Genomic DNA, 53,768 nt, shown 5'->3' with positions numbered 1-53,768 from the left:
CTTCATCCGGGCGTCGTCAAAGGCGTTGAACCCGCATTCATAGGCCGAAACCTTTTCCGGATCCGGGTTGCGCACGCCAAGGATCATGGCGGCAAGGATCAGGATAATGCCAAGCCCGATGGCAATGGCCAGAAAAACGAGGATGGGAAGGTATTCCCGCAGCATCTCTTCCACGAGGCGGCTCCTTCAGGTTGGCGCGCGGCGCGCACGCGGCTGTTCAGGCCTGACTTATCCCTACCCGCCTGCGGGGTCAACAAGGCTGCGGCAGTTTCAATGGCCTGATAATAAATGCATATTCGCGAATATTTGCGCGTTTTTCCCTTTGCATACAAACGGATACTGTCCAGCGGCGATCTGCGTGCCGGAAAACCCGCGCCCAAGGGTCGCGGCGCGCAGGGTTATGCGCCCCGGGAAACCACCATGACATAGCCTGCCAGCGCCGCCATCACGATGGTGATCGGCCCCCAAAGCGCGCGTTCGCGCCGCGATGGCGTGATCTGGTTCAGCAGCATGGTGACCAGCGCCATGGCCAGCGCCGCCCAGCCCGTACACCTGGGCCAGCCCAGCCCCGGAAAGCCCGCCGCCGACAGGATCGCCAGCGCCTGCGCCAGCAGGACCGGAATCGACAGCGCCGCGATGACGCGGTTGCGCGGTGGCAGACGGCCCTTGTGTTGGCCGCCCTGGGTATAGGCCCCCAGGGGCGCCCCGCCGATCAGCGCGACCTGAAAGAACACGACCGTCAGGCAGGCCGTTGCATACAGATGGGCGATCTGGATCAGCATGGCGACCTCATGTGCACTGCATGAAGCTGCGCCTTGTCTTGCGCCAGGCCGCCTTGGCGCGAAAATCCGGTTTCAGCGGCTTGGCCTGCGGCTGGGTGAACTGCCACAGCCCGTGGCGGATCATGTAGCCCGGATCGTGCAGCGGTGCCTTGACCCCGTTCAGCAGCGCGCAAAGCCGCGCTTCGAACAGCCCGCCCTGCTGGGCGCGCTCAAAGGCCTGTCCAAGGATTGTCCGCTGCTTTTTCGACAATGCCACGTAAAACGCATGGTTCAACGCGCCATTCACCGCCCCCGCACTGGGATCAAGCACCCTTTGGGCGTCGAAATGCATCTGCGCCCCGCCGATGGTCATATAGCCGATGGCATCGTCAAAGCGGCCCTTGCGCACACAGCCCAGGGCGATGGAATACATCGCCACCGGATCCACCCGCCAATCCACGGCCTCGAGGGTCTGGCAGGCCCTGCGCTGCAACCGGATGTCCTGCGCCATGGCGCCCTGGGCCAGGGCGATCAGCAAAAGGCAGGCGGCCAATAGCGGGACCTTCATGGCCGGCTCCTTTCAAGGGGCGCGCAGACGCCATCCGGTCTGCTGGCGGTCACTGTGCCCAAGGGGCGGGCCGTTTGTCCAGAAAGGCGCCGATCCCCTCGCGCGCCTCGTCGGTTTCCCAGCGCGCGGCCAATGCGTCGATGGCCAGGTCGACCTGCGCCTGCGTCACGCCGCCCGCCAGATCGCGGATCAGCCGCTTGGCATCGCGCACGGCGCCGGGGGCGCAACTCAGATAGGGCGCGATTTCCGCCTCGACCGCCGCGTCCAGATCCTCAAACGGCACGGCGCGGCTTAGAAGACCCAGGCGCACCGCCTCATCTGCGCCAAAAACCTTGGCATTCATAAAGACTTCTCGCGCGTTCTTCGCCCCCATCCGGGCCAAAACGTAAGGGCCGATGTTGGCCGGGATCAGCCCCAGCTTGACCTCGGTCAGCGCCATTTTCAGGCTCTCCACCCCGATCGTCACATCACAGACCGACGCAAACCCGACACCGCCGCCAAAGGCATTGCCCTGCAGCCGCCCGATCAAAGGCTGCGGCAGATCGTACAGCGCCCCAAGCGCCGTGGCGATGCGCGCCGATTCGGTGCGGCGCGTGGCGGCATCCATATCGAACTGCGCGCGCATCCAGGCCAGATCGCCGCCCGCGCAGAACGTCTTGCCCTTTGCGGCCAACACGACCACCCGCACGCCGTCTTCCTGCGCCAGCGCTTTCGCCTCGGCTTCCAGCTCCTGCATCATCTGCGCGGACAGCGCGTTGTGCTTGTCCTCGCGCGCCAGCCAGATGGTCGCCACTCCGCGCCCGTCGCGCGTCACCTCGATCAGATCAGCCATCCCGGCCCTCCTGTTGTCCACGCATCGCCCGCGCCATGCCCGCGGCCTTGTCCAGAACCGCGCGGTCCAGCCCCGTGTCATAGCCAAGGGCAACCAGCCGGTCATGCACCGCTTCGGTCGCCACGTTTCCGGCCGCCCCCGGCGCATAAGGACAGCCGCCAAGGCCACCAACGGCAGCATCGAACACCCGAAGGCCCCGCGCCAGCGACACCTCGATATTCTCCAAGGCCCGCCCGCCGGTGTCATGGAAATGCCCCGCCAGCTGCGCGGCGGGCAGCTCCTGCAAGACCGCCGCCAGCATGGCATCGACCGCCTCGGGGCGCCCCCGCCCGATGGTGTCGCCAAGCGAGACTTCGTAGCATCCCATGTCGCGCAGGGCCGCCACCACCCGGGCCACATCCCCCGGCGCCACAACCCCGTCATAGGGGCATTCCACCACGCAAGACACATAGCCGCGCACCGGCAATCCCACAGCCTTCGCAGCGTCTGCCACCGGGCGAAAGCGCTCAAGGCTTTCGGCAATACTCGCGTTGATATTGGCCTTGGAAAACCCCTCCGAGGCTGACCCAAAGATCGCCACCTCGTCGGCCTTGGCGGCAATCGCCCGTTCAAGCCCCGTCATGTTCGGCGTCAGCGCCGCATAGGACACCCCCGGCGCGCGGTTGATCCCCTCCAGAACCGCGCCGCTATCGGCCATCTGCGGCACCCACTTGGGGCTGACGAAACTGGCGCATTCGATCCGCGCAAACCCCGCAAGGCTCAAACAATCGACCAGCGCGATCTTGTCCGCCGTCGGGATCTGCCGCGCTTCGTTCTGAAGCCCGTCCCGCGGTCCCACCTCGAAAATCTCGACCCGCTGCGCCATCACGCCCCCTGCTTCTTCTTGGTCCAAATACTCATTTCAACCCTGATCCCGGGCGTCCGGCACCGGATAGAACTCCTGCGCATAAAACCGCTGCGGCCCCTCGCGCTCGACTGCACGCTGATAGGCCGGGCGCGCCTCGATCCGGTCTTTATAGGCCCGAAGACGCGGAAAATCGTCCATCTTCACATAGTAAGGCGCGGCGAACAGGTTGAATCCCATCATGATATCTGCCGAGGAAAAGCCCGACGGCAACAACCACTCGCCCTGCAACCGCGCCTCCATCCCCGCCAGGGTCCCCTTCAGCCGCGCCGCCATCAGCTTGCACAGCACCGGGTCCGGCTTTGCGGGCGGGCGCAGGAACAGATGCATCAGGTTCAGCGTCTCGATCAGGCTGGCCTGGGTTTCGGAAAAGTGGATCCATTGCAGATAGGCGGGCCGCTCCGCATCCCCCGGCGCGCGGCCCAGCTCCGGCGCATGGCTTTCGGTCAGGTATTCCACGATCGCGCCGCTTTCGGCCATCTCCAGCCCGTCCATCTCGATCGCCGGGATGCGCACGGCGGGCGACAATCGCGGCAGATCCCCCTCTCGCATTTCCTTGCTGCCAATGCGGTGCTCGACAATCTCGAGCCCGCCAAACCGGTCGACCCCGATTTCCTCCAGCAGCCAAAGCACCCGGAACGACCGCCCGTATTGCACGTGATGCAGTCTGATCATGCCTCTTCCTCCTCAAGCCGGATCAGCGGCGCGCCCGCCTCGACCTGATCACCGTCTTTCACCAGAACCTCGGCCACGGTGCCATCCAGCCCAGCCACCAGCGTATGCTCCATCTTCATTGCCTCAAGCACCGCCAGACGATCCCCCGCCTGCACCACCTGCCCCGCATGGACATGAACCGACACCACCCGCCCCGGCATCGGCGCAAGGGTCAGCCCGTCACCGCCCGCCGCCTCGGCGGCGCGCTCCAAGGGGTCAACAACATCAAAACCGATGCCATAGCTGGCAAAGACCGTCACCCGCCCCCCGGCACAATGCGCCTGCGCCGCCGGCTGGTCATCGAACCACCAGCGCCCGCCGCGATGGACAGCCTGAACAACGGCCCCCGGCACGGCAATCTCGGCCCGTCCGGGACCCATGATACGCAGCACACACGGCATATCCTCGCCCCGGTGCAACACAACCGTCCGCTCCAAAGGCTGCCACAGGGTGAACCCGCGATCCCATGCGCCCGGGGTCTCAAGCCCCGCAGCCCACAAGGCCGCCTGCGCCAAGACCGCAGACGTCACCACAGGCGCCTCTGTCAACCCCGCAAGATCACGCCCGATCAACCCGGTATCGACCTCACCTGCGGCAAACCCCTTGTGCCCCGCCAAGGCCCCCAGAAAGGCAAGGTTGGTCACGGTTCCGGCCACCTGCGTGCCCGCCAGCCCGCGCGCCAGTTTCTGCAAGGCAACCGCCCGCGTCGGGCCATGCACGATCAGCTTGGCGATCATCGGATCGTAAAACGGGCTGATGCTGTCGCCCGAACGGACACCGCTGTCGGCCCGCACGTCCGCAGGAAAGCCCAGATGCGCCAGCCGCCCGGTGGCGGGCAGAAAGCCCGCCGGGACATCCTCGGCATATAGCCGCGCCTCAAAGGCATGGCCGGTGATGCTCAGATCCTCTTGCGCGCAGGGCAAGGATTCGCCCGCCGCCACCCGGATCTGCCATTCCACCAGATCGACACCGGTGATCGCCTCGGTCACCGGGTGTTCCACCTGCAGGCGGGTGTTCATCTCCATGAACCAGAACCCATCGGCGCGCAGCCCGTTTGATCCGTCGACAATGAATTCGACCGTCCCCGCGCCCTTGTAGCCGATCGCCTCGGCAGCGCGCACGGCGGCGGCGCCCATGGCGGCGCGCATGTCTTCGGTCATGCCCGGCGCGGGGGCCTCTTCGATGACCTTCTGGTGACGGCGCTGCAGCGAACAATCGCGTTCGAACAGATGCACCGCGCGGGTTCCATCACCAAAAACCTGCACCTCGATATGACGCGGCTGGGTGACGTATTTCTCGATCAACACGGCGTCATTGCCAAAGGATGTGCGCGCCTCGGCCTTGGCGCGCTCCAACCCATCGACGAAACCCTCGGGGCGTTCGACCAAGCGCATGCCCTTGCCGCCGCCACCCGCCACGGCCTTGATCAGCACGGGATAACCGATCTTTGAGGCCTCAAGCTCAAGATGCCCGGGGTCCTGATCGGCGCCGTGATAGCCCGGCACCACCGGCACGCCGGCCTGCTCCATCAGCGCCTTGGCGGCATCCTTGAGGCCCATCTTGCGGATCGCATCCGCCGAAGGGCCAATGAACACCAGCCCCGCCGCCGTCACCTGATCGACGAAACCAGGGTTTTCCGACAAAAAGCCATAGCCCGGATGGATCGCCTGCGCACCGGTGGCCAGGGCCGCCGCAATGATGCGATCGCCGCGCAGATAGCTGTCCGCCGGGGCCGGATCGCCGATGCAGACGGCCTCATCCGCCATCTGAACGTGTTTCGACGCGGCATCGGCGGTGGAATGGACCGCAACGCAGCGCAGCCCCATGGCGCGGGCGGTTTCGATAACCCGGCAGGCGATTTCGCCGCGATTGGCGATCAGGATCGTGTCAAACATGGGTCAGACTCCTTGTCTGCTGGCCCGCCGGGGGCTGCCTGCCCCCGGACCCCCGGGGATATTTGGTGCAAATGGAAACGAAAGGCGCGGCGCCCCTGCTTCTTCTTGGCAAAAATACTCAATTCCGACGCCCGCCATGCACGCCTCACATCCGGAACACGCCAAAGCGCGTTTCCTCGATCGGGGCGTTCAGCGCGGCGCGCAGCGACAGGGCCAGCGTGGCGCGGGTCTTGCGCGGGTCGATGATGCCATCGTCCCAAAGCCGGGCGCTGGCATAAAGCGGGTGCGACTGGCGTTCGAACATCTCGATGGTGGGGCGTTTGAATTCGGCCTCTTCCTCGGCGGACCATGTGCCGCCCTGGCGTTCGATCGCGTCGCGTTTGACGGTGGCCAGAACACCGGCTGCCTGCGGGCCGCCCATCACCGAAATGCGGCTGTTGGGCCAGGTCCACAGGAAGCGCGGCTGATAGGCCCGGCCCGCCATGCCATAGTTGCCCGCGCCAAACGAGCCGCCGACCAACAGGGTGATCTTGGGGACATTGGTGCTGGCCACGGCGGTGACCATCTTGGCGCCGTGGCGGGCGATGCCTTCGTTTTCGTATTTGCGGCCGACCATGAAGCCGGTGATGTTTTGCAGGAACACCAGCGGGATGCGGCGCTGGCTGCAAAGTTCAACGAAATGCGCGCCCTTCTGGGCGGCCTCGGAAAACAGCACGCCGTTGTTGGCGACGATGCCGCAGGGCATGCCCTCAACATGGGCAAAGCCGGTCACCAGCGTTTCACCAAAGCGCGCCTTGAATTCGTCAAAGCACGAGCCGTCGGTGATGCGGGCGATGACCTCGCGGATATCATAGGGGGTGCGCAGATCGCCGGGGACCACGCCAAGGATTTCCTCGGGGTCATAGGCCGGGTCTTCGGCGGCGATGATCGGCAGGTCGGGGCGGTGCGGCGCGCCAAGGCCGCGAACCGCCTGCCGCGCCAGGGCCAGCGCATGGGCGTCGTCTTCGGCCAGGTAGTCGGCCACGCCCGACAGGCGGGTGTGGACATCGCCGCCGCCCAGATCCTCGGCGGTGACGACCTCGCCTGTGGCGGCCTTGACCAGCGGCGGCCCGGCCAGAAAGATCGTACCCTGTTCGCGCACGATGATCGACACATCGGACATGGCGGGCACATAGGCGCCGCCTGCGGTACACGACCCCATGACCACGGCGATCTGGGCAATGCCCTTGGCGCTCATCCTGGCCTGGTTGTAGAAGATGCGGCCAAAGTGATCGCGGTCGGGGAACACCTCATCCTGGTTGGGCAGGTTGGCGCCGCCCGAATCCACCAGGTAGATGCAGGGCAGATGGTTTTCCTCGGCGATCTCCTGCGCGCGCAGGTGTTTCTTGACCGACAGCGGGTAATAGGTGCCGCCCTTCACGGTGGCGTCGTTGCACACGACCATGACCTGACGGCCCATCACCATGCCGATGCCGGCGATCATGCCCGCCGCCGGCGCCGCGCCGTCATACAGGCCATGCGCCGCCGTCGCGCCGATTTCAAGGAAGGGCGCGCCGGGATCGAGCAGGTTGGCCACCCGTTCGCGCGGCAGCATCTTGCCCCGCGCCACGTGGCGTTCGCGCGACTTTGCCCCGCCGCCTTCGGCGGCCAGTGCCGCCGCCTCGGCGATTTCGCGCAGCGCCTCAAGATGCGCCTCGCGGTTGCTGCGGGCCGTTTCCGACCCGGCGAGATATGACGATGTCAGCCGCATGTGCTGGCTCCTTTTGCGAGATCGGGGGTCATCCCTTGTCCTTTTCTGTCCGCGCCTTGGGGCGCGTGGGGGGCGGCACGCGCGCCCAGCCCGCGGTGATGGCATCGGGCGCTGCGTCCAGATAGCGGGCCAGCTGCCAGGCCGAGACCGCGCTTTTCAACCGGTGGTTGGCTTCGCGGGCCTGGCACCAGGCCGCCATCACAGGCGTATCGCCCTCGCAATCGGGCCCGGCGGAGCGGTCCTGCGCCATGGCGTGCAGCGCGGCATAAAGCGGGGCTTCGCCCTGCCCGGCCACGGTTTGCGGTTCAGGCAACGTGGCGCGCACCTGATCCGACAAGGCGTCCTGCTTTCCCGCCAGCGCGTGCTGGCAGGGCAAGGGCGCGTCCGAGCGATCGCACAGGACAATCCCCACGGTGCCGCAGTATTCGACGCCGCGCACATCACCGATCTCGAAGCTGTCCGCTTCGGGGCCTTCTCGGTGGCGTTGCAGGGCGCGTTCGAACCGGGCGATTTCCATGTCCATGCAGGTGGCGAAATCGGGCAAGTCTTCCTGCGCGGCGACAGGCGCGGCCAGCGCAAGGATAACGGCTGTGATCCGGCCCCTCATGTCGTGCCCTCGGCCGCGGCGCGCGCCTTCAGCGCCTTGCGGATCACCTTGCCCGTCACCGTCATCGGCAAGGCCTCGACAAAGGCGATTTCCCTTGGATAGGAATAGCTTGCAAGACGATCCTTGACCCATGCCTGAAGGTCCTGCGCGCTGGCTTGCGCGCCCGGTTTCAGCACCACATAGGCCTTGACCACCTCGGTGCGCAGCGCGTCCGGTTTGCCGACCACGCCCGCCGTGGCGACGCAAGGATGGGTCAGCAGGCAGTCCTCGATCTCGGCGGGGCCGATGCGGTAGCCGGCGCTGGTGATCACGTCATCCTCGCGCCCGACAAAGCGCAGATAGCCGCCGTCCCAGATGCCGCGATCCCCGGTCAGCATCCAGTCGCCGCAGAACTTTTCGGCGGTCTGTTCGGGGCGGTTCCAATAGCCCAGCATCATCGAGGCCGCGCCGCGCCGCACCGCGATGTCGCCTTCGCCATGGGTCGGCTGGCCGTGATCGTCCAGCACCGCCAGATCAAAGCCCGGAACCGCTTTGCCGATGCAGCCCGGGCGCGGCGGGAACAGCGCGCCGCAGGACGAGGCGACCATGTTGCATTCGGTCTGGCCGTAGAATTCGTTGATCGTGACGCCAAGCGCCTCGCGCGCCCAGGCCAGCATTTCGGCGCCCAAAGGCTCGCCGCCGCTGGCGACGCTGCGCAGGCCGTCGATCCGCGCGTCTTCGGCCCGCAGCATCCGCAGCGCGGTGGGCGGGAAAAACACGTTGCGCACGCCGCCGTCGCGGATGATGCGCAGGCATTCGGGGACGGTGAATTTCGGCAGGCGGGCGGCGACAACCGGCACGCCAAGGCAAAGCCCCGGCATCAGCACATCGAACAGCCCGCCAATCCAGGCCCAGTCCGCCGGAGTCCAAAGCACGTCGCCCTTTTGCCCCAGAAAATCATGGCTGACCTCGACGCCAGGCAAATGCCCGGTCAACACCCGATGCGCGTGCAGCGCGCCCTTGGCGCTGCCGGTGGTGCCGCTGGTATAGATCAGAACGGCGGGGTCCTCGGGGGTGCAATCGACAGGCTCGACAGCCGTGTCCGACAGTGTCAGCGCCTCGGGCAGCAGCGCCTGAACCCCGTCCAGCCCCGCAACCATGGCCGCGCCTTCGTCATCGGTGACGATCACCCGCGCCCCTGCATCCCCGACCCGCGCGGCCAGCGCGTCATGGCGGAACAGCTTGAACAACGGGATGGAAATCGCGCCCAGCTTCCAGATCGCGATATGGGCCGCCGCGCACCAGCCCCCTTGCGAGCGCAGAACGCCAACCCGGTCGCCGCGCGTGATCCCGCGCTGCTGCAAATCCCGGGCAAGCGTGTCGGCCATGCGCCGCAGATCGCCATAGGTCACCTCTGCCCGCCCCTCGGACAGGTCGATGATCGCGGTGCGACCGGGCTGCGCGCTGGCCCAGTCGTCACAGACCTGCGCGGCCATGTTCAAACGCTCGGGACGTGGCCAGCGAAAGCCCGCGCAGAGTGCATCATATGACCCGCCGCGCGTCAGCATCGAGGGCCGTCCGTCGCCGGACGGGCCGGGCGGTGCCGGGGGCATGGTGCTGCGATCATGTTCTTGGCCTCCCCCCATTCTGGCCCTGCGACGGGCCGATGATCCCGACCAGCCCGCCAAAGCGGTTCACCTGGTATTCCCAATAGCGCGCGGCCGTGCCGCAGCGGATGACCAGCCAGACCGCCTCTCCCGGGCGGCCAAGGCAATCCCAGTTCTCGACCCCGGCGCCCTCTTGCGCCGCGAAACGGGCGGCATAGGCGGCAATCGCCTCGGACTCAGTCAGGTTGGCCGCGATCCAGCCCAACCGAAACGCCATGAGCGCGCCCAGAAGGACGACCAGCGCAACCGGCAGGAACCACAGCCAGCGCGGCATTGCCTAGCGCATCGCCGCCATCAGTTCGCGCCCGACCAGCATCCGGCGGATTTCGCTGGTGCCTGCACCGATCTCCATCAGCTTGGCATCGCGGAAGATCCGCGCCACCGGCGCATCGGCCAGAAAGCCCGCCCCGCCCATGGCCTGCACCGCCTGGTGGGCAACGACCATCGCCTCCTCCGAGGCATAAAGACAGCAGGCGGCGGCGTCCTGACGCGTCACCTGCCCGCGATCACAGGCCCGGGCGACCTCGTAGACATAGGCGCGGGCGCTGTTCATCTTGGTGTACATGTCGGCGATCTTGCCCTGCATCAGCTGGAAATCCCCGATCGACTGCCCGAACTGCTTGCGTTCGACCATGTAGGGCATGATTTCATCCAGACAGGCCGCCATGATCCCGGTACCGATGCCCGCCAGCACGACGCGTTCATAATCAAGCCCCGACATCAGCACGCGCACGCCGCGCCCCTCTTCGCCCAGCACGTTTTCAAAGGGCACTTCGACATCGTCAAAGATCAGCTCGGCGGTGTTGCTGCCGCGCATCCCCAGCTTGTCGAAATGCTTCGAGGTGCTGAACCCCTTCATCGACTTTTCGACGATGAAGGCAGTGATGCCCTTGGACCCGGCCTCTGGGTCGGTCTTGGCATAAACCACCAGAGTGTCGGCGTCAGGTCCGTTGGTGATCCAGTATTTGTTGCCGTTCAGCGTGTAATAGCCGTTCTTCTTCTCGGCCCGCAGCTTCATGCTGACCACGTCCGAACCGGCCCCCGGCTCGCTCATCGCCAGGGCGCCGACATGGGTGCCCGCGATCAGCCCCGGCAGGTACTTGTGCTTTTGCGCTTCGGTGCCGTTCAGCTTGATCTGGTTGACGCACAGGTTGGAATGCGCGCCATAGGACAGCGACACCGATGCGCTGGCCCGGGCGATTTCCTCGACCGCGATGACATGCGCCAGATAGGACATGCCCGCGCCGCCGTATTCTTCGGGGGTGGTGATGCCCAAAAGGCCCAGATCGCCCATCTCGCGCCACAGCTCATTGGGGAATTCATTGGTCTGGTCCACTTGGGCGGCGATCGGTTTGACCCGCTCCTGCGCCCATTTGTGCACCATTTCCTGCAGGGCGCTCACATCCTCGCCCAGATCGAATTTCATGCTGGCCAGAAACATGCCTGAGCGCCTCCCCGCGCTTATTGAACACGCGTTCATTTAAGCGGGTTCCGCGAGTCGGGTCAAGTCAGAGCCGCGAAATCGCGCGATCAATGCGCCCGGCCCGCGCCGCCACGTGGCCTGACGGGTCACGCGGCCTGGAAAACCGCGCCCAGCTCGTCCCGCAGAATGCTGGCGATCAACGCGCAATCCTCCAGCGAAAAGGTCAAAGGCAGGCGCATGTCGATCAACCCGCGCAGGATTCGGTCGCTTTGCGGCATCGGCTGGCTGGGGGCATAGCGCCAGCTGTCATAGCGGCTGGTAAAGCCCACCGGCTCGGCGCCGCCGAACCACTTCAGCTCGACCCCGCGGGCGGCGCAGCGGCGCAGCGCCTCTTGCACCTTGTCAGCCGGCCAATCGAGCAGCAGGAACTGGATCGACGATCCGACAAATCGCGCACGCGCATCGCGGTCGATCACCGTCACGCCGGGCGTGCCGCGAACCCCCTGTTCGACCACCCCATAGCGGTCGTTCCACCGCACCACCTGCTGCGGCAACGCCGCCAGTTGCGGCCGCAAGATCGCCGCGCGCAGGTTGTCCATGCGGCCCGACACGTTGGGCGTGTCATATTTGACCGCCTCAAAGACGTCAGCCCCCGGCGCGGCCAGATGCCGTTCGTACAGCATGTAAGACCCCGACAACATCACCGCGCGGGCGGCGATCTCATCGTCATCGGTCACCAGGAACCCGCCCTCGCCCGAATTGATGTGCTTGTAGGTCTGGGTGGAATAACAGCCCACCGCGCCAAACCGCCCCGAAGCCTTGCCGTTCCACGTCGCCCCCATGGTATGGGCGCAATCCTCGATCACCGTGATCCCGGCGGCGTCGCAGATCGCCATCAGCCGGTCCATGTCGCACAAATGACCGCGCATGTGGCTCAGCATCAGCACCCGCGCCTGATCCGCCTTGGCTTCCAGATCATCCAGGTCGATCACCAGCCCCTCGGTCACGCCGACAAAGACCGGCACAGCCCCCACCGCGGCAATCGCCCCCGGCACCGGTGCCAGGGTAAAGGCATTGGTCAGCACCCGGTCGCCCGGCTTTACCCCAACCGCCCGCAAGGCGCATCCCAGCGCATAGCCCCCCGAGGCCACCGCCAGCGCGTATTTCGCCCCGGTAAAATCCGCGAACTCCTGTTCCAGCAGCGCGGTCTGCGCCACCTCGCCGGGGGCGGTGTTGTAGCGGTGCAGGCGGCCGTGGCGCAGCACCGCCATGGCGGCCTCGATCCCCTCCTCGGGGATCGGCTCCTGCTGGGTGAAATTCCCTGTAAAACGCGTGCTCATGGCCATTTCATGCGGGTTTCACGCGCGCGGGTCAATCCACATCCGCGACAGCCCCGCGTCGCCTTCGCACCGCCAACCCGGCCCCGGCCCGATGGCCAGGCGCCGCCCCGCCGCTTCCAATTGCTGCAAATATCCCCGCCGGAGGCTCCTGCCCGCGCGCCCGCGCACCGTCAGCCGATCAGGCGCGCAACCTCGCCGCCCAACTCGTCGAAATGCTCGATCACCCCTTCGGGGCGCAGATCGCGCACGGCCTGCCCGCCCGGCGCAAAGGTCACCAGAATCGCGGGCACCCCGGCCGCCGCGGCGGTATTGCGGTCGGTGTCGCTGTCCCCGACGATCAAGGACGCCTCGCGCCGCCCGCCGCAGCGATCCACCGCCGCCCAATAGGGCGCCACGTCCGGCTTGCGCGTCGGCAGCGTATCCGCCCCGATCATCGACCCGAACAGCCCGCGCACCCCAAGACTTTGCAACAAGGCCTCGGCCAGCCGCTCGGGTTTGTTGGTGCAAACCCCGACCGCATAGCCGCCCGCGCGCAGCGCCTCGACAGCCTCGATTGCGCCGGGGTACAGCCGTGTGTGCACATCCAAAGCCGCGCCATAGGCGTCCAGCAACTCGGGATACCATCGGTCCAGCAGATCGTCGCTCAGCTGTCCGGCCCGCGTCAGTCCGGCGGTCAGCATTGCCCGCCCGCCGCGCAGCGCGATGCCGGCATCGCGCGCCGGATCCAGCCGCACGTCCTGTCCCATCGCCTCAAAGCAATGGTTGGCGGCGGCAATCAGATCGCCGCTGGTATCTGCAAGCGTTCCGTCCAGATCGAAAATCACGCAGCGCATCGGCCGCCCTCCTGCTAAATATGGGGGCGCACCCCTGTCACATGCCGAAATCAAGCGTGAGCAATGCCCGCTTGCCCCCCGGCCATAACCGGATAAAACGGGGCCGACAGAAAAACAAACGGGAAAGAGGCCATGAGCACAGCCCTCATCATTCTGGCGGCGGGCAAAGGCACGCGTATGGAATCGGACCTGCCCAAGGTTCTGCACAAGATTGCCCATGCGCCGATGCTCTGGCACGCCATGCGCGCCGGGCGTTCGCTGGAACCCGACGCCTGCGTCGTCGTCGCCGGTCACCAGGCCGATATGGTTCAGGCCTCGGCGCTGGATTATGACCCCGCCGCGCAGGTGGTGATCCAGTCCGAACAGCTGGGCACCGCCCATGCCGTGGCCCAGGCGCAGCCCGCGCTGCAGGGCTTTGGCGGCGATGCCATCGTGCTTTACGGCGACACGCCTTTTATCAGCGAGGATACCCTTGCCGCGATGCTTGAGGCCCGCAAGCAACACGATGTCGTCGTGCTGGGCTTCGATGCCGCCGATCCGGGCCGCTACGGCCGCCTGATCACCAATGGCGATGCGCTGGAACGGATCGTCGAATTCAAGGATGCGACAGATCAGGAACGCGCCGTAACCCTTTGCAATTCCGGCGTTGTCGCCGCCAAGGCCGAGATCCTGTTCGACCTGATCGCCGCCGTCGGCAATGACAATGCCAGCGGCGAATATTACCTGACCGACATCATCGAGATTGCCCGCGCGCGCGGGCTGTCCGCCAGCGTCGTGCGCTGCGACGAGGCCGAAACCCTGGGCGTCAATTCGCGCGCCGAACTGGCCGCCGCCGAGGCGCTGTTCCAGACCCGCCGCCGCGCCGAGATGCTGGCCGAGGGCGTCGCCCTGCAGGCCCCCGACACCGTCTACCTGGCCTGGGACACCTACATCGGCCGCGACGCCGAGATCGAACCCAACGTCATCTTCGGCCCCGGCGTCACCGTCGAAAGCGGCGCGCGCATCCGGGCGTTTTCGCATCTTGAGGGCGCGCATGTGTCGCGCGGCGCCATCGTCGGGCCCTTTGCCCGCCTGCGCCCGGGCGCCGAGCTGTCCGAGGACGTGCACGTCGGCAACTTTGTCGAGGTCAAGAACACCGTGATGCACCAGGGGGCCAAGGCGAACCACCTGACCTATCTGGGTGATGCTGAAATCGGCGCGCGCAGCAACATCGGCGCGGGCACGATCACCTGCAATTACGATGGAGTCTTCAAGCACAAGACCACCATCGGACAGGATGCCTTTATCGGGTCGGACAGCATGCTGGTGGCGCCCGTCACCATCGGCGACGGCGCGATGACGGCCAGCGGATCGACCATTACGTCGGACGTGCCCGCAGGGGCGCTGGCCGTGGCCCGCGCACGGCAAGAGGTCAAACCCGGCCTTGCAACGAAATTGTTCAATATGTTGAAGGCCAAGAAGGCCAAACAGATTAAGGAAGCCGAATAATGTGCGGTATTGTAGGGATACTTGGAATTCACGAAGTGGCGCCCAGCCTTGTCGAGGCGCTGCGCAGACTGGAATATCGCGGCTATGACAGCGCCGGAATCGCGACCATCAACAACGGTCATCTTGACAGACGCCGCGCGGTTGGCAAGCTGGTAAACCTGTCCGATCTGCTGGTGCACAACGCCCTGCCCGGCAAGTCTGGCATCGGCCATACCCGCTGGGCGACGCATGGCGCCCCGTCCGAGGCAAACGCCCACCCGCATCAGGCCGGCCCGGTCGCCGTGGTGCACAACGGCATAATCGAGAATTACAAGGAATTGCGCGCCGAACTGGCCGAGGCCGGGTATCAGCCGCAGACCGAAACCGACACCGAAACCGTGGCGCTGCTGGCCCAGCACCTGATGTCCCAGGGCAAATCCCCGACCGAGGCCGCGATGCAGACCGTCGACCGGCTGGAAGGCGCCTTTGCCCTGGCCTTCCTGTTCGACGGCGAAGAGGATCTGATGATCGCCGCGCGCAAGGGCTCGCCGCTGGCCATCGGCCATGGGGATGGGGAAATGTTCGTCGGCTCGGACGCCATCGCGCTGGCGCCGCTGACCGACCAGATCACCTATCTCGAAGAAGGCGACCGTGCGGTTCTGACCCGCGCCGGGGTGGAGATCACCGACGAGGCCGGCCGCCTGGTCAACCGCGAGGTCAAGACCATCCAGATGGACGCCGCCCGCGTCGACAAGGCCGGCTACAAACACTTCATGGCCAAGGAAATCGCCGAACAGCCCAGCGTGCTGTCGGGCGCTCTGTCCGCCTATCTGACCGAAACCGGCATCGCCCTGCCCGAACCGGGGCTGGACTTTGACAAGATCGAGCGGCTGGTCATGGTCGCCTGCGGCACCGCCTTTTATGCCTGCCTGACCGCGAAATACTGGTTCGAACGGCTGGCGGGCATCCCGGTTGAGGTCGATATCGCATCGGAATTCCGCTATCGCGAACCGCCGATTACCCCGGGCACCGTGGCGCTGTTCGTCAGCCAATCGGGCGAAACCGCCGACACCCTGGCGGCGCTGCGCTATTGCCAGGGCAAGGCCGACAAGATCGTGTCGGTGATCAACGTCGAAACCTCCTCGATCGCGCGGGAAAGCGACCTGGCCCTGCCGATCCATGCTGGCGCCGAGATTGGCGTCGCCTCAACCAAGGCCTTTACCTGCCAGTTGAACGCTCTGCTGCTGCTGGCGCTGAAAGCAGCGCAGTCGCGCGGCCGCATAGACGATGACGGCCTGCACGAATTCATGGAGGCGCTGCGCGCCTTGCCCGGCGTCTTCAACATCGCGCTGGACCGCGACGAGGTGATCGCCAAGGCCGCCCGCCAGATCGCCGAAGCGCGTGACGTGCTGTTCCTGGGCCGCGGGCTGATGTACCCCCTGGCGCTGGAAGGCGCATTGAAACTGAAGGAAATCAGTTACATCCACGCAGAAGCTTATGCATCGGGCGAACTGAAGCACGGGCCGATCGCGCTGATCGACAAGAACGTGCCGGTGGTGGTTCTGGCACCGCGGGATTCGCTGTTCGACAAGACCGTGTCGAACATGCAGGAGGTCATGGCGCGTGGCGGCAAGGTCTGCCTGATCACCGACGCCGCCGGGGCCAAGGCCGCCGGAGAGGACGTCTGGCAGACGATCGTCATGCCCGAAGTACGCGAAGAACTGACGCCGCTGCTCTATGCCCTGCCCGCGCAGTTGCTGGCCTATCACGCGGCCATCGCCAAGGGCACGGACGTGGACCAGCCGCGCAACCTGGCCAAATCGGTGACGGTGGAGTGAGCTTTGACGGTTGCGATGGGGGCGCTGCCCCCGTCGCTGGCGCGACTCCCCCGGGATATTTTTGGCACAAAGAAACGGGGACCTGATGGATCTTGATGACGCGCTGAGCGCCCTACGGGCTAAGGCCGATCCCGAGCGCGCCGAAGGCAACGCGGCCTATCACAAGGCGCCGCGCGTCTATCTGGGCGCCCCCAATCCGGCGATCAACGATCTGACGCAGCAATGGCGGCAGGCGCTGAGCCTGGAGGCGCGCGTGGCCCTGGCCGACGCGCTGTGGCGCAGCGACATCCACGAGGCACGCATCGCGGCGGCCAAGCTGCTGACCCAGGCGCGGATCAAGGACGATGGCGCGGTCTGGGCTTTGATCGCGTCCTGGGTGCCGCAGTTCGATGCCTGGGCGATTGCCGATCACGTCTGTTCCGCCGGGGCGCGGAGGCTGGTGGCCGATCCGGCGCGGCTGGACGAGGTCGAGGCATGGACCCGGGCGGACCATATGTGGACCAGGCGCGCGGCGTTGGTGATCACCCTGCCCTGGACCAAGCAGAACTTCCCGTCCGAGCAGGACCTGGCCATTCGCGACCGGGTGCTGGGCTGGGCGGCGGGCTATGTCAGCGACCCCGAGTGGTTCATCCAGAAGGCCGTGGCCTGGTGGATACGCGATCTGTCGAAACACGACGAAGGGCGCGCCCGCGCCTTTCTGGAGGCGCATTGCGCGCAGATGAAGAGCTTTGCCCGGCGCGAGGCTGGTAAATTCCTTCAGCCGCCGGCGTAGACTTCGATGGTGGGCAGATCGGTCAGAGGCGCCTCGATCAGGCGCATCGCGGCCAGGGAAATCCGGCTGCCGGCGGTGGCAGGGCCGTCGATCGGGATCAGATCGACCTGTGCCGATTTGCCCGATCCAGGGTAAAGGATTCGCCCTTTTGTGGCCGCGCTGACCAGCGGCGTTTCCAGCCAGAAGCCCGGCTTGGACACGTCCCCCAGCGAAGCGACGGTTTCGCCCAGCTTGCGTTCGCCCACCGGTTCGGGGGCGGCGGCGGCCTGTTGCCGTTCTTCGGCGGTGGTGGTGTCGAAATCCTCGACTGTGCGGGCATTGGCGGGCGGTTTTGGCGCGGCGCTCAGGGTTTCGGGGCGCGATTGCGGGCGCGGCTGGTCGTCCGACACCGCGACGGGCGGGGTTTGCGACACGGGCTTGGCGGCAAAGATGCCGTTGCCGCAGGCCGACAGGCCAAAGGCCATGAACGTGATGAGTGCTGCTTTCATACCGTGAACCCTACGACCTTGGTCGCCCCTGTACAAATTGATCGCCACACTTGCTCATATATCCGCCGAGGACTAGGTTCAATTCCATGACAGCACCTTTGATAGATCCCTTCCAGCGCCCGATCTCGTATCTGCGCGTCTCGGTCACCGACCGCTGCGATTTTCGCTGCGTCTATTGCATGTCCGAGAACATGACCTTTTTGCCCAAGAAAGAACTGCTGACGCTGGAGGAGTTGGACCGCATGTGTTCGACCTTTGTCGGCCTCGGGGTGGAAAAACTGCGGATCACGGGCGGTGAGCCGCTGGTGCGGCGCGATATCCTGACCTTCTTCCGCGCCATGACGCGGCACCTGGACTCGGGCGCGTTACAAGAGTTGACGCTGACGACCAACGGATCGCAGCTGGAACGCTTTGCCGGGGACCTGTTCGATGCGGGCGTGCGCCGGGTGAACGTATCGATGGACACGCTGGACGAGGCGAAATTCGCCGACATCACGCGCTGGGGGCGGTTGCCGCAGGTTCTCAAAGGGATCGACGCGGCGCAGAATGCCGGTCTGCGGATCAAGATCAATGCGGTGGCGCTGAAAGGCTTCAACGAGGACGAGCTTCTGAGCATGACCGAATGGTGCGCCGACCGGGACATGGACCTGACCTGGATCGAGGTCATGCCGATGGGCGACATCGGCAACGAGGCGCGCCTGGACCAGTACTGGAAGCTGTCCGACCTGCGCGCGCGGCTGGCCGAGCACTATACGCTGACCGATCTGCCTGACCGCACGGGCGGGCCTGCGCGCTATGTGCGGCTGGAGGAAACCGGGCAGAAGATCGGCTTTATCACGCCGCTGACCCATAATTTCTGCGAAAGCTGCAACCGCGTGCGCCTGACCTGCACCGGGGAATTGTTCATGTGCCTTGGCCAGGAGGACATGGCCGACCTGCGCGGAGCGCTGCGCAACCATCCGGGCGACAACGCGGTGCTGGAAGAGGCCATTCGTGCCGCCATCGCATTGAAACCCAAGGGCCACGATTTCGACTATTCGCGTCAGAGCGTGGATGGCCGGGTGTCCCGCCACATGAGCCATACCGGCGGCTGACAGGGTTGGCCAAGGGGCGCTTACGCCCCGAGCGTCGATTTTCCACGGCCAAGGCTGGGGGCTGTCTGCCCCCAGACCCCCGAGGATATTTGTGGCAATTGGAAACGCGATATTAACGTTAATGCCCTTTAGTGGACGTGCGGTACAGGCGGGGACGCCGATGACCGTGCAAGTGGAAGCCAAGTGCTTCGGACAGCCTGCCTGGAACTTTGTGTCCGCAGGCTGTCCTTTCCCGCCCCCCTTGTTTCCAATTGCCAAAAATATCCCCGCCGGAGGCACAACGGGCCGCAGGACCGTTCCTTGGGGCGCGGATCACTCTGGTCGACTGATCTGCCCGCCGCCGACCGGAGCCGCGACTCCGGTGGTGCCGGGGGCCGAGGTCGGAAGGCCCCGCGCCACGCGCACCGCCAGAAAGGCAAAGGCCTGCGCTTCGAGCATGTCGCCATCAAGGCCGACGGTTTCGATGGCTTCGACCGGGCAATCCAGGCTAGCGGCCAGCATACGCATCATCACGGGGTTGTGCCGCCCGCCGCCGGTGACCAGCACACGGGATGGCGGCGATGGGCAATGCTCCATCCCCTGCATCACCGCCGTGGCCGCCATGGCTGTCATCGTGGCGGCGGCATCGGCATCGCCCAGTTCTCGCACCAGATCCAGCATCAGGGAAAAATCGTCCCGATCCAGCGACTTGGGCGGCATCTTGCGAAAGAACGCCTCTTCGAGGAACAGCTCGAGCGCGCCTTCCTCGACGCGGCCCTTGCGGGCAAGGGCGCCGTCGCGATCGCAATCCAGCCCCAGCCGCTGCGCCACCAGATCGTTCAGCGGAGCATTGGCCGGGCCGGTGTCAAAGGCCAGCAGCGCCCCATCGTCCTGCGGGCGCGCCTTGGTCGGGTCGACCCAGGTCAGGTTGCCCACGCCGCCAAGGTTCAGAAAGGCCAGCGGTGCATCGGCGCCGATCCATTTGGCGCAGGCAAAGTGGTAGAAGGGCGCCAGAGGTGCGCCCTGCCCGCCAAGCGCCACGTCGGCGCTGCGAAAATCCCAGACCACCGGCAGGCCAAGCGCCTCGGCCAGGGCCGCGCCGTCGCCCATCTGATGGGTGCCGCGTCCGGCCGGGTCATGCGCCAGCGTCTGCCCGTGAAACCCGACAATCTGCGCGCCCTCAAAGCCCGACAGAACATCAAGGTGCGCGCGCTGGCAGACCTCGGGCGCATCGCCCAGATCGTCGCCCTGCCAGCACCCCAGCGCCGCGCGCAGGGCCGCGCGTTCGGCCTCGGAATAGGGGCGGTAGTCGGACGGGCCGAATTCGAAAATCTCTTCGCCGTTGGTGCGGATCATCGCCGCATCGACCCCGTCCAGCGAGGTTCCCGACATTGCCCCAAGCGCCCAGATCGGCTCTGCTCCCAACTTGCTCTTCACCTTCGCCCTCGTGCCTTCTATAGGTGCCTTCACTTGCGTATACAGAGGTGAGCCTATGACCTACCATCCCAAATCGGACTTCATGCGCGTCATGATGGAACGCGGCTTTCTGGCCGATTGCACCGATTATCAGGCGTTGGACGACGCCCTGGTGCAGGGTGTGGTCCCGGCTTATATCGGCTTTGACGCGACGGCCAAGTCCCTGCACGTGGGCAGCCTGATCCAGATCATGATGCTGCGCTGGCTGCAAAAGACCGGTCACCAGCCGATCACGCTGATGGGCGGCGGCACCACCAAGGTGGGCGATCCCAGCTTTCGCGCCGAGGAGCGCCCGCTGCTGACGCCCGATCAAATCGACGACAACATCGCCGGGATCAAGCAGGTCTTTGCCAAGTACCTTGATTACGACCGGGCCGACACGCCCGCCCTGATGCTGAACAATGCCGAATGGCTGGACGGGCTGAACTACCTTGATTTCCTGCGCGACATCGGGCGGCATTTTTCCGTCAACCGGATGCTGTCGTTTGAATCGGTGAAATCCCGGCTGGACCGCGAACAATCGCTGAGCTTTCTCGAATTCAACTACATGATCCTGCAAGCCTATGATTTCCTTGAGCTGAACCGCCGTTATGGCTGTCTTCTGCAGATGGGCGGCAGCGATCAGTGGGGCAATATCGTCAACGGGATCGACCTGACCCGCCGGGTGCTGGATCACGAGATCTATGGGTTGACCTCGCCCTTGCTGACCACCTCGGACGGCAAGAAGATGGGCAAGTCGCTGAACGGCGCGGTCTGGCTGAACGCCGACATGTGCGCGCCCTACGAGTTCTGGCAATTCTGGCGCAACACCACCGATGCCGATGTGGGCCGCTTTCTCAAGCTTTATACCGAGCTGCCGTTGGAAGACTGCGAGCGCCTTGGCGCGCTGCAAGGGTCCGACATCAACGAGGCCAAGATCGTTCTGGCCAACGAGGTCACGACCCTGTGCCACGGCGCCGAGGCGGCGGCCGCGGCCGAGGCGACCGCGCGCGAGGTCTTTGAAAAGGGCGGCGTCGGGGACGATCTGCCGACCCTGTCGCTGAGCGCCGAGGAAATCGGCGATGGCATCTCCATCGTGCAGCTTCTGGTGCGCTCGGGTCTGGCCAAATCCGGCAAGGACGCCAAGCGGCTGATCGCCGAACAAGGCGCGCGACTGGATGACGAACTGCTGGGCGACGCCGGGCTGGTGCTGGACGCGGCCGCGCTTGCCGAACCGATCAAGCTGAGCGCCGGCAAAAAGCGTCACGCCCTGGTCAAGCTGGGCTGAACCAACAAGGCGCGCGGCCCCCGGGTTGCGCGCCTGCGGCTAGACCACAAGATCCAGCAGCGCGAGGACCGCAAAGGGCAGTGACAGGACCAGCGCCAGCAACAGCGCGGCGCCCGTGGTGGGTTTGGGTCTGGGGGCAATCGTCTTTTCCATGGCGCCATTAACCACGGGGAAACTTTCCATCGCGTTAATGCGCTTATGTGCGATCTGATGCTTCCCCTGCCCCAATCCCCCGAATTTGCCCGCACCTGCGATGCGCTTGGCTTGCCGATCCGCAGGATGCAGCGCGAATCGGGGGGCGAACTTTCCCTTGTCTGGCAGGTCCAGTCCCGCAATTTCGGCCCGCTGGGGCGGGTCGACATGATCTCGCGCGGGCCGGTGGCGCGCGATCCGGCCTGCCTGCCCGACTGGCTGGACCGCTTTCAACGATGGCAGGACGGGCGGCCCCTGCTGCTCAATTCCGACGGTTTGCCCCCCGAAGCGCTGCGCCAAGCGGGCTTTTGGCCGCTGATGACCCCCGCAAGCCTGGCCCTGCTGCCGCTTGGCCCCGGCGCAGCGCTGCGCGCGGGCTTGCAGCAGAAATGGCGCAACCGGTTGAACCGGGCGATGGGCGCCGGTCTGCGGGTGACGCGCCACGCCCTGTCCTCGGGCCACTGGCTGCTGACGGCCGAGGCCGCTCAGGCCCGCAAAAAGGGCTATCGCAGCCTGCCCCCCGGCTTTGCCCTGGCCTTTGCCCGCGCCAATCCCGGCAAGGCCCAGCTGTGGGAGGTCAACCAGAAGGGCCAGCCGCTGGCCGCCGTTCTGATGCTGCGCCATGGGCGCATGGCGACCTGGCAGATGGGCCATGTCACCCCCGAAGGCCGCAAACACTCGGCGATGAACCTGGCGCTGTTCACCGCCATGACCGCGCTGGCCGATCAGGGCCACAGCCTGCTCGACCTTGGCACGATCAACACGCAGGACGCCCCCGGCCTGGCCCGGTTCAAGCTGGGCACAGGCGCGCAGACGCATCGCCTTGGCGGCAGCTGGCTGCACTATGGCGCGCTGGCGCCGATCGCCCGCAGGCTGCCGATGCGGCTGGCCGCCTAGCGCCCCAGCATCCACTGCCCCTCGGGCCAGAAGGCGTGAAAGGCAAAGGCAAACATCACGTCATGCGGCAGATCACGCCCCTGCCCGTCCCGCACCCGGACCGAGCCGACATCCCGCCCATCGGCAATCACCGCCGCATCCAGCGCCGAGGCCTGCCCGGCCTGCCAGCTGATCCGCACACCCGCCTCACGGATCTCACCCTCTGCCGCCAACCTGTCCATCGGCCAGGCCCGCGAACCCACCCGGATCACCCGCATCAGCGGCGCAATGCCATGCGGCGGCATCTCTCCCGAGTAAAGAAACGGCCGATGGGACGTGTCATAACCGCGATAGGGGTTCTGGCCGTAGGGCCGCCGCGCGGCGGGTTCAGCCATGACCAGCCCATCGGGATTGCGCGCCACGAAGGCCCCCCAATTCTCCATCCAACTGGGCAAGGCGTCCAATTCCACCCCGGTCATCTCGCCGACAATCCCGGTGCCGATGGCCTGTTGCCACCAGCTTTCGGTCTGCCGGTCGAACATGATCATGTCGGAATTGCGCAGCTTGCCCGAGACACCGAACTCCAACACCCTGCCGCCCACGCGCCGATCAAAGGTCAGCGCCGAATTGCACAGCGGGCAAAAGGTCACGGCCACCGGCACCCCGCCGACCACATCGTTCACGATCTCATGCCAGGTCAGATAGCGGATCGGATAGGCCCGCGCGGCCTGCCCCTCGATCTCCAGCGCGATCACCGGCTCATTCCTTGCCAGCCCGTCATGCTGCGTCACCGCAACCATGACCGGATCGCTCAGCGCCGGAATGCCATCCCGGGGCGGGCCGCCCGAAATCACCTCGACCCAGTTCCCGACCGAGGTCTTGCCAAAATCCGTCCTCGGCCACTCGTGTTTCCAGAACGCCGGATCAGCCAGCGCCGCCGCTCCGAACAAGCAAAAAGCCCAAGCCAAAACAAAGCGCATGATCCCATCCTCCCAGCCCCCAGCATGCCCGGCCAGACCCGATCTGACCAGCACCCCTGACGCGCAAGTGATCGCCCTTGGGCTTCTTCTTGGCAAAAATACTCCGGGGGGGCGCCGCAGGCGCGGGGGCAGCGCCCCCAAACCGCCCCACAAAGCAACAGACGTTGCCAAAGCGCCAAAAAGAAAGCGCCCGCCGAAAGGCGGGCACAATCAGATCAAACCGGCAAATGCCCGGTCACTCGGTGACTGTCACGCTGACCATGCGGTCCGGTGCGCCGGTGACCTCGCCATTGCGGCCTTCGCCGCGCTTGATGGCGTCGACCACTTCCATGCCTTCGGTCACTTCGCCGACCACGGTGTATTGGCCGTTCAGGAAATGCCCCGGCGCGAACATGATGAAGAACTGCGAGTTCCCCGAATCCGGGCTTTGCGAGCGCGCCATGCCGACCACGCCCCGGTCAAACGGCTTGTCCGAGAATTCGGCCGCCAGATCGCCCCGGTCCGAACCGCCGCGCCCGGCCATGCGCATGTCGAAATCCGCAGCCTCGGCATCGCCGAACTGGACATCGCCAGTTTGGGCCATGAAGCCTTCGATCACGCGGTGAAAGACGACGTTGTCATAGTCCCCGGCCTCGGCCAGCGCGGTGATCTGCGCCACGTGTCCCGGTGCAACATCCTCGAACAGGTCGATGGTGATGGTGCCATTGGCGCCCTCGCCCGCGACCTCGATCTGCAGCCCCGTCGCCAGCGCGGGCGAGGCCATCAGTGCAAAAACAGCGGCCAGCTTACGCATCTGCGGCCACCTTGACGCTGATCATCTTGTCGGGATTGGCGGGCGGCTCGCCCTTGGCGATGGCGTCCACATGTTCCATGCCGGAAATGACGCGGCCATAGACCGTGTACTGACCGTTCAGGAAATCATTGTCCTTGAAGTTGATGAAGAACTGCGAATTGGCCGAGTTCGGGTTCTGGCTGCGCGCCGCGCCCAGGGTGCCACGGCTGTGCGGCAGCTTGGAAAACTCTGCCGGCAGGTCGGGATGCTCGGATCCGCCGGTGCCGGCGCGGCGCGGGTTGTAGCTGTCGCTGTCTGCATTGCCGTGTTCGACATCGCCGGTCTGCGCCATGAAACCGTCGATCACGCGGTGGAACACCACGCCGTCATAGGCGCCGGCGCGGGCCAGTTCCTTCATCCGTTCGGTGTGCTTGGGCGCCACGTCCGCCAGCAGTTCGATCACGACGGTGCCGCCTTTGAGCTCCATCACGATGGTGTTTTCGGGGTCTTTGATCTCGGCCATGGTACACTCCCATTCGAATTGGCTTTGGTCACAGGACTTAATGCGCGCACCCGCGAAAGCCAAGACGCCGTTGACGACCTGCGCAACAAAGGGCAGACAGCCAAGAACAAGCGAAGTGGAGAGAACCATGGCCTGGAAAACCCTTGACGACATGGACCTGGACGGCAAACGCGTGCTGACCCGTGTCGACATCAACGTGCCCGTGGAAGACGGCCGCGTGACCGACGCCACCCGGATCGAACGGATCTGCGCCACCGTACAGGACATCCTGAACCGGGGCGGCAAGCCGGTGCTTTTGGCCCACTTCGGCCGGCCCAAGGGCACGCACAACCCCGAATTCAGCCTGCAGCCGCTGATCCCGACGCTCGAGGCGGTGCTGGGCGCGCCGGTGGTCTTTGCCGCCGATTGCGTCGGCCCCGCCGCGCAGGCCGTGGTCGATGCGCTGCAGCCCGGCCAGGTCGCCCTGCTGGAAAACACCCGCTTTCACGCCGGTGAGGAAAAGAACGATGCGGGCCTGGCGGCGCAGATGGCCGAACTGGGCGATGTCTATTGCAACGATGCCTTTTCCGCTGCGCACCGCGCCCATGCCTCGACCGAAGGCCTGGCGCATCTGCTGCCCGCCTGCGCAGGTCGCCTGATGCAGGCCGAGCTTTCGGCGCTGGAAAGCGCGCTTGGCGCACCCGAACGCCCCGTTCTGGCGGTGGTCGGCGGCGCCAAGGTATCGACCAAGCTGGACCTGCTGGGCAACCTTGTGGAAAAGGTCGACATGCTGGTGATCGGTGGCGGCATGGCCAACACCTTTCTGGCGGCACAGGGCATCGACGTCGGCAAATCGCTGTGTGAACACGACATGGCCCCGACCGCGCGCGAGATCGTGGACAAGGCCAAGGCGGCAGGCTGCGAGATCATCCTGCCCGGCGACGTGGTCGTGGCGCGCGAATTCAAGGCCGGCGCCGCGAACGAAACCGTTGCCGCCGATGCCTGCCCCGCCGATGCGATGATCCTGGATGCCGGCCCCGAAAGCGTGAAGACCGTCCAGGCCGCGATCGAGCGGGCCAAGACGCTGATCTGGAACGGCCCCCTGGGCGCCTTCGAGATCGAGCCTTTCGACACCGCCACCAACGCCGCCGCCAAATACGCCGCCAAGCGCAGCGCCGGGGGCAAGCTGGTTTCGGTCGCGGGCGGGGGTGACACGGTTTCGGCGCTGAACAAGGCGGGCGCATCCGAGGATTTCACCTATATCTCGACCGCCGGGGGTGCCTTTCTGGAGTGGATGGAAGGCAAGGTGCTGCCGGGTGTCGCCGCACTGGAGACGGACGACGAGGACGCCTGATCACGGGCGCGGCTGGGGGCTCTGCCCCCAGACCCCCGGGATATTTGCAGCACAAAGAAACCAGGCCCGCCCGGGCCCGGGATCAACCGCCCAGATCGCGCAGCAATGCGATGGCGGCGGGGGCAGTGAAGGCGGTGCTGTGACCGGATGGATCGCCGCCCTGAACATCGCTGAGGTCGATCACCGTGACCGGAAGATCGCCGAGGCGGCCGGGTTCTGTGATCGAACCGAGGCGCGTCGGTTTGCCGGTCAGGAAAGCCGCGATGTCGAGCATGCGGTCACGCGCCGAGACCAGCAGCATGAAGGGTTGCGGAAAGGGCGTGATGCGCCGCGATTGCTGGATGAAGACGTCTTCGTCGATGTCCGGGCTGATCAGCGCGACGCCTGACAGCCGTTCGATCACCGCGCCCCGCCCTGAAATCGACATCTGGCGCAGCGTTTCCATGACAAGCTGGCTGCCCATGGAGTGGGCCACGATCAGCACGCGGTTGTCGCGGGTCAATTCGGTCAGCAGGATTTCCAGCCCGTCGCGCGAGAAGATCACGCTGTCGCGGTCGTAGACATAGCCGCGCGGGCTGCCCGCCGAGGGCCAGGAATAGGCGATCACCGGCACCTTTGCTTCGAAGTCATGGGCGATCTGGGCCAGGCGATAGACCGCCTCGGCGTTGTTCACGTTGTAGCCGTGCACGAAGACCACCACTTCGCGCGGTCCGTCAGGGCGGGCCTTTTCAAGGCCGGCGAGGAAATCCTGCGGGCCGTCGAACTGGTGTTCGGCGCTGACGATGAAATGCTTGGCCAGGTCGGGCCGTTCGGGGGCTGGCCATTCGATCTGGCCCGTGCGGTGCACCGGCGGGATCGAGACATCGAGCCGGACATAGCGCAGCGAGGGGTCGCGGGATTCGCCAAAGCGCTGCTGAAAGAGATAGCCGTCCTCGCCGGTGGCAGGGTTGCGGTTGGTGGCGACGAACACCGGCTGGACCACCGCGCCGGGCAGCGTGGCGCCGGGGATTATGCCGATCACCCCCCGTGCGGCGCAGGCCGACAGGGTCAGGATCAGGACGAGGGACAGCATCAGGCGACTCATGCGCCCAATCTACCGTGGCGTGGATTTCACGCCAGAGGCGATGCCGCCGCACCGGCCGCGAATCGGCAGGAATGCAACGGTCCGGCCGGGATTCGCCGGTGGCGCGAATCGCCCTCTTTTCCCCTTGCGACCTGCGTGTCATCCTTGCCGCAGCCCCCCGGTTCAAGAGGGGGCACAAGGCAGAGCAACTTCAGATCAGGCAACCTTTTCCCGATGACCAACCGTCGTGCGCGACCCTCACTTGGTGTGCTTATCTTCTTTGCCGTGGCGCTGAGCCTGACGGCCTATTTCACCTTTGCCGCCGTGCAGGGCGATTACGGCCTGTTCCGCCGGGCCGAGGTCGTCGTCGAGGCGCACGAGCTGAAAGGCGAGCTGGACCATCTGAACGAAGAGGTCGCGCGCATGGAAAACCTGACGCGGCGCCTGTCCGACGAATACCTGGACCTTGACCTGCTGGACCAGCAGGCGCGCGACATCCTGGGCGTTGTCCGGATGGATGAAATCGTCGTCAACTGAGCCTGCCGGGGCGCCCTGCCCGCTGTGACGCCCCTTGCGCAAAGGCTTTACTCGCCCTGACTGCGCCGCTACCCTTTGGAAAACCGTTCAACGCTAAACGATATCCTGGGGAGGAGACGCCATGGCGGCCCGCAAGACCACGGCCCAGCCCAATGTTTCGGCAGAGGAGCTTTTGGCCTATTACCGCGACATGCTGCTGATCCGCCGGTTCGAGGAAAAGGCAGGCCAGCTTTACGGCATGGGCCTGATCGGCGGCTTCTGTCACCTTTATATCGGGCAAGAGGCCGTTGTCGTCGGTCTGGAAGCCGCCGCCGAAGAGGGCGACAAGCGCATCACATCCTACCGCGATCACGGCCACATGCTGGCCTGCGGCATGGACCCCAATGGCGTCATGGCCGAACTGACCGGGCGCGAGGGGGGGTACTCCAAGGGCAAGGGCGGCTCGATGCACATGTTCAGCCGGGAAAAACATTTCTACGGCGGTCACGGCATTGTCGGCGCGCAGGTGCCTTTGGGCGCAGGCCTCGCCTTTGCCGATAAATACAAGGGCAACGGCCGCGTCACCTTTACCTATTTCGGCGATGGCGCCGCCAACCAAGGCCAGATCTACGAGACCTTCAACATGGCCGCGCTCTGGGACCTGCCGGTGATTTTCGTCATTGAAAACAACCAGTACGCCATGGGCACCTCGCAGAAACGGTCCACCTCCACGCCCGAGCTTTATACCCGCGGCGCGGCCTTTGGCATCAAGGGCGAGGTCGTCGACGGCATGGATGTGCTGGCGGTCAAGGCGGCCGGGGAAAAGGCGGTGGCGCACTGCCGTTCGGGCAAGGGCCCCTATATCCTTGAAATCAAGACCTACCGCTATCGCGGCCATTCCATGTCGGACCCGGCGAAATACCGCACCCGCGAAGAAGTGCAGAAAATGCGCGAGGAACGCGATCCCATCGACCATGTGCGCGACATGCTGTTGCAGGGCAAACATGCCTCTGAGGACGATCTGAAGGCGATCGACAAGGAGATCAAGAAGATCGTGAACGAGTCAGCCGAATTCGCCCGCACCAGCCCGGAACCGGCCCTGGGCGAGCTTTGGACCGATATTTATGCCGAGGCGCCCCTGAGCGGCGAAGGCGCAGCGCAAATGGAAGAGGCCGAGTGATGCCGCATTTCGAGATCCACGCATCGGACGTGAGCGCCGCGAGAACCTTTTACACCGGCCTTTTTGGCTGGAATTTCAGCGCCATGCCCGCCGGCGACGACATCGAGTATTTCCTGATCGAAGGCCCTGGTTTTGGCGGCGATCACGGCCTGACCGCGGCATTAATGACCCGCATGGGCAAGGCCCCCGCCGCCGGATCGCCGGTTCGGGGTGGAACCATGACCTTCGAGGTAGCCGACTGCGACGAGCGTTACGCCTGGGCCCTGGCCAATGGCGGCGCCGAAGCCCTGCCGCCCACGGACTTTCCCGGCATTGGCCGGTGCGCCTGTGTCGAAGACGGCCAGGGCAACATTGTCGGCATGATCACACCCACCGCCGGAGGAGACGTGTAATGGCAATTGAAATCCTCATGCCCGCCCTTTCCCCGACGATGGAGGAAGGCACGCTGGCCAAATGGCTGGTCAAGGAGGGCGACAGCGTCCAGTCCGGCGACATCCTTGCCGAGATCGAAACCGACAAGGCCACGATGGAGTTCGAAGCGGTGGATGACGGGGTGATCGGCAAGCTGCTGATCGCCGAGGGCACCGCAGACGTCAAGGTGAACACCCCCATCGCCGTCCTGCTGGACGAAGGCGAAAGCGCCGATGCCATCGCCGCGCCCGTGGCCACCGCGCCCTCGGCGCAGGCCACAGCGGCCGCCGAGGCGGCCCCGGCACGGGGCCCCGAGAAGGGCGCCGCCCCCGCCACGGCAAAGGCAGAGGCGCCTTGGCCCGCAGGCACCAAGACCAGGAAACAGACCGTCCGCGAGGCCCTGCGCGACGCCATGGCCGAAGAAATGCGCGCCGACGACAGCGTGTTCCTGATGGGCGAAGAGGTCGGCGAATACCAGGGCGCCTACAAGATCAGCCAGGGTCTTCTGGATGATTTTGGCGCCAAGCGGGTCATCGACACGCCGATCACCGAACACGGCTTTGCCGGCATCGGCGTCGGCGCGGCCTTTGGTGGCCTGCGCCCCATCGTCGAATTCATGACCTTCAACTTTGCCATGCAGGCGATCGACCAGATCATCAACTCGGCGGCCAAGACGCTGTATATGTCCGGCGGGCAGATGGGTTGCCCCATCGTCTTCCGCGGCCCCAATGGCGCGGCGGCCCGTGTCGGCGCCCAGCACAGCCAGGACTATGCCGCCTGGTATGCGCATATTCCGGGGCTCAAGGTCGCCATGCCTTATTCGGCCTCGGACGCCAAGGGCCTGCTGAAATCGGCCATTCGCGATCCGAACCCGGTGATCTTTCTCGAAAACGAAATCCTCTATGGGCGCAGCTTCGACGTGCCTGTGCTGGACGATTACACCGTGCCTTTCGGCAAGGCCCGGATCTGGCGGGAGGGCACGGATGTGACCCTTGTCAGCTTTGGCATCGGGATGTCCTATGCGCTCGAAGCCGCTGATAAACTGGCCGAAGAGGGCATCAGCGCCGAAGTCATCGACCTGCGCACCCTGCGCCCCATGGACACCGAAACCGTCATCGCCTCGGTCCGGAAAACCAACCGCTGCGTGACCATCGAAGAGGGCTTTCCGGTGGGCGCCATCGGCAACCACATTTCGGCGGTGCTGATGCAACAGGCCTTTGACTATCTCGACGCGCCGGTGATCAACTGCACCGGCAAGGACGTGCCCATGCCCTATGCCGCCAACCTCGAAAAACACGCGCTGGTGACCACGGCCGAGGTGATCGAGGCGGTGAAACAGGTCACCTACCGATGAGCGTCGCGGTCCAGGGCCGGGACGCGGCGCGCGAAGCCTATCGCATCGAAACCGATGCGGGCCGCGCCTATGTCCCCGAATGCCTGATCGAAGGCCTGCGCCCCGGCGCGCGGCCCTCGCATCAGGAGGCTTATGAATGGATCGCCGCGCATCGCGCCAGGCTGGCCAGCGCCGTCACCGATCTGGCGCAGGGCAAGACCCCGCGCGCGCCCTATGACATCCTCACCCTGATCGAGGAGCACTGACATGCCCATCGAAATCCTCATGCCCGCCCTGTCCCCCACGATGGAGGAAGGTACCCTTGCCAAATGGCTGGTGAAGGAGGGCGACAGCGTGCAATCGGGCGATGTGATCGCCGAGATCGAGACCGACAAGGCAACGATGGAATTCGAAGCGGTCGACGAAGGGGTGATCGGCAAGATCCTGATTGCCGAGGGCAGCGAGGGCGTCAAGGTCAACACCCCCATCGCCGTCCTGCTCGAGGATGGCGAAAGCGCCAGCGACATCAGCGCCGCGCCCGTTGCCACCGCGCCCGCGGCGCAGGCAACAGCGGCCGCCGAGGCGGCCCCGCAAAGGGCCCCCGAGAAGGCCGCCCCCTCTGCCCTCACAAGGGACGGTGACCGGGTCTTTGCCTCCCCCCTCGCGCGCCGCATCGCCGCCGACAAAGGGCTGGACCTGAGCCAGATCACCGGGTCCGGTCCGCGCGGACGGATCGTGAAGGCCGACGTCGAGGGCGCGACCATGCCCGCCGCTGCGTCGCAGCCTGCCGCCGTTATGGCTCCGGCTACAGTTGCCCCTGCCGCTCCCAAAGTCTCGTCCGGCGCGATTGCAGCCATGTACCAGGACCGCGATTATCGCGAGATCCCGCTGGATGGCATGCGCAAGACCATTGCCGCCCGCCTGACCGAGGCCAAGCAGACCATCCCGCATTTCTACCTGCGCCGCGACATCCGGCTGGATGCGCTGCTGTCCTTCCGAGGCCAGCTGAACAAGCAGCTCGAGGCGCGCGGCGTCAAACTGTCGGTCAATGATTTCATCATCAAGGCCTGCGCCCTGGCGCTGCAGCAGGTGCCCGCCGCCAATGCCGTCTGGGCCGGGGATCGCATTTTGCAACTGACGCCATCAGACGTGGCCGTCGCCGTTGCCATCGACGGCGGGCTGTTCACGCCTGTCCTGAAGGACGCTGAAAACAAAAGCCTTTCCGCGCTCTCGGCGGAAATGAAAGACCTGGCGGCCCGCGCCAAATCCCGCAAACTCGCCCCGCATGAATACCAGGGCGGCAGCTTTGCCATTTCCAACCTTGGCATGTTCGGGATCGACAATTTCGACGCTGTCATCAACCCGCCGCATGGCGCGATCCTCGCGGTCGGTGCGGGGGTGAAGAAGCCGGTGGTCGGCGCAAACGATCAACTCGAAGTGGCCACGGTCATGTCCGTGACCCTTTCCGTCGATCACCGCGTCATCGACGGTGCCCTCGGGGCCGAGCTGCTGACCGCCATCAAGGACAACCTGGAAAACCCGATGGCCATGCTGGCCTGACGGAACCGATTTCTTCAAAAAGAAATCGGACCGAAGTCTTTCAAAGACTTCGGTCCGCGATCCCTTGCAGCGTTTTCGCCAAGGTCAAACCTTGTCCGCGTCCCGCAGCAGATGGTCCATGCTGATCGACGGCTGGGCGCAGCCCGCCTTGCCGACGATCTTCGCGGGCACTCCGGCGACGGTCGTGCACTCTGGCACCGGGTCCAGCACCACCGAGCCCGCGGCGATCCGGCTGCAATCGCCGATCTTGATGTTGCCCAGCACCTTGGCCCCGGCCCCGATCAGAACGCCATTGCCGATCTTGGGGTGGCGGTCCTCTTCTTCCTTGCCGGTGCCGCCCAGCGTCACCGAATGCAGCATCGACACGTTGTCACCCACCACGGCCGTCTCGCCGATGACGATGGAATGGGCGTGGTCGATCATGATGCCGCGCCCGATGCGCGCCGCCGGGTGAATGTCGATGCCAAACACCTCTGAACAGCGCATCTGGAAGAAATAAGCCATGTCGCGGCGTCCCTGCCGCCACAGCCAATGGCCGACGCGGTAGGCCTGGATGGCCTGGAACCCCTTGAAGAACAGCAGCGGCTGAAGATAGCGGTGGCAGGCCGGATCGCGGTCATGCACCGCGACGATATCGGCGCGGGCGGCGGCGGTCAGGTCCGGTTCGGCCTTGTAGGCCTCGTCACAGATTTCACGCAGGATCTGTTCCGACATCTCGCCATTGGCCAACTTGAGCGAGATGCGATAGCCCAGCGCCTGTTCCAGCGTCGGGTAATGCAGGATCGAATAATGCACCATCCCGCCAAGCAGCGGTTCGGCATCCACGGCCTCTTCGGCTTCGCGGACGATGCGGGCCCAGACCGGATCGACCTCGGCCAGTTTTGTGCGCGTTTCAGCCATCTTGTCTCTCCTTCGTCGGGCTCAGGATAGCAGATAGTCCCTTTGGTGAAAAACGCAAATCGGTGATGGGGTAAATCGCGGATCGCGCGGCCAGCCGGTCAGACCGGCTGGCGCCGGTCCAAAAGGGCATTCAGGACCGCGATGAAGCATTCGGCATAGTCGGGATCGTCCAGCCGCGGTTCATCGCGCGCAGCACCCCGCCCAAGGGCCGCCGCCATCAGCGTGCCATTGCCCCAGAAAGGATGCGCCTTGCCAAGGCGGCGGCGATAGCGGTCGGCGGCATCGGCCTGCAGGACCAGCCGCCGCGCCAGCCCGCCCCGCGCCGAGGCGGGCACCGCAAGCAGTGCCCGCGCCGCCGCGCTGACGTCCCCCGGCAAGACCGGTCTCATGCGGCCAGGACCCGGGTTGCAAAGGGCCCCGGACCAAAGCGCGCCGAAACCTGCGCCACCGCGATGGTGACAAGGCCGCCGGCCCCGTCGGCGCCCTGCATGCCCGCCGAATAGGTCCATTCGGGCGTGCTGGTCTGTTCTTCGCGCAGGATCGTGTCGCCTTGCAGGACGCGCACGATGTAGGTTTCGTTTTCCTCGCCAAGTGGCACTTCGAACAGGTCCCAGGAATCGCCGTCGATCCGTGTCCGGCGGATCCAGCGCACCGCCAGGTCGTTGCCCGAACGGGTCACCGTCAGATGCGCGGGCCGGTAGGGGCGCAGCCCGTTGCCGTCAAAGGCATGGACCTGGTGCACATAGGTCGGATCGTCATAGGGCCGGCGCGCGGGACCGATGCGGAAATGCCGCTCCAGCCGCCGTTGCGCCGCCGCAAGGGCAATCTGCACCGGTGTGCCGTCCATCAACACCACGATCGAGCCGACCGGCCAGGTTTCGGGCATGATCCCGTCGCTGCCCGCCTGCCCGCGCAAACGGTGGCTCAACGACCACAGGTCCTGGCCCAGCAGCTCGGCCTCGCGGAACTGGAACAATTCCCAGTTGCCCGGCGTACCATCGCCAATGGCCATCAGGTTGGCCCCCGCAAGCAGCGCCTCGTCCGAGATCGACTGCAGCGACCCGCTGGCCAGCCGGATGCGCAGCCCGGCGCTCCGGTCGATGCGCCCGGCGCCCGCCGCATGCAGCGGCGTTTCGGTGACCCCGATGACCGATTGCGCCGCAATGATCCCGTTCAGCGCGTATCCCGCATCCGCTGGCGCGTCGTAGACGGCAACTGATCCGGGCCATGGCTCGGCGGCCAGGGCAAGGTGCGGGGCATGTTCGACCTCTTCGCCGCTCATCAGGGGAAGATCCATGAAGAAGGGCGTGACCGGCACGGCGGCTGTAAAGGGACGCATGGACACGCCGTCCTCGGTGTATTCCGAAGGCTTGAACACATCGGGTTCGATGCGCACCGCGTCGATGATCTGGCGGTCCATGACATCGACCCTGTCAATGCGCGCCAGGACAGGCCCGGATTTGGCCGGGAGGCGTACCACATCCCCCGCCCCCAGCCGCAGTTTCGATGGCGGCAGGGCAAAGCGCATGGTATCGCGCGACACCCGCGCCTCGGCCAGCCAGCGTTCGGCGGTCTGGCGGCCTTCGGCCCGGGTCAGGGTCAGCGGCAGTTCGGTTTCGGCCACCGCATGGGTCTGTTCGTCCGGCAGCACGGTTTCCTCGGTCGAGACCTGATGATCGGCATCGGCCAGCACAAAGCCCACGCGCACCCGTCCGGCCATCTCGACCTCGCTGGCGCGGGTTTCCATCAGGTCGCCTTCGACGTCCTCGCTGATCGCCAGATCGTCCAGGGCAATATCCACCGGCTGTGCACCATCGCGCATCCGGAACACCACCACCCCGTCGCGCTCGATCGCGTCAAAGCCATAGGCCAGCATCAAGGGCTGCAAGGCCTGCCGCGCATCCCCGACATTGGGCACCACGTAGCCCCGCACGAAACCATGCAGCGCGCTGGTGTCGATCCGGGTCAGCCCGGAGCGCGCGCAGATCTCGCGCACGACCGAGTCGAGGCCCCGCCCCGAGACACGCCCGTTCAGCCAATGGCCCTGCCGATAATTCGGACCATCCGACCAAAGCGTGTCATTGCCGGGGAACCACGGATAGGGCCGCGCATCCCAGGCCCAGACAAAGGCGCGGGTCATGTCGATCATCGGCCCGCCGTACAGTTCCGACGTCGGGTTGTTCTGCGCCTGCCCCCAGTAGTCATGCATCGCACGGATGTACTGGCGCTGGATCAGCTCGTCGCGCAACCCGTTCGAGTAGTAGGGCAACGAGGATTCCGAGCTTTTGGGATCGACGAACTTGTTGGGCTGGTTGGTGCCCTTGTCGACCGCGGCGCAGCCCAGTTCGGTGAACCAGATCGGTTTCGATCCCGGCAGCCAGTCTGTCGGCTCGTCCGCACGAATGCCGCCGCTGCGTTCATAGTGCAGGTTCTGCCACCAGTTGCGAATGTCCTTGTAACGCCAGACCCAGGGTTCGTCGTGCGCGCCATCGGTGATCGGCTCGCGCCGCTGCGCCGCGCGCCCTTCGTCGCCATCGTAGTACCAGTCATAGCCCTCGCCCCCGGCGATATTCGCCTTGAGGTAGTCGAGGTTGTAGATCGACCCCCAGTCCGCGTCTGCGTGATCCTCTTCGTCGCGCCAATCGGACAGGGGCATGTAATTGTCGATCCCGACAAAATCGATGTTCGCATCGCTCCACAGCGGATCAAGGTGGAAAAACAGATCGTTCGATCCATCCTGCGGATGATAGCCGAAATACTCGGTCCAGTCCGCCGCATAGCCCAGCTTGACCCCGGCCCCCAGCAAGGTCCGGCATTCGGCGGCCAGCGCCTGCAGCGCGGCCACCGCCGGGAAACCGGACGCACCGCGGATCTGGGTCAGGCCGCGCATTTCCGAGCCGATGCAAAAGGCGCTGACGCCGCCCGCCGCCGCGCAAAGCGCCGCCTGGTGCAGCACAAAGCGGCTATAGCTCCACTCATCCGGGCCATCATAGCTGACCTCGCCGTTGCCGATGGTGAAATCAGCCGCCGTGACCGTTCCGACAAAAGCCGCAACCTCGGCATCCGCCGCAGCGGTGCCATCGCTGGAACCGGCTCGCCCCGGCGCTGCGTTCAGCGTGATACGCCCGCGCCACGGCAGCTTGGGCTGATCCGCTGCGCCGGTCCAGGGGTCGGTCAGACCGTTGCCGTCCATCTGGTCCATCAGGATAAAGGGATAATACATCACCTCCAGCCCCTCGTCTGTCATGCGCCGGATCGCCTGCACCACCGATTGGTCGGTAGGGGTGCCCCCATAGACCGGGCGATCGGCCTCTTGCGGGACCTGGTCGGCATCGGTGCGCGACAGGCCGCTGACCGACCAGGGCATCTTGGGCGCGTCGAATTCGGCCTGTTCGACCTTGGGCTTGATCTCGCAGGTGCCGCAGCGCAGGTCATTGCCGAACCAGCTGACCACAAGCGAGCTGGCCTTGCAGCCGGGCATTTCGTCGGTCAACTGCTTGAGCGACGTGTTGAAGTCCGGCTCCTCGGAGGGCGAATTGACGTTCGCCACCCGCTTGCCGCCCTTGCCCGCCCCGAACAGGTCCAGGGAACTGGCCGCATAGCGCATGTAGACCGGTTCCGTGGCCAGCGCATATTCCCCGGTGCCGGGGATCATCGCGACCCCGGTGACAGCCGACGGTATGTCCGTGGCATCGTTCAGTTCAGGGCGCGTCACCTCAAAGCTGAACTGCGGAATCCGGTTGCCGAACCTGGCAAGCTGCAGGTCCTCGATCACCACATAGGCGGTGCCGCGATAGGCCGGCACCTGGCCGGTGCCCTCGACCGCCTCGATCTTGGGGTCGGGCAGCTGGTCCTGGGTGCCGCGATAGACCCGCATGGTCAGGTCCTGCATGGGCAGCTCTGCACCGTCGGCCCAGACGCGCTGAACCCCGGTGATTTCCCCTTCGCACAGCGCCAGCGCAAGGCTAAGCGAATAGCTGTATTTCTTCACCTCGGGCTGGGGCGGGGTGCCCTTGCCGCCACCACCGCTTTGCTTGACGCGTTCCTTGAACTCGGTGGCCCAAATCACGTGCCCGCCCAGGCGCATCCGCCCATAGACCTGCGTCACCGGCGCGCCTTCGCCGGCCCCGGTGATGCGGAACCGGTCGATCTTGCCGGTCTCGACCGCTTCAGAGCCCTGCCCCATCAGCCGCTGATCCAGCGCCCGCCCCAAAGAGGCCCCGATGAAACGGCCCACCGCCGTCATGCTCAGCCCAAGCGCCGAGCCGCCGATGGAACTGCCGATTGCCGCACCTGCGGCCGAAAGAAGGATAGTCGCCATTACAGGGCCTCCACTGGAAGGGCAAAACGCGCCACGACGCGCCGCGCCCAAGGTGCGCTGAGCGCACTCTCGATGACTCCATGCCCGCTATAGGCATGCACGAATGAGGCCTGCGCCCCGGTTTGCGCCTGAATGCCCAGATGCTTGGCGACCGATGTGTCGCGCATCCGGAACAACAGGACATCGCCGGGCGCGGCCTGGGTCAGGGGTTTGGGTGTCAGATGGGTCAGGCCGACGCGCCACAGGCGTTCATCGCCCTGCGGTTCGGACCAGTCCATGGTATAGGCCGGGATCTGCTCGGGCTCGGGCCCGATCACTTCGCGCCAGACGCCGCGCAGCAGCCCCAGGCAATCACATCCCGCCCCTCTGGCCGAAGCCTGATGCACGTAGGGCGTGCCAATCCAGCCGCGTGCGGCCTCGACCACCTGTGTCATCTCCGGCTTCCTCCGCTGGTTGTCTTGGCCTGGGTGGCGTGCACAAAGACCCAGTCTTCCTCGGGGATGTCCGGAAAGCCCTGGTAGTTGACGACATTGTTGAACTTCAGCCGGCAGGTTTCGAACCGCTTGTCGCAGCCGGCAATCAGGCGCACCTGGTCCCCCGGTTGCGGCACCGCGCGCAGCGGCTCCCACAGGTCGATGCGGCGGCTGCCATCGCTGGCCAACTCGTCGCGCTTGATCGCGCCGCTCAGCCCTGCCGCCGCGCCCGAAAGTACCACAAGCCGCCCGCGCTGGAACCAGCCCGGCTCGAACTCGGACAGGTCCGCAAAATGGAACGACCGGGTTTCCTTGACCGATGTCACCGGTCCTTCGTGGAAATACCCGGGGCGCGTCACGTCAAAGCCGCAGCCCTTGTCGCCCAACACGGCCGAGCACGGCTTTTGGTACACACGCCCCAGCGGACGGCTCAGCAGATCGGTCAGGCCGCGCAATTCGGCGTGAAAGGCGCCATTGCCGCGGCGCAGCTCTCCGATATGGCCGCGAAACATCACGCGGCGCCCCGACACGTCGGCCCAGTTCACCAACCAGGACACCACCTCGGCGCCGTCAAAACGGCCTGCGGCGATGTCTTCTTCGCGGATCGCGCTGTCGGTCAGCGCGCCCATGGCCTCGGTGTTGTCGACCGACAGACCCGTGGCCTGCTGCAGCGCCCGGGCGGAAAGGCCGGTATCGGCGCGAAAGGTGATGCCCTCAAAGCTCAGGTCACGGTCATGGTCGGTAAAGCCATAGACCGTGCCATCGCGGCGCGTAACCGCCCAGGCCCGCGCCACCGTGCCCAGCCCGCCATCGAGATGGGCGTGAAGTGTTTCTGCATGCGTCATCAGACCCGCACCTCCACCACCGGCACGTCAGGCACCTGGCCGGCGCGAAAGCTGGCCACGCTGACGTTGATGCGGTCGGTGTCAAAACGCACCGGAACGTCGAATTCGAAACCGGCGCTGATTTCGACCCCTTCCAGGGGCGGTTCGACAAAAGTGATGATGCCGGTATCGGTATCCAGTTCGAAATGCACGCCTTCGCGCTGCTCGACATCCTGCACCGCGGCCACCACGCTGCCGGCAACCGGTTTGGTGATCGGGCGCGCATAGGCCCCTTCGCCCGACCGATACGTCTTGGTCAGCTGAAAGCTGCGGGTTTCGCCATCACCATGGGCAATGACCTGGTCGCCTGCTTCGGGGCTGCGCGACGGTTTGCAGGATTTGAAATCCGCCCAGTCCTTCCAGCGAAAGCCAAACAGCTGGCCCTGACGCGCCTCGAAAAAGGCGATCAGCTTTTCCACGTCGTCCAGCGACCGCAGCCCAAGCCCCGCATCATAGCGCCTGCGCGAATGCGCCCAGGGCGTGTTGCGCTCTTCGAAACCGCTGGTCAACTGAACGATGTCCGTCCGCCGCTCGGGTCCGCCAACCGAGCCAAAGCTCAGGTCCGCCGGAAATCTCACTTCATGAAACGCCATCTTTCCCTCCGATTACCTGTTGCGCGCGCCCTTGCCCAAAGCGCGGCTCATCTGGGCCGCGATCTGGCTTTGGCTGCGCTGGAACCCCTGAACGTCCGGGGTCGAAATGTTCATCACCACGGTGACCGGCTGGCCGCCGCCCTGGGAACGCACGCCCAGCTTGCCGTCGGCACCGCGGGTCAGCGGCATGATCGCCTCGGGGCCCGCTTCGCCCATCAACCCGGTGCCGCCGCGCATCGGAAAGCTCACCGGACCGCTGACGATACCGCCCGTCGCAAAGGGCATCACGCGCCCCTGCGAAAAGCTGCCGCCATTGGCAAAGGGCGAAAACGATCCGAACATCGCCGACATGCCCGTCGACAACAGCCCGCCGACATGATCGGCCACCGGCTTGACCGCCGCGCGGTAGGCCGCGTTGATCATCGAACTGGCAACCACCTGAAGCGCATCCGACAGCTTCATCCCATCCAGAACCACACCGTCGATGGCGCGGCTGACACCCGAACTCAGCGTCCGCTCCAACCGGGCGGCGCCATCCCCGGTGGCCGAAAACGTCTGGTGAATGCGCTTGAGCTCGGCATCGAACTGCGCGGCCATCCCGACCGCCCCCCCAAGCGAGCTTTTCAGCGCTTCGACCTCGTCTCCAAGGTCGTCGATCATATCCAAATCGCTCATGTCTGAGCCCCTTTCGTCTGATCCGGGAAGGCCGCCATCAGCTCGTCCAGCCGCGACCGTCCCATCGGTTTTCCACCTGGGCCGTCGCCCAGAAGCACTTGCAGCTCGGTCGGGGTCAGACCCCAGAATTCATCCGGGCTAAGCCCCAATCCGCGCATTCCCGCACGCATCAGCGCTGGCCAGTCAAACCCCGTCATCCGCGCTCTCCGGCGTCATGAAGGCCCGCGCAAGCAACTCGGCCGAGGCCCGTGCCGCCGCCATCGGCCCGCCTTCGATGTCGGCCTGCATCAGGTCCGCGGCGCGGCCTTTCCAGCCACCGCCGCGAAGCCCCGCGACGATCAGGGCCAGCACGTCGCGCGTGCTGAAGCCCCCGGTTTCGAAACGCTGCACCAGATCGACAAGCGATCCGCGCTCCAGCCCGGCCTCAAGCTCGGCCAAAGCGCCCAGTGTCAGCCGCATCAGGTGGCGCTGTCCGTCAATGACCAGCGCCACCTCCCCCCTCCACGGATTGGCCATTACGCCACCGGGACCGCGATGAATTCCAGCGCGCCCGCCGAGGCCAGCGCGACCTCATAGGTCGCCTCGCCATTGTGCGATCCGGCATATTCGATCGAGGTCACCTGAAACGCGCCCTCGACGGTGCCGAAATCCGGGATGATGACCTGGAACTCGGGCGTTTCACCGTCGAAAAAGATCTGCCGCGCCCGTTCATCGGTGCCCGCATCCTTGAACACACCCGACCCGCTGATATTGGCCGATTTGACGCCGGCACCGGACAGCAGCTCGCGCCAGCCGCCCTGGCTTTCCAGCGTGGTCACATCGACCTGCTCGGCGTTGAAGCTGACGCGCGTGGCACGCAGCCCCGCCATCGTCTCGAATTGACCATCGCCGGTCAGGTCCACCTTGATAAGAAGGTCTTTTCCGTTCTGAGCACCCATGATCTCACTCCAGTTGCATAGGGTTTGAAGAACCCGCGCGCGAACGCACCGGGCGGTTGTTCGAAAGGCAGCGCTCAGGCCGCCAGGTCGTCTTCCACGCGGGCGCGGAAGGTCAGGTCGATCCGGCGCAAACCGCCGGTCTCGCGTGTCGCCTTGGCCTTGCGGAACCACAGGCCCACCAGGCGGCCCCGGCTCAGCGTCAGGTCGGCGCCGACCAGCGCATCGCTGACCGCCCCGGCAGTATCCTTGGCGCTTTGAAACCCGGCGTTGTCCGTCACCACCGAAACGGTGAAATCATGCCAGGCCCCTGCACCGCTGACGTCCGACGCCTCTTGTGCCGTCTCCGGCCCGATCGAGACATACAGCGACGGCAGGCTGCCCTGCGGCAGGGCGTCAAAGATGTTGCTGCCGACCAGCGCGCCCAGCGCGCCATCGCCCAGCAATTGCGCATAGATGGCCGCCTGCAAGGCGCCGGAAACCGCATAGCTCATGGCGTAACCTCCTCTTCGCAAATACAAATCAGGTACTGGGGGCGCGCAGCGTCTTCGCTGACCGCGTTGATGGCGAAAACCCGGCCCTGGCCGCGCAACCGTTGCCCCGGTTGCGGGCGGTTCGAATGCCCGACCGGTGCCGCTCGCAGGGTGATCCGGTAACCGGTGACCGACACCATGCCGGTCTCGCCGTTGGCCATGCGTCCCGGTTTGGCCTGAACATCACCCCAAAGGGTGCCCAGCGCGCTCCAGGTCTCGGCATAGCCGCCCGCGCCGTCCGAAACCCGCTCGGGGCGCTCCAGCGTCAGGCGGCGGCTCAGGGTGACGCCGCTCATGCGCCCAGCCCCAGGCGCACCGGCTGATAGCGCGCGATCAGGCTGGTGACGCCAAAGGGCATGCAGCCCTGGCTCAGCGCGGTTTCATCGCGGTATTCGTAGTAGTGCGCCGCCAGCAGCATCACCGCCTGCGCCAGGTCGGCAGGCAGATCGCTGAAATCGGGGCCATAGCCCGCGTCAAAGCGGATTTCGGCCGCCCCGCCCGATGCGATCCCCGGCAAGGTTGCGCCGCGCGGCTTCAGCCTGGGGCCATTGGCATCCTGTTCCAGGCGATAGCGCAGCGGGTCGATCACCGTCGCCGCGCCATAGCCATCCACCAGCGTCACCTCGTTGACCGCCGACACCGGCGCGATCAGCAGCGATTGCGCCGTGTCGTCGCGCCATTCATTCAAGGTCATCACAAAACTGCGCGTGATCAGCGCCTTGGAACAGCGCGCCTCGATCGAGGCCATCGCCGCCCGCAAAAAGGACCCCAGCACCGCGTCCTGAACATCGTCTTCGGCAAACCCGCTGCCCAGCCGCAGGTGCCGCTTCAGCGCATCAACGGGCAAGGCCGCCTCGGGCACCTGTGTTTCTTCAACCAAGATCATGTCTTTTCTCCAAAGCTCCTCGCCCGGCCCCCAGCCCCGAACAAATCGGGCGCGCGCCGCCCACGTTGCACGGGCGGAGGGGGCTGCTGGACAACATCGGGACGCGCGCCCTCTGGAAGGCGGTCCTGATTGCCCGCCCCCCATTCTCGTCAGCCCTTAGGCGATGCAGCGCAGCAGCTTGATCGCCGCAAAGTCGCTGACATCACCGCCGACACGCTTGGTGGCATAGAACAGCACATGCGGCTTGGCGCTGAACGGGTCACGCAGGACGCGCAGGTCCGGGCGCTCGGCGATGGTGTAGCCCGCGCCAAAGTCACCAAAGGCAATCGGCGTCGCATCCACCGCGATATCGGGCATGTCCTCGGCGATCAGCACCGGATAGCCCAGCAGGCGGGCCGGCTCGCCCGAGGTAAACCCATCCGACCACAGGTGGCGGCCATCGGCATCCTTCAGCTTGCGCAGTGCGCCCGCAGTCTTGGAGTTCATCACGAAGGTCGCGCCAGCGCGGTATTCGGCACCCAGGGTATAGACCAGCTCGATCAGGTCATCGCCGCCGGCAAAGTCGGACCCGACCGAACCTTCGACATAGCCCAGCGACCCCCAGGCCCAGGACGCATTGCCCACCAGGGTGTGATCCAGGATGCCGCGCGGCTTGTCGACACCGTCACCGTTGACAAAGGCCGCAGCCTCGGCGCGGGCGAACTTGTCGGCGATGCGGCCCGCCAGCCAGCCTTCGACGTCAAAGGCGCTGTCGTCCAGCAGGCGCTGCGACACCTTGGGCATGGCGTTCAGCTCGTACAGTGGGATCGAGATGCGCTCGATGCTGGGCGTGCCGGTTTCCGCCGCCGACGAGGTCTCGTCAGCCCAGCCCGCGCCATTGTCGTTCTGGTCGATCAGGACGTCAAAGGACGAGGATTCGACATTGACGACATTGGAGATCGCCCGGATCGACGCCGTCGAGGCCAGGGTCGACTTGATGGTATCCGCGGTCTGCGGGTCCACCAGGTAACCGCCGTCCGAATTCACGGCCGTCGACATCGCCTTGCCTTCCAGGTGCAGGCCGCGCAGGCCATCGTCGTCACCGGTGCGCAGATAGGCGTCAAAAGCCTTCTGGTGGGGGGCTTCGACATCCATCTGGGTCGAAAGGGCCGGACGGCCCGTACGGGCGGATTTATGATCAAGCATGGTCAGTCGCTCTTCCTGTTTGTTCAGCTTCTCTTGAAGTTCGGCCTGAAGGCCTTTGAATTCCCCGATCAGTCCCGCCATCGCGGCACTCACTCGGGTGACCGGAGACACGTCTTCCCCGGTCCGAGACTTGCTCTCGGTCTTACTCATCAGCATGTTCCCGTGTCTGAGAGAGGCGCGCGTCAGTCGCCCGCCAGGTTCGCGCGCAGACCCTCCAGGGCCTCCGCCAACTCACGCAGGGCCGCGTCGTCCGGGGTTTCCCCCTTGGACGCCACCCGCGCACTGGGAAGCATCGGGAAAGTGACAAGCGACACCTCCCAAAGCTCCAGTTCCGTCAAGAGCCGTTGGCCCTTGTCATTCTTTGCCGCCTTCACGGTGCGATAGCCGATCGACAACCCGTCGATGGCGCCCGCCTCGATCAGTGCGGCGGCCTCGCGGCCCTTTTCCACGCTGTCCAGCAGGCGGCCTTTGACATACAGGCCGCGCTCGTCTTCGCGGACCTCGTCCCAGATGCCGATCGGCTGCGCCGGATCGTGCTGCCACAGCATCTTGACCGCGCGGCCCTCTTGCCCCAGGCGGGCAAGCGATCGCGCATAGGCGCCCTTGCTCACCACGTCACCGCCCTGATCGCAGGCGCCGAACAGGCTGGCATAGCCTTCGATCTTCGTGCCTTCGATCACCTGCACATCGCTGTCAAAGCGGCAGAACTTGTGTTCCAGATCCATATCCGTCTCCTTGTTTGTTCAGGGGGCCGCGTGCATCAGCCCCTGAAAGGCCTCGGCCAGGATCACCCCGGCCACGCCGTACACCGCCAGCCAAAGCCGCCGCTCCAACCGTTCAAGCATGTTCTCCAGGCGCTCGTGCTGCGCCTTCATCGCCTCCACATGCAGCCGGCTCACCCGTTCGTGCGCCTCAAGGCGCAGCGCAGGGGCGCAGGCAAAAGGCTCGCTCGTGCGTCTGATCTCAGGCACCGCCGTCCTCCTCGGGCAGCGCGGGCAGGCCCAGCATCTGCCGCTTTTCCGCAGCGGTCAGGAAATCGGCGCCCGACACCCGCGACCACTGCGCATCGCGCTCGGTCGCCAACGCTGGCACCTGGTCCAGATCCGGTTTCAGCGACACCTCTTCGCCCAGGTAGCCCGACAACCAGCGCCCGACGCTGGCGCTGACTCGGGTGGCCAGTGGCAGGATGGTCAGCCGGTAAAACGCCCGGTGCGCCTCGGCATAGTTCGAATAGGTCGCCTCGCCGGGGATCCCCAGCAGCATCGGCGGCACGCCAAAGGCAACGGCAATCTCGCGCGCGGCGGCTTCCTTGGTCTTCTGGAATTCCATGTCCGAGGGGCTGAACCCCATCGGCCGCCAATCCAGCCCGCCTTCCAGCAACATCGGCCGCCCGGCGTTGCGCGCGCCCTGGTGGTTGCTTTCCAACTCGGCGGACAGGCGCTCGTATTGCTCGTTGGTCAGATGACCCTGGCCTTCGGTGCCCTTCCAGACGATGGCCCCCGACGGGCGCGCCGCGTTGTCCAACAATCCCTTGGACCAGCGCGACGCCGAATTGTGCACATCCACCGCCTGCGCCGCCGCCTGAAGCGGGCTCAGGCCATAGTGGTCGTCCTGCGGGTGGAAATTCTTGACGTGGCAGATCGGCGAAACCGGCCCCGTCACGTCAAAGCGGTGCTTGCGCCCGCCAACCGCGTATTCATAGGCCACCGGCCAGCCATCGGAACCAGGCACCAGGCTCATCCGGTCGCTGCGCAGCACATGCAGCTCGAACGGCAGACCCGTCTCGCCCGCCACCGCCTCGACATAGCCGTCGCCCGACAGCAGCAGCTGACCATAAAGCGCCTCGAACAGTTCCGCCCGCCCCTGCGCCGGGTTCGGCGCCGCGACCAGCTTCAGCAAGGGATGCTCGGCATAGCGCGCCTCGCTGTCCTGAAGCACCAGCGGCAGCGCCGCCGCCGCCTCGGCGATCAGCTTGACCGCGCGAAAGCCCACCGGGTTGCCGGCAAAGGCCTGCTTGGTCAGCGAAACCGTGTCGCGCGGCGTCCAGGCCACCCGGCCCGACGTCATATGCGCCACCACCGGCCCCGTGGCCGAGGCCTTGGCTTCGGGCGCGCCCTTGGGCGCCGTCCCGCCCCGCCGCAGAAAATCGAATACCATCGCCAAGTCTCCTTTTCCTCGCTGTGCGCCGGGTCGCAGGCGACCGCCCGGAAACTGCCTTTGCAGCCTTCCGTCGACCCGGCTTTCACGTTCTGGATCAATCTGTCGGGGGGTGCCCCGTGTCTTCGAAAAACAATCTATGACCGATAGATTAAGAGGGGTTTCCACCACCGTTCGGTGCTGGCGCAACGCAATGACTTCATACAAATCAATGCGTTACGAATGCCACCCGTCCACCTGCGGCCAGGCCCGTCACAACAGCCGCGCCTGCGGCCGTTGCCATTTTCCCGCCGGGTCGATCATCAATTCGTTGATCGCCCAGACCAGCGCATCGACCCGGTCGGGGCTGCCCTGGCCGTCATAGCCCGCGCCGGTCATCCGGCACATCTGCGCTTCCAGCCGGTCAAGCCCGCGGCTGTGCAAAACCCGCCCCTGCTCGTACAGCGCCGCCACCGGCTCGGCCCGCGCCACCTTGCCCTTGGTGGCATGGACCTTGCGCACCGGCAGCATCGGATCGACCGTCTGCAGCACGCTTTCCACCATGGCGCCGCCCTGGTTGACCTCGGCCACCACCCGGTCCGCCTTCCAGCGTTTCGCCGCCTCGCAGACCGCCGTCGCCCAGCCCGTCGGGCCCAGGCCCTGCACGCTGGCATCCTCCAGAACATAGGCGCGCCAGTCCTTGGGCGGGCCGTCCTGTACCACGCCAGCCACCACGATCCCGCAGGCATCGCTGGATTTGCCCGCACCCGCAGGCGGATCGACCGCCACCACGATGCGGCCCAAAGGCGGCACCAGTCCGGCACGGTTGCCCTCCAGCCCCTCGCGCGTCCACAGCGCGCCGTCGACCTCGTCCACCAAAATCCCGTCCAGTTCCTGCATTCCCAGCTGCGTGCCTTCGTACCGCGCCCGCACCTCGGCCAGGAAACTGTCCGCCAGATGCGCCCGGTTCGCCTCGGTCGGAGCATGCGTCACGGCAGTCGAAGGCAGCTCCAGCAGCGCCTTCAACACCTCGACGTTGCGCGGCGTCGTCGTCACGCAGGCGCGCGGATCATCACCCAGACGCAGCCCGAACTGCAGCATGTCCCAGGTCTCGCGCGCCTTGGGCCATTTCGCCAGTTCATCCGCCCAGGCGCCATCGAACTGCGGCCCGCGCAGCGATTCCGGGTCAAAGGCCGAAAAAGCCATGGCCTCGGCGCCATTGGGCCAGACCAGGCAGCGACGCGTCGCCACCCATTGCGGCCGGCGGTCGGGCGGCGAACAGGCGATTATGCCGCTGTCGCCGAAAATCATCACTTCGCGCACCTGGTCCAGCGTCTCGCCGACCAGCGCCACACGCTTGCAACGCCCCTTGTCCAGGGGCCGCGCGCCTTCGACCTGGCTGCGCACCCATTCGGCCCCGGCACGCGTCTTGCCCGCGCCGCGCCCGCCCAGGATCACCCAGGACCGCCAGTCGCCCTCGGGGGGCAACTGGTGCTCATGCGCCCAGAACTCGAACAAAAAGGGGAGCGCAAGGCGCTCCCCGATCGTCATGTCATCCAGAAACCTCGTCTGCACCGCAGCAGGCGCGGAGGCCAGCCAGGCGGCACCCGATCTCAAGGCCTGCCTGTTCAAGGTCAAGGCCATAGCCTTCGACGATTGCACAGTCTTTGCGTCTGATTGCTTCAATTTCTTTCTCCGTCTCATTGGCTTGCCTCAGCCAATATTTCAGATCCCCCAAAAGCGATCCGCCTTCCGATCGCTTTTCGGTCTCACCGCTCCGCAGCCTTTCCTGCATGCTTTGCAAGTCCTGTTTCAGTCCCTCCAGCATCGCCGCGATTTCCTCGCGATCCCGCTCAAGGCGCTCCAGCTCCGATTTGATCGTGATCAGGACGGGCCGGTTGTTTTCTGCTCTGTTCATGCTCGACACCTTTTTTGCCTGTAGGTTTCCCCCTCCAGGCGACGCGGCAACAAAAACGGCCCCGGGGAAAACCCAGGGGCCGTTTCGCTGACACCTCGTCCAGCATGTCACAAGTTATACGTCGGACCGTTCGCTGGGTCAAACCCCAGCCCGAACGCAAGACCCTGAAATCATTCACATATATTTCCGGAACCTTAACATCGGCAGCAGCCCCCTTGCCCGCCCCGCCCCGCTCTGGCACTGATGACCCACCCCAAGCAGGAGCCGACATGCCGGAACTTTCGCAACGCATCCAGACGCTTAACACCGCCGGCTCCGACGGCTGGGAGGTCTTCTACCGCGCCCGCCAGATGATTGCCGCAGGCACCCCGGTGACCGAACTGACCATCGGCGAACACGATATCCGCACGCACCCCATGATCCTTGATCACATGCACGAACGGGCCCGCGCGGGCCACACCGGCTATGCCGCCGTCCCGGGGATTCGCCCCCTGCGCGACGCCATCGCCGCCCGCGTCACCGCGCGCACCGGCACCGATACCACCGCCGACAACGTCGTGATCACCGCAGGCGGTCAGGCGGCGCTGTTTGCCAGCCACATCGCCCTGTGCCAGCCCGGCGACACCGCCCTGCACATCGACCCCTATTATGCCACCTACCCCGGCACCGTCCGCGGAGCCTCGGCCATTCCGGTCGCCATCCCGACCCGCGCCCGCGACGCCTTTCTGCCCGATCCGGCAGTCGTCGACCGCATCGCCCGCGAAACTGGCGCGCGCAGCCTGCTGATCAACACGCCCAACAACCCCACCGGCACCGTCTACCCGCGCGAAACCCTCGAAGGGCTGGCACAGGTCTGCATCGACAACGACCTCTGGCTGATCTCGGACGAAGTCTATGACACCCAGATCTGGGACGGCCACCACCTCTCGCCCCGCGCCCTGCCCGGCATGGCCGAGCGCACCCTCGTGATCGGCTCCATGTCCAAAAGCCACGCCATGACCGGCTCTCGTGTCGGCTGGATCGTTGGCCCGCAACCGGCGATCAAACACCTGATCGACCTGTCGACCAACACCAACTACGGCGTGCCCGGTTATATCCAGGACGCGGCCCTGTTTGCCCTGAACGAAGGCACTTGGCTGGAAACCGAAGTCGGCGAGCCCTTTCGCCGCCGCCGCGCGCTGGCCCTCGATATCCTCGCCGCGCAGAACACCGTCACCGCCATCCCCAGCCAGGGCGCCATGTACGTCATGCTCGACATCCGCGCCACCGGCCTGTCGGGCCGCGACTTTGCCGAACGGCTGCTCGACGCGCGCCATATCGCTGTCATGCCGGGCGAAAGCTTTGGCGCTTCGGCGGCCGGGCACATCCGCGTCGCCCTCACCGTCGAAGACGCGCTTCTGGCCCAGGCCCTGCGCGAACTCTGCACCTTTGCCAAGGACCTGACCACCTGATCGCTATCAAAGCCCCCTTGCGCTTTGCGCGCCAGGGTCAGCCCCTGGCGGTCAGAAAACAAAATTCTCCGCGCTCAGCGACGAAATATCGACGTTTACCAATGTCATGGACTCCCAGTTTCCGGGATAACCGATCACGACATCGTCCCCGACCTGCGTCATATGGTTGGCGACAAGATCGGCATAGTCGACAATCCCCGTGGCCCGTCTCAGGTTGATCTTGTCGCCGTCATTGACCGCATCGAAGTCGGTGACAATGTCATGGCCCGTTCTGCGTTCGAATACAAAGACATCCGCCCCCGGTCCGCCCGTCAAGGTGTCGTCGCCCGCCTCCCCTGTCAGATAATCATTGCTGACGCCCCCGTCCAGAACGTCGTTCCCGGGCCCGCCGATCAACACATCGTCGCCGCCCCCGCCGATCATCGTATCGTATCCACGCCCGCCGATCAGACGATCATCGCCACCGGCGCCATCCATGCTGTCACTGCCCCAACTGGACATCATCAAATCCTCTCCGGCCCCGCCCAGCATGACGTTGTCCGAGGCCCCGCCCCGCATCGTGTCATTGCCATCGCCGCCGAACATCAACTGACCCTCCAGCATCAAATCGTCGCCCGGACCGCCGAAAATGGTGTTGTTACCCTTCTCGCCCAGAAGCCGATCGTTGCCCTCTTCACCGGACAGGAAATCATCGCCCTCGCCGCCGATCATCAGATCGGGGCCATCGCCGCCGATCATCGTATCGTCGCCATTTTGGCCCCGCATCAAGTCCCGTGAATCGCCGCCATTCAGAAAATCGTTGCCCTCCCCACCCTGAAGCCGGTCCTGCCCCTCGCCGCCCAGCAGGGTGTCGTTGCCATACCAGCCCCCCAGAAAGTCATTTCCCGTTCCGCCGACCAGCACATCATCGCCCATGCCGCCCAGCAGTTCATCGTTGCCGGCACCGCCGAACAGGGTTTCACTGCCTGGCTCGTTGATCGTCCCGCCGAACATCCAATCGTTGCCCGCGCCGCCAAACAGGCTGTCCGATCCCTCGCCGCCATTCAACCTGTCGTCGCCCTCGTCGCCATACAAGGTATCATCGCCCGCGCCGCCGAACAGCTGGTCGTTCCCGAACCAACCTCTCAGAACATCGTTGCCAAGCCGGCCAAACAGCCTGTCATCACCGGCACCGCCCACCAGTACATTTGGACCGATCAATGGCTCGGCGGCGCCGGTTGCGCTCCAAAGCACGTCATTTCCGGCATTGCCAAAAAGCAAACCATTGCCGAAACTGCCGAAAACCCGGTCGCCAGCATCAGGACAAAGGTCCAGCCCATAGCTCCCGATCTGGGGGTCGGATATCGCGTCCCCGCTGCGCGGCGCCAGCAATCGAACGGCTTCGAAACCCTCGGGCTGCGTTGTCATGGTTGGAAAAAGAAGGCCCGACAGGATGGTCACGTCAATCGTCATAAGTGTTGTCCTCGTTACGGATGACACAACCTTAAGGGAAGTAGATGCACGATCCCACGACAAAAACCTCTGACCCACACAGCCCCGAAAACGTCATCCACGACGCCGCCCTGGAAATCTTTGGCCCCGGCACCTTCGATCTGCTGTCGAACGGCCTGCCCGAAGCAGAGGTCGACAAGCGCCTGACATGAGCACGCCGGTTTCCTCCATCCGCAACCTCGGCCCCGCCGTCGAGGCCGAGTGCAAACGCGCCGGCATCCCCGACGCCGAAACCCTGCGGTCCCTCGGCGCCCACGAGGCCTATCGCCGGATGCTGGAAACCGGCACCCGCCCGCATTTCATCGGCTACTATGTGCTGCACATGGCGCTGCAGGGCCGCCCGTGGAACGACTGCAAAGGCAAGGAAAAAGAGACGCTGCGCGCGCAGTTCGACAGCCTGAAAACCACGGTCTCTCCAAACGCCCCGCCGGGGATCGAACGGATCCTGAACGAAATCGGCGTGATCCCCCGCCGCTGATCGCTGCCCCCTGCGGGATGGCGGGTGGGGCGGCGTCGCCCGGCAGGGCGACCAGCGTCACCCACCATCCCCATGGAACCATTCGCCCCCTGCCGCGTTGCCTTCCTGAACGCAATCGCAACAGACAGGGGGGCCCAATGGACCTCATTCGCATCATCTTCGCCGTCATCCTGCCGCCGCTTGGTGTCTTCCTTCAGGTCGGCCTTGGCAAACACTTCTGGCTGAATATCCTGCTGACCCTGCTGGGCTATATTCCCGGGATCGTGCACGCCGTCTGGGTCATCGCCCGCACCGGCCACAATCCGCAGCGCGTGTGATCGCCATGACCCCGCATGATGATCTGGCCAAGGTACAGCGGGCCGAGGCAATCGCCCGCAACCTCGACAACGCCTTTCGCCTGCCCTTCACCCGCATCACCTTTGGCTGGGACAGCCTTCTTGGCCTTGTCCCGGGCATCGGCGACGCGCTGGCGCTGGCGCCCTCGCTCTATATCGTCAAGGCCGCCCGCGATCTGGACGCGCCGCGCAGCCTGCAACTGCGGATGCTGTCCAACCTTGGCGCCGACTGGCTGATCGGCCTTGTACCGCTATTGGGTGACATCTTTGACGTCGGGTTCAAGGCAAACCTGCGCAACGCCGCGCTGCTGCGCGCCCATGCCCAGGCCCGGCAAATGGCCAGATCCGCACCGCGCCCGCCCAACGGGCTGGACATGGCGGCCGCCACCCCGATGCCCCGCACCGCCTGAACGACAAAGGCGCCCCCAAGGGGGCACCTATTTCTGTAGATAGTGCATCCAAGCACCAAGACGGGTTCAAAGCGCGATGACCGCTTCGAGCCCACTTTGGTCGATGCTGCAAAGTGCATGAAGGGCAGCTATGCTAGGGGAGATAAGATCCAGCTGAGGGACAAAGCATGACCCAGAATGCAAAGCGAGATGCGGCCAGAATTGAATTGCTTCGACTGCTGAAAGGATTGGAATTCTATCGCGCTTGGAGAATTTCAGGCATCAAATTGGTCAAGGGAGAAGTCCGACAAGAAGACCTCAATGAGATTGTTGAACCCAGCAAAGCCTTCCTTGAATATTTTGATAGTGCAGGTGGCCAATACAGCCAAATCCTTCAATTCGTGCGTGAGTGGTACTCACACACATACTCCGATCTTTGCTATCTGACCAACACTGGCAGCGAGACGGTTTCGTCCGAGAACCGTCAGTTTTTAAGGAGCTTTCGAAGTGAAGTAGGTTTTGATTTCCAGTCTGAAGCAGGGCTGGTCGCCAAGACTATAAGAAAGGCTATCAAGAGAGGTAAGATCACAACAGAAAACGATTATTTCCTTCTCAAGGAACTTGAAGTTGACTTAGGTCAGACCTTTTTGAAAGGCAGTGATTTTGACGCTGTTTCCGACATGCTTCGCCACTTCGAGAACCAATAATAAAGGCGCATATCCCGGCAAACCAAGTACATTGATGCTTTAGGCGTCATATCGGCGATTGGTTGACCGTCAATATTTTGGGTTCCGGTCATTTCCTTGAGCGAGTAGACCTTGGCGCAACCGCAGCGAAATGACGTTTCGTCCGCATAGGCGACGTGCATCGCGGACAGCTCCCGAGGATTTTTCGGGAGCGGTCGTTCAATATGGGATTGTGCCGACAAGGCCATGCGCCCCGGGCTGCGCCTTTTGCGGAAATGGGCAACCCCAACGGGCTGCCCATTGCTGTTTCTGGTATCCTGAAATCCGGATCGGCTTAGCCGACCAGTTCAAGACCCGAAAAGAAGTAGGCGATTTCGACAGCGGCGGTTTCCGGTGCGTCCGAGCCGTGGACCGAGTTTTCGCCAACCGATTCCGCGAATTCGGCGCGGATGGTGCCGGGGGCCGCGTCGGCGGGGTTGGTTGCGCCCATGACTTCACGGTTCTTGGCAATGGCGCCTTCGCCTTCCAGAACCTGCACCACGACCGGTGCCGAGGCCATGAATTCGCACAGCTCGTCATAGAACGGACGCGCGGCGTGCACTTCGTAGAACTTGCCGGCCTGTGCCTTGGTCATGTGGATGCGCTTCTGCGCGACGATGCGCAGGCCCGCTTCTTCGAACTTGGCATTGATCTTGCCGGTCAGGTTGCGGCGGGTTGCATCGGGCTTGATGATCGAAAAGGTGCGCTCAAGGGCCATGGGTCTGCTCCATCGGTGAGGGCCCGGACACCACGTCCGAGCATGTCTATCGCGCGGGGCGGTACCATGCAGCGGGCGATTTGAAAAGCCCCTGCGCGCCCCGCCCGCGCCGCGCCGTGGGGGCCAGCCCCCACACCCCCGGAGTATTTGTGCCAAGAAGAAGCAGCAGGGCGGACTTGGCCACGCAGGCACATTGACAGCCCCCGCGCCCTCTGACATTGGCCAGCGCATGTTGCGCATCCAAGATATCTCGTACTCCGTCGATGGCCGCCCCCTGTTCGAGGGCGCCACTGCCACCATTCCCGATGGTCACAAGGTTGGCCTTGTCGGGCCCAATGGCGCGGGCAAG

Annotated in this window: 61 protein-coding genes (2 of these 61 cut by a window edge); 20 read left to right on the top strand and 41 right to left on the bottom strand. The window is 65.2% G+C overall.

Translation table 11 applies throughout. The features are described 5' to 3' along the window. The 14 genes from QF118_RS11425 to QF118_RS11360 form a co-directional block, all read right to left on the bottom strand. A protein-coding gene (locus tag QF118_RS11425; RefSeq protein ID WP_282299188.1) for an NADH-quinone oxidoreductase subunit A crosses the window boundary here: on the bottom strand, nt 1-174 show its 5' end (the start). The gene continues 192 nt to the left of window position 1, outside the view; the window shows 174 of its 366 coding nt (coding positions 1-174); its start codon is at nt 172-174; its stop codon lies beyond the left edge, outside the window. Nucleotides 175-398: 224 nt separating this feature from the next. Next, nucleotides 399-782: a hypothetical protein gene (locus QF118_RS11420; protein ID WP_282299187.1), complete on the bottom strand. Its 384-nt coding sequence runs from the start codon at nt 780-782 to the stop codon at nt 399-401. Between the two features lie 7 nt (nt 783-789). Beyond that, nucleotides 790-1,329 carry a hypothetical protein gene (locus tag QF118_RS11415; RefSeq protein WP_282299186.1) on the bottom strand — a complete coding sequence of 180 codons (540 nt, stop codon included), beginning with the start codon at nt 1,327-1,329 and terminating at the stop codon, nt 790-792. A 49-nt stretch (nt 1,330-1,378) separates the two neighbouring features. Next, nucleotides 1,379-2,161, bottom strand: a complete 783-nt coding sequence (locus tag QF118_RS11410) for a crotonase/enoyl-CoA hydratase family protein (protein WP_282299185.1) — start codon at nt 2,159-2,161, stop codon at nt 1,379-1,381. Continuing rightward, nucleotides 2,154-3,026 (bottom strand): hydroxymethylglutaryl-CoA lyase, encoded by an 873-nt coding sequence (locus QF118_RS11405; protein WP_282299184.1) that lies wholly within the window; start codon nt 3,024-3,026, stop codon nt 2,154-2,156. Before QF118_RS11405 ends, QF118_RS11410 begins: the two co-directional genes overlap by 8 nt. Before the next feature lie 36 nt (nt 3,027-3,062). Next, complete coding sequence (locus QF118_RS11400) at nt 3,063-3,740, bottom strand: glutathione S-transferase family protein (protein ID WP_282299183.1); 678 nt, start codon at nt 3,738-3,740, stop codon at nt 3,063-3,065. Beyond that, on the bottom strand, nt 3,737-5,674 hold the full coding sequence (locus tag QF118_RS11395; RefSeq protein ID WP_282299182.1) for an acetyl/propionyl/methylcrotonyl-CoA carboxylase subunit alpha: 1,938 nt from the start codon (nt 5,672-5,674) through the stop codon (nt 3,737-3,739). The genes QF118_RS11400 and QF118_RS11395 overlap by 4 nt, the downstream gene beginning before the upstream one ends. Before the next feature lie 145 nt (nt 5,675-5,819). Further along, complete coding sequence (locus QF118_RS11390; protein ID WP_282299181.1) at nt 5,820-7,424, bottom strand: carboxyl transferase domain-containing protein; 1,605 nt, start codon at nt 7,422-7,424, stop codon at nt 5,820-5,822. A 28-nt stretch (nt 7,425-7,452) separates the two neighbouring features. Further along, nucleotides 7,453-8,031: a hypothetical protein gene (locus QF118_RS11385; RefSeq protein WP_282299180.1), complete on the bottom strand. Its 579-nt coding sequence runs from the start codon at nt 8,029-8,031 to the stop codon at nt 7,453-7,455. Next, the gene (locus QF118_RS11380) at nt 8,028-9,578 is read right to left on the bottom strand and encodes an AMP-binding protein (RefSeq protein WP_282302466.1); all 1,551 of its coding nucleotides are present in this window, start codon (nt 9,576-9,578) and stop codon (nt 8,028-8,030) included. Before QF118_RS11380 ends, QF118_RS11385 begins: the two co-directional genes overlap by 4 nt. Nucleotides 9,579-9,633: 55 nt before the next feature. Then, entirely contained in the window at nt 9,634-9,951 is a 318-nt protein-coding gene (locus QF118_RS11375; RefSeq protein WP_282299179.1) for a hypothetical protein, read from the bottom strand. A gap of 3 nt (nt 9,952-9,954) precedes the next feature. Next, entirely contained in the window at nt 9,955-11,118 is a 1,164-nt protein-coding gene (locus QF118_RS11370; protein WP_282299178.1) for an isovaleryl-CoA dehydrogenase, read from the bottom strand. A gap of 128 nt (nt 11,119-11,246) precedes the next feature. After that, nucleotides 11,247-12,440: a DegT/DnrJ/EryC1/StrS family aminotransferase gene (locus tag QF118_RS11365; RefSeq protein ID WP_282299177.1), complete on the bottom strand. Its 1,194-nt coding sequence runs from the start codon at nt 12,438-12,440 to the stop codon at nt 11,247-11,249. 170 nt (nt 12,441-12,610) lie between these two features. Continuing rightward, the gene (locus QF118_RS11360) at nt 12,611-13,273 is read right to left on the bottom strand and encodes an HAD-IA family hydrolase (protein ID WP_282299176.1); all 663 of its coding nucleotides are present in this window, start codon (nt 13,271-13,273) and stop codon (nt 12,611-12,613) included. A 132-nt stretch (nt 13,274-13,405) separates the two neighbouring features. Between QF118_RS11360 and glmU the strand changes: the two genes are divergently transcribed. From glmU to QF118_RS11345, 3 genes are all read left to right on the top strand, one after another. Then, nucleotides 13,406-14,761, top strand: a complete 1,356-nt coding sequence (gene glmU / locus QF118_RS11355; protein WP_282299175.1) for a bifunctional UDP-N-acetylglucosamine diphosphorylase/glucosamine-1-phosphate N-acetyltransferase GlmU — start codon at nt 13,406-13,408, stop codon at nt 14,759-14,761. Next, a complete protein-coding gene (gene glmS, locus QF118_RS11350) occupies nt 14,761-16,578 on the top strand; it encodes a glutamine--fructose-6-phosphate transaminase (isomerizing) (protein ID WP_282299174.1) in 1,818 nt (605 codons plus the stop codon). Before glmU ends, glmS begins: the two co-directional genes overlap by 1 nt. Nucleotides 16,579-16,663: 85 nt before the next feature. Beyond that, nucleotides 16,664-17,350, top strand: a complete 687-nt coding sequence (locus QF118_RS11345; protein ID WP_282299173.1) for a DNA alkylation repair protein — start codon at nt 16,664-16,666, stop codon at nt 17,348-17,350. On the opposite strand, the gene QF118_RS11340 is transcribed toward QF118_RS11345, so the two are convergent. Further along, on the bottom strand, nt 17,335-17,838 hold the full coding sequence (locus tag QF118_RS11340) for a hypothetical protein (RefSeq protein ID WP_282299172.1): 504 nt from the start codon (nt 17,836-17,838) through the stop codon (nt 17,335-17,337). The two genes, QF118_RS11345 and QF118_RS11340, sit on opposite strands and share 16 nt — an antisense overlap. Nucleotides 17,839-17,924: 86 nt before the next feature. Here QF118_RS11340 and moaA point away from each other — a divergent pair, with 86 nt between their 5' ends. Beyond that, on the top strand, nt 17,925-18,932 hold the full coding sequence (gene moaA / locus QF118_RS11335; RefSeq protein WP_282299171.1) for a GTP 3',8-cyclase MoaA: 1,008 nt from the start codon (nt 17,925-17,927) through the stop codon (nt 18,930-18,932). 312 nt (nt 18,933-19,244) lie between these two features. On the opposite strand, the gene QF118_RS11330 is transcribed toward moaA, so the two are convergent. Then, nucleotides 19,245-20,303, bottom strand: coding sequence for an anhydro-N-acetylmuramic acid kinase (locus QF118_RS11330; RefSeq protein ID WP_282302465.1), 1,059 nt, complete (start codon nt 20,301-20,303; stop codon nt 19,245-19,247). 100 nt (nt 20,304-20,403) lie between these two features. On the opposite strand from QF118_RS11330, the gene tyrS reads away from it, so the two are divergent. Next, nucleotides 20,404-21,654, top strand: coding sequence for a tyrosine--tRNA ligase (tyrS, locus tag QF118_RS11325; protein WP_282299170.1), 1,251 nt, complete (start codon nt 20,404-20,406; stop codon nt 21,652-21,654). A gap of 210 nt (nt 21,655-21,864) precedes the next feature. After that, complete coding sequence (locus QF118_RS11320; protein WP_282299169.1) at nt 21,865-22,743, top strand: GNAT family N-acetyltransferase; 879 nt, start codon at nt 21,865-21,867, stop codon at nt 22,741-22,743. Here the strand turns inward: QF118_RS11320 and QF118_RS11315 are convergent. The 3 genes from QF118_RS11315 to QF118_RS11305 all read right to left on the bottom strand — a co-directional run bounded on the left by QF118_RS11315 (nt 22,740) and on the right by QF118_RS11305 (nt 24,997). Further along, entirely contained in the window at nt 22,740-23,702 is a 963-nt protein-coding gene (locus QF118_RS11315) for a DUF3179 domain-containing protein (protein WP_282299168.1), read from the bottom strand. The two genes, QF118_RS11320 and QF118_RS11315, sit on opposite strands and share 4 nt — an antisense overlap. A 235-nt stretch (nt 23,703-23,937) precedes the next feature. Further along, nucleotides 23,938-24,495: a peptidylprolyl isomerase gene (locus tag QF118_RS11310; protein ID WP_282299167.1), complete on the bottom strand. Its 558-nt coding sequence runs from the start codon at nt 24,493-24,495 to the stop codon at nt 23,938-23,940. Next, nucleotides 24,488-24,997 carry a peptidylprolyl isomerase gene (locus QF118_RS11305; RefSeq protein ID WP_282299166.1) on the bottom strand — a complete coding sequence of 170 codons (510 nt, stop codon included), beginning with the start codon at nt 24,995-24,997 and terminating at the stop codon, nt 24,488-24,490. Before QF118_RS11305 ends, QF118_RS11310 begins: the two co-directional genes overlap by 8 nt. A gap of 127 nt (nt 24,998-25,124) precedes the next feature. Between QF118_RS11305 and QF118_RS11300 the strand changes: the two genes are divergently transcribed. Next, nucleotides 25,125-26,330, top strand: coding sequence for a phosphoglycerate kinase (locus tag QF118_RS11300; RefSeq protein WP_282299165.1), 1,206 nt, complete (start codon nt 25,125-25,127; stop codon nt 26,328-26,330). An 82-nt stretch (nt 26,331-26,412) separates the two neighbouring features. Here QF118_RS11300 and QF118_RS11295 read toward each other — a convergent pair whose 3' ends face one another. Continuing rightward, entirely contained in the window at nt 26,413-27,402 is a 990-nt protein-coding gene (locus QF118_RS11295; RefSeq protein WP_282299164.1) for an alpha/beta hydrolase, read from the bottom strand. A 225-nt stretch (nt 27,403-27,627) separates the two neighbouring features. Between QF118_RS11295 and QF118_RS11290 the strand changes: the two genes are divergently transcribed. From QF118_RS11290 to QF118_RS11265, 6 genes are all read left to right on the top strand, one after another. Further along, on the top strand, nt 27,628-27,930 hold the full coding sequence (locus tag QF118_RS11290; RefSeq protein WP_282299163.1) for an FtsB family cell division protein: 303 nt from the start codon (nt 27,628-27,630) through the stop codon (nt 27,928-27,930). Between the two features lie 121 nt (nt 27,931-28,051). Beyond that, the gene (gene pdhA, locus QF118_RS11285; RefSeq protein WP_282299162.1) at nt 28,052-29,089 is read left to right on the top strand and encodes a pyruvate dehydrogenase (acetyl-transferring) E1 component subunit alpha; all 1,038 of its coding nucleotides are present in this window, start codon (nt 28,052-28,054) and stop codon (nt 29,087-29,089) included. Next, on the top strand, nt 29,089-29,481 hold the full coding sequence (locus QF118_RS11280) for a VOC family protein (RefSeq protein WP_282299161.1): 393 nt from the start codon (nt 29,089-29,091) through the stop codon (nt 29,479-29,481). The genes pdhA and QF118_RS11280 overlap by 1 nt, the downstream gene beginning before the upstream one ends. Beyond that, nucleotides 29,481-30,854, top strand: coding sequence for a pyruvate dehydrogenase complex E1 component subunit beta (locus tag QF118_RS11275; RefSeq protein WP_282299160.1), 1,374 nt, complete (start codon nt 29,481-29,483; stop codon nt 30,852-30,854). The genes QF118_RS11280 and QF118_RS11275 overlap by 1 nt, the downstream gene beginning before the upstream one ends. Continuing rightward, entirely contained in the window at nt 30,851-31,099 is a 249-nt protein-coding gene (locus QF118_RS11270; protein WP_282299159.1) for a hypothetical protein, read from the top strand. The genes QF118_RS11275 and QF118_RS11270 overlap by 4 nt, the downstream gene beginning before the upstream one ends. Before the next feature lies 1 nt (nt 31,100). Further along, the gene (locus tag QF118_RS11265) at nt 31,101-32,393 is read left to right on the top strand and encodes a pyruvate dehydrogenase complex dihydrolipoamide acetyltransferase (protein ID WP_282299158.1); all 1,293 of its coding nucleotides are present in this window, start codon (nt 31,101-31,103) and stop codon (nt 32,391-32,393) included. Between the two features lie 84 nt (nt 32,394-32,477). Here QF118_RS11265 and cysE read toward each other — a convergent pair whose 3' ends face one another. The 19 genes from cysE to QF118_RS11170 form a co-directional block, all read right to left on the bottom strand. Next, the gene (gene cysE / locus QF118_RS11260; RefSeq protein WP_282299157.1) at nt 32,478-33,293 is read right to left on the bottom strand and encodes a serine O-acetyltransferase; all 816 of its coding nucleotides are present in this window, start codon (nt 33,291-33,293) and stop codon (nt 32,478-32,480) included. A 98-nt stretch (nt 33,294-33,391) separates the two neighbouring features. Further along, on the bottom strand, nt 33,392-33,682 hold the full coding sequence (locus QF118_RS11255) for a DUF7742 family protein (protein ID WP_282299156.1): 291 nt from the start codon (nt 33,680-33,682) through the stop codon (nt 33,392-33,394). Then, nucleotides 33,679-37,614 carry a baseplate multidomain protein megatron gene (locus QF118_RS11250; protein ID WP_282299155.1) on the bottom strand — a complete coding sequence of 1,312 codons (3,936 nt, stop codon included), beginning with the start codon at nt 37,612-37,614 and terminating at the stop codon, nt 33,679-33,681. Before QF118_RS11250 ends, QF118_RS11255 begins: the two co-directional genes overlap by 4 nt. Further along, a complete protein-coding gene (locus QF118_RS11245; protein ID WP_282299154.1) occupies nt 37,614-38,048 on the bottom strand; it encodes an NlpC/P60 family protein in 435 nt (144 codons plus the stop codon). Before QF118_RS11245 ends, QF118_RS11250 begins: the two co-directional genes overlap by 1 nt. Beyond that, the gene (locus QF118_RS11240; RefSeq protein WP_282299153.1) at nt 38,045-38,932 is read right to left on the bottom strand and encodes a phage/gene transfer agent baseplate hub protein; all 888 of its coding nucleotides are present in this window, start codon (nt 38,930-38,932) and stop codon (nt 38,045-38,047) included. The genes QF118_RS11245 and QF118_RS11240 overlap by 4 nt, the downstream gene beginning before the upstream one ends. Continuing rightward, nucleotides 38,932-39,564: a DUF2460 domain-containing protein gene (locus tag QF118_RS11235; protein WP_282299152.1), complete on the bottom strand. Its 633-nt coding sequence runs from the start codon at nt 39,562-39,564 to the stop codon at nt 38,932-38,934. The genes QF118_RS11240 and QF118_RS11235 overlap by 1 nt, the downstream gene beginning before the upstream one ends. Nucleotides 39,565-39,576: 12 nt before the next feature. Next, the gene (locus tag QF118_RS11230) at nt 39,577-40,239 is read right to left on the bottom strand and encodes an RcGTA-type gene transfer agent tail tape measure protein (protein WP_282299151.1); all 663 of its coding nucleotides are present in this window, start codon (nt 40,237-40,239) and stop codon (nt 39,577-39,579) included. After that, nucleotides 40,236-40,436 carry a rcc01693 family protein gene (locus tag QF118_RS11225; protein ID WP_282299150.1) on the bottom strand — a complete coding sequence of 67 codons (201 nt, stop codon included), beginning with the start codon at nt 40,434-40,436 and terminating at the stop codon, nt 40,236-40,238. The genes QF118_RS11230 and QF118_RS11225 overlap by 4 nt, the downstream gene beginning before the upstream one ends. Next, entirely contained in the window at nt 40,423-40,755 is a 333-nt protein-coding gene (locus tag QF118_RS11220; RefSeq protein ID WP_282299149.1) for a gene transfer agent family protein, read from the bottom strand. Before QF118_RS11220 ends, QF118_RS11225 begins: the two co-directional genes overlap by 14 nt. Next, nucleotides 40,755-41,177, bottom strand: a complete 423-nt coding sequence (locus QF118_RS11215) for a phage major tail protein, TP901-1 family (RefSeq protein WP_282299148.1) — start codon at nt 41,175-41,177, stop codon at nt 40,755-40,757. The genes QF118_RS11220 and QF118_RS11215 overlap by 1 nt, the downstream gene beginning before the upstream one ends. A 74-nt stretch (nt 41,178-41,251) precedes the next feature. Then, nucleotides 41,252-41,668: a DUF3168 domain-containing protein gene (locus tag QF118_RS11210; protein ID WP_282299147.1), complete on the bottom strand. Its 417-nt coding sequence runs from the start codon at nt 41,666-41,668 to the stop codon at nt 41,252-41,254. Further along, nucleotides 41,665-42,003: a head-tail adaptor protein gene (locus tag QF118_RS11205; RefSeq protein WP_282299146.1), complete on the bottom strand. Its 339-nt coding sequence runs from the start codon at nt 42,001-42,003 to the stop codon at nt 41,665-41,667. Before QF118_RS11205 ends, QF118_RS11210 begins: the two co-directional genes overlap by 4 nt. After that, nucleotides 42,000-42,593: a head-tail connector protein gene (locus tag QF118_RS11200; protein WP_282299145.1), complete on the bottom strand. Its 594-nt coding sequence runs from the start codon at nt 42,591-42,593 to the stop codon at nt 42,000-42,002. The genes QF118_RS11205 and QF118_RS11200 overlap by 4 nt, the downstream gene beginning before the upstream one ends. A 156-nt stretch (nt 42,594-42,749) precedes the next feature. Then, nucleotides 42,750-43,928 (bottom strand): phage major capsid protein, encoded by a 1,179-nt coding sequence (locus QF118_RS11195; protein ID WP_282299144.1) that lies wholly within the window; start codon nt 43,926-43,928, stop codon nt 42,750-42,752. Between the two features lie 32 nt (nt 43,929-43,960). Continuing rightward, complete coding sequence (locus QF118_RS11190) at nt 43,961-44,503, bottom strand: HK97 family phage prohead protease (protein ID WP_282299143.1); 543 nt, start codon at nt 44,501-44,503, stop codon at nt 43,961-43,963. 18 nt (nt 44,504-44,521) lie between these two features. After that, nucleotides 44,522-44,749, bottom strand: coding sequence for a GTA head formation protein, RCAP_rcc01685 family (locus tag QF118_RS11185; RefSeq protein WP_282299142.1), 228 nt, complete (start codon nt 44,747-44,749; stop codon nt 44,522-44,524). Beyond that, nucleotides 44,742-45,935, bottom strand: a complete 1,194-nt coding sequence (locus QF118_RS11180) for a phage portal protein (protein ID WP_282299141.1) — start codon at nt 45,933-45,935, stop codon at nt 44,742-44,744. Before QF118_RS11180 ends, QF118_RS11185 begins: the two co-directional genes overlap by 8 nt. Before the next feature lie 252 nt (nt 45,936-46,187). Next, on the bottom strand, nt 46,188-47,558 hold the full coding sequence (locus QF118_RS11175; protein ID WP_449441505.1) for a DNA-packaging protein: 1,371 nt from the start codon (nt 47,556-47,558) through the stop codon (nt 46,188-46,190). After that, a complete protein-coding gene (locus tag QF118_RS11170; RefSeq protein ID WP_282299139.1) occupies nt 47,467-47,832 on the bottom strand; it encodes a hypothetical protein in 366 nt (121 codons plus the stop codon). The genes QF118_RS11175 and QF118_RS11170 overlap by 92 nt, the downstream gene beginning before the upstream one ends. A 269-nt stretch (nt 47,833-48,101) precedes the next feature. On the opposite strand from QF118_RS11170, the gene QF118_RS11165 reads away from it, so the two are divergent. Continuing rightward, on the top strand, nt 48,102-49,283 hold the full coding sequence (locus QF118_RS11165) for a pyridoxal phosphate-dependent aminotransferase (RefSeq protein ID WP_282299138.1): 1,182 nt from the start codon (nt 48,102-48,104) through the stop codon (nt 49,281-49,283). A 51-nt stretch (nt 49,284-49,334) separates the two neighbouring features. Here the strand turns inward: QF118_RS11165 and QF118_RS11160 are convergent, their stop codons facing one another. Then, nucleotides 49,335-50,735, bottom strand: coding sequence for a calcium-binding protein (locus QF118_RS11160; protein WP_282299137.1), 1,401 nt, complete (start codon nt 50,733-50,735; stop codon nt 49,335-49,337). 44 nt (nt 50,736-50,779) lie between these two features. Here QF118_RS11160 and QF118_RS11155 point away from each other — a divergent pair, with 44 nt between their 5' ends. The 5 genes from QF118_RS11155 (at nt 50,780) to QF118_RS11135 (ending at nt 52,683) form a co-directional block, all read left to right on the top strand. Continuing rightward, entirely contained in the window at nt 50,780-50,926 is a 147-nt protein-coding gene (locus QF118_RS11155) for a hypothetical protein (RefSeq protein WP_282299136.1), read from the top strand. Next, nucleotides 50,923-51,252 carry a TfoX/Sxy family protein gene (locus QF118_RS11150; RefSeq protein ID WP_282299135.1) on the top strand — a complete coding sequence of 110 codons (330 nt, stop codon included), beginning with the start codon at nt 50,923-50,925 and terminating at the stop codon, nt 51,250-51,252. The genes QF118_RS11155 and QF118_RS11150 overlap by 4 nt, the downstream gene beginning before the upstream one ends. A gap of 137 nt (nt 51,253-51,389) precedes the next feature. Next, nucleotides 51,390-51,569, top strand: coding sequence for a YqaE/Pmp3 family membrane protein (locus QF118_RS11145; protein ID WP_282299134.1), 180 nt, complete (start codon nt 51,390-51,392; stop codon nt 51,567-51,569). A 5-nt stretch (nt 51,570-51,574) separates the two neighbouring features. Then, nucleotides 51,575-51,997, top strand: a complete 423-nt coding sequence (locus QF118_RS11140) for a DUF4112 domain-containing protein (protein WP_282299133.1) — start codon at nt 51,575-51,577, stop codon at nt 51,995-51,997. Nucleotides 51,998-52,164: 167 nt separating this feature from the next. Beyond that, complete coding sequence (locus tag QF118_RS11135) at nt 52,165-52,683, top strand: hypothetical protein (protein ID WP_282299132.1); 519 nt, start codon at nt 52,165-52,167, stop codon at nt 52,681-52,683. A 313-nt stretch (nt 52,684-52,996) separates the two neighbouring features. On the opposite strand, the gene ndk is transcribed toward QF118_RS11135, so the two are convergent. Next, on the bottom strand, nt 52,997-53,419 hold the full coding sequence (ndk, locus tag QF118_RS11130; protein WP_282299131.1) for a nucleoside-diphosphate kinase: 423 nt from the start codon (nt 53,417-53,419) through the stop codon (nt 52,997-52,999). Nucleotides 53,420-53,648: 229 nt separating this feature from the next. On the opposite strand from ndk, the gene QF118_RS11125 reads away from it, so the two are divergent. Then, nucleotides 53,649-53,768: the 5' end (the start) of an ABC-F family ATP-binding cassette domain-containing protein gene (locus QF118_RS11125; protein WP_282299130.1), read on the top strand. 1,734 nt of this gene lie beyond the right edge of the window; only the first 120 of its 1,854 coding nucleotides appear in the window; it begins with the start codon at nt 53,649-53,651; its stop codon lies off the right edge, out of view.

Source organism: Tropicibacter oceani (assembly GCF_029958925.1).
GTDB classification, from domain to species: domain Bacteria; phylum Pseudomonadota; class Alphaproteobacteria; order Rhodobacterales; family Rhodobacteraceae; genus Pacificoceanicola; species Pacificoceanicola oceani.
The sequence above is the reverse complement of the archived record's forward strand: the minus strand, read 5'-3'. Positions and strand labels throughout refer to the sequence as shown.

Bases quoted from the DNA above. Each gene is read 5' to 3' on its own strand.
- tyrS (WP_282299170.1), top strand. From the start codon at position 20,404: ATGACCTACCATCCCAAATCGGACTTCATGCGCGTCATGATGGAACGC.
- QF118_RS11175 (WP_449441505.1), bottom strand. From the start codon at position 47,558: ATGGCCTTGACCTTGAACAGGCAGGCCTTGAGATCGGGTGCCGCCTGG.
- QF118_RS11415 (WP_282299186.1), bottom strand. From the start codon at position 1,329: ATGAAGGTCCCGCTATTGGCCGCCTGCCTTTTGCTGATCGCCCTGGCC.
- QF118_RS11220 (WP_282299149.1), bottom strand. From the start codon at position 40,755: ATGGCCAATCCGTGGAGGGGGGAGGTGGCGCTGGTCATTGACGGACAG.
- glmU (WP_282299175.1), top strand. From the start codon at position 13,406: ATGAGCACAGCCCTCATCATTCTGGCGGCGGGCAAAGGCACGCGTATG.
- QF118_RS11205 (WP_282299146.1), bottom strand. From the start codon at position 42,003: ATGAGCGGCGTCACCCTGAGCCGCCGCCTGACGCTGGAGCGCCCCGAG.
- QF118_RS11375 (WP_282299179.1), bottom strand. From the start codon at position 9,951: ATGCCGCGCTGGCTGTGGTTCCTGCCGGTTGCGCTGGTCGTCCTTCTG.
- QF118_RS11195 (WP_282299144.1), bottom strand. From the start codon at position 43,928: ATGAGTAAGACCGAGAGCAAGTCTCGGACCGGGGAAGACGTGTCTCCG.
- QF118_RS11405 (WP_282299184.1), bottom strand. From the start codon at position 3,026: ATGGCGCAGCGGGTCGAGATTTTCGAGGTGGGACCGCGGGACGGGCTT.
- QF118_RS11315 (WP_282299168.1), bottom strand. From the start codon at position 23,702: ATGCGCTTTGTTTTGGCTTGGGCTTTTTGCTTGTTCGGAGCGGCGGCG.
- QF118_RS11150 (WP_282299135.1), top strand. From the start codon at position 50,923: ATGAGCACGCCGGTTTCCTCCATCCGCAACCTCGGCCCCGCCGTCGAG.
- moaA (WP_282299171.1), top strand. From the start codon at position 17,925: ATGACAGCACCTTTGATAGATCCCTTCCAGCGCCCGATCTCGTATCTG.
- QF118_RS11290 (WP_282299163.1), top strand. From the start codon at position 27,628: ATGACCAACCGTCGTGCGCGACCCTCACTTGGTGTGCTTATCTTCTTT.
- QF118_RS11245 (WP_282299154.1), bottom strand. From the start codon at position 38,048: ATGACACAGGTGGTCGAGGCCGCACGCGGCTGGATTGGCACGCCCTAC.
- QF118_RS11390 (WP_282299181.1), bottom strand. From the start codon at position 7,424: ATGCGGCTGACATCGTCATATCTCGCCGGGTCGGAAACGGCCCGCAGC.
- QF118_RS11330 (WP_282302465.1), bottom strand. From the start codon at position 20,303: ATGTCGGGAACCTCGCTGGACGGGGTCGATGCGGCGATGATCCGCACC.
- QF118_RS11295 (WP_282299164.1), bottom strand. From the start codon at position 27,402: ATGCTGTCCCTCGTCCTGATCCTGACCCTGTCGGCCTGCGCCGCACGG.
- QF118_RS11190 (WP_282299143.1), bottom strand. From the start codon at position 44,503: ATGGATCTGGAACACAAGTTCTGCCGCTTTGACAGCGATGTGCAGGTG.
- QF118_RS11370 (WP_282299178.1), bottom strand. From the start codon at position 11,118: ATGTTTCTGGCCAGCATGAAATTCGATCTGGGCGAGGATGTGAGCGCC.
- QF118_RS11310 (WP_282299167.1), bottom strand. From the start codon at position 24,495: ATGCGTAAGCTGGCCGCTGTTTTTGCACTGATGGCCTCGCCCGCGCTG.
- QF118_RS11180 (WP_282299141.1), bottom strand. From the start codon at position 45,935: ATGGTATTCGATTTTCTGCGGCGGGGCGGGACGGCGCCCAAGGGCGCG.
- pdhA (WP_282299162.1), top strand. From the start codon at position 28,052: ATGGCGGCCCGCAAGACCACGGCCCAGCCCAATGTTTCGGCAGAGGAG.
- QF118_RS11215 (WP_282299148.1), bottom strand. From the start codon at position 41,177: ATGGGTGCTCAGAACGGAAAAGACCTTCTTATCAAGGTGGACCTGACC.
- QF118_RS11225 (WP_282299150.1), bottom strand. From the start codon at position 40,436: ATGACGGGGTTTGACTGGCCAGCGCTGATGCGTGCGGGAATGCGCGGA.
- glmS (WP_282299174.1), top strand. From the start codon at position 14,761: ATGTGCGGTATTGTAGGGATACTTGGAATTCACGAAGTGGCGCCCAGC.
- QF118_RS11410 (WP_282299185.1), bottom strand. From the start codon at position 2,161: ATGGCTGATCTGATCGAGGTGACGCGCGACGGGCGCGGAGTGGCGACC.
- QF118_RS11270 (WP_282299159.1), top strand. From the start codon at position 30,851: ATGAGCGTCGCGGTCCAGGGCCGGGACGCGGCGCGCGAAGCCTATCGC.
- QF118_RS11360 (WP_282299176.1), bottom strand. From the start codon at position 13,273: ATGCGCTGCGTGATTTTCGATCTGGACGGAACGCTTGCAGATACCAGC.
- QF118_RS11265 (WP_282299158.1), top strand. From the start codon at position 31,101: ATGCCCATCGAAATCCTCATGCCCGCCCTGTCCCCCACGATGGAGGAA.
- QF118_RS11240 (WP_282299153.1), bottom strand. From the start codon at position 38,932: ATGACGCATGCAGAAACACTTCACGCCCATCTCGATGGCGGGCTGGGC.
- QF118_RS11400 (WP_282299183.1), bottom strand. From the start codon at position 3,740: ATGATCAGACTGCATCACGTGCAATACGGGCGGTCGTTCCGGGTGCTT.
- QF118_RS11340 (WP_282299172.1), bottom strand. From the start codon at position 17,838: ATGAAAGCAGCACTCATCACGTTCATGGCCTTTGGCCTGTCGGCCTGC.
- QF118_RS11395 (WP_282299182.1), bottom strand. From the start codon at position 5,674: ATGTTTGACACGATCCTGATCGCCAATCGCGGCGAAATCGCCTGCCGG.
- QF118_RS11210 (WP_282299147.1), bottom strand. From the start codon at position 41,668: ATGAGCTATGCGGTTTCCGGCGCCTTGCAGGCGGCCATCTATGCGCAA.
- QF118_RS11255 (WP_282299156.1), bottom strand. From the start codon at position 33,682: ATGAGACCGGTCTTGCCGGGGGACGTCAGCGCGGCGGCGCGGGCACTG.
- QF118_RS11345 (WP_282299173.1), top strand. From the start codon at position 16,664: ATGGATCTTGATGACGCGCTGAGCGCCCTACGGGCTAAGGCCGATCCC.
- QF118_RS11250 (WP_282299155.1), bottom strand. From the start codon at position 37,614: ATGGCGACTATCCTTCTTTCGGCCGCAGGTGCGGCAATCGGCAGTTCC.
- QF118_RS11380 (WP_282302466.1), bottom strand. From the start codon at position 9,578: ATGCTGACGCGCGGCGGGTCATATGATGCACTCTGCGCGGGCTTTCGC.
- QF118_RS11135 (WP_282299132.1), top strand. From the start codon at position 52,165: ATGACCCAGAATGCAAAGCGAGATGCGGCCAGAATTGAATTGCTTCGA.
- QF118_RS11385 (WP_282299180.1), bottom strand. From the start codon at position 8,031: ATGAGGGGCCGGATCACAGCCGTTATCCTTGCGCTGGCCGCGCCTGTC.
- QF118_RS11280 (WP_282299161.1), top strand. From the start codon at position 29,089: ATGCCGCATTTCGAGATCCACGCATCGGACGTGAGCGCCGCGAGAACC.
- QF118_RS11145 (WP_282299134.1), top strand. From the start codon at position 51,390: ATGGACCTCATTCGCATCATCTTCGCCGTCATCCTGCCGCCGCTTGGT.
- QF118_RS11420 (WP_282299187.1), bottom strand. From the start codon at position 782: ATGCTGATCCAGATCGCCCATCTGTATGCAACGGCCTGCCTGACGGTC.
- QF118_RS11365 (WP_282299177.1), bottom strand. From the start codon at position 12,440: ATGAGCACGCGTTTTACAGGGAATTTCACCCAGCAGGAGCCGATCCCC.
- QF118_RS11170 (WP_282299139.1), bottom strand. From the start codon at position 47,832: ATGAACAGAGCAGAAAACAACCGGCCCGTCCTGATCACGATCAAATCG.
- cysE (WP_282299157.1), bottom strand. From the start codon at position 33,293: ATGGCTGAAACGCGCACAAAACTGGCCGAGGTCGATCCGGTCTGGGCC.
- QF118_RS11275 (WP_282299160.1), top strand. From the start codon at position 29,481: ATGGCAATTGAAATCCTCATGCCCGCCCTTTCCCCGACGATGGAGGAA.
- QF118_RS11235 (WP_282299152.1), bottom strand. From the start codon at position 39,564: ATGGCGTTTCATGAAGTGAGATTTCCGGCGGACCTGAGCTTTGGCTCG.
- QF118_RS11155 (WP_282299136.1), top strand. From the start codon at position 50,780: ATGCACGATCCCACGACAAAAACCTCTGACCCACACAGCCCCGAAAAC.
- QF118_RS11160 (WP_282299137.1), bottom strand. From the start codon at position 50,735: ATGACGATTGACGTGACCATCCTGTCGGGCCTTCTTTTTCCAACCATG.
- QF118_RS11320 (WP_282299169.1), top strand. From the start codon at position 21,865: ATGCTTCCCCTGCCCCAATCCCCCGAATTTGCCCGCACCTGCGATGCG.
- QF118_RS11305 (WP_282299166.1), bottom strand. From the start codon at position 24,997: ATGGCCGAGATCAAAGACCCCGAAAACACCATCGTGATGGAGCTCAAA.
- QF118_RS11165 (WP_282299138.1), top strand. From the start codon at position 48,102: ATGCCGGAACTTTCGCAACGCATCCAGACGCTTAACACCGCCGGCTCC.
- QF118_RS11140 (WP_282299133.1), top strand. From the start codon at position 51,575: ATGACCCCGCATGATGATCTGGCCAAGGTACAGCGGGCCGAGGCAATC.
- QF118_RS11300 (WP_282299165.1), top strand. From the start codon at position 25,125: ATGGCCTGGAAAACCCTTGACGACATGGACCTGGACGGCAAACGCGTG.
- QF118_RS11230 (WP_282299151.1), bottom strand. From the start codon at position 40,239: ATGAGCGATTTGGATATGATCGACGACCTTGGAGACGAGGTCGAAGCG.
- ndk (WP_282299131.1), bottom strand. From the start codon at position 53,419: ATGGCCCTTGAGCGCACCTTTTCGATCATCAAGCCCGATGCAACCCGC.
- QF118_RS11200 (WP_282299145.1), bottom strand. From the start codon at position 42,593: ATGATCTTGGTTGAAGAAACACAGGTGCCCGAGGCGGCCTTGCCCGTT.